A 56,787-nucleotide genomic window follows, 5' to 3' on the forward strand; every position below is an offset into this window, starting at 1 on the left:
TGATCCGAACCCTGGTGGCGCGCGGCCTGATCACCGAGGCGGGCACCGATCCCGACTCGGGTGCGGTGACGTTCGCGACGACTGAGTTGTTCCTGGAGCGATTGGGCCTGTCGTCGCTGACCGACCTGCCCGACATCGCCCCCCTGCTGCCCGACGTCGACGTGATCGACGACTTGAGTGAAAGCCTGGATAGTGAACCGCGTTTCATGAAACTCGGCGGTGCGCCGGCGAGCGATCAGCCGCTGGCCTTCGATGTGGACCACCTCTGATGGCGTGGCCGGACGAAGAACAGGACGGCGTGCGCCTGCAGAAGGTGCTGTCGCAGGCCGGGGTCGCCTCGCGGCGCGTTGCCGAGCGGATGATTCGCGACGGCCGGGTCGAAGTGGACGGTCAGGTGGTGACCGAACTGGGCACCCGCGTGGACCCGTCCTCCGCGCTGATCCGGGTCGACGGGGCCCGGGTGACCGTCGACGACACCCGCGTCTACCTGGCGCTGAACAAGCCGCGCGGCGTGCATTCGACCATGTCGGACGACCGCGGACGGCCGTGCATCGGCGACTACGTCGAGCACCGAGTTCGCGGTGACGCCAAGCTGTTTCACGTCGGGCGCCTCGATGCCGACACCGAGGGCCTGATGCTGCTGACCAACGACGGCGAATTGGCGCACCGGCTGATGCACCCGTCGTATCAGGTGCCCAAGACCTACATCGCCACCGTGGTGGGCGCCATCCCACGCGGGCTGGGCAAGAAGCTGCGCGAGGGTGTCGAACTCGACGACGGCCCGGCGAAAGTCGACGACTTCGCAGTGGTCGACACCGTGCCCGGCAAGTCGCTGGTTCGGGTCACCCTGCACGAAGGCCGCAAGCGGATCGTGCGGCGGATGCTGGCGGCAGTCGGATTTCCGGTCCAGGAGTTGGTGCGCACCGACATTGGCGCCGTTGAACTGGGGGAGCAGCGCCCCGGCAGCATCCGGGCGTTGACCCGCAAGGAAGTCGGCGAACTGTATAAGGCAGTCGGTCTGTGAGCGCGGGTCGCGCGGCCGTGGTCGCCATCGACGGGCCGGCCGGAACCGGAAAGTCCACGGTCGCCCGGGGTTTGGCGGCGGCGCTGGGATCACGCTATCTGGACACCGGCGCGATGTACCGGGTCGTCACGCTGGCGGTGCTGCGTTCCGGCGTTGCGCTTGATGACATCGACGGCATCGGCGCGGTCGCACAGGGCGTCGAGGTCTCGGTGGACTCTCAGCCCGAGGGAGACCGCGCTTTCCTTGGCGACGAAGACGTTTCGGATGAGATCCGCGGCGACGAGGTGACCCGCGCGGTGTCGGCGGTGGCCGCGGTTCCCGCGGTGCGCACCCGGTTGGTCGCGCTGCAGCAGCAGTTGGCGGGCCAAGGCGGCGGCGTGGTGGTGGAAGGCCGCGACGTGGGCACCGTGGTGTTGCCCGACGCCGACGTGAAGATCTTCCTGACTGCCTCGGCCGAGACCCGGGCCCAGCGGCGCAATGACCAGAACATCGCAGCAGGGCTGCGCGACGACTACGCCGGCGTGCTGGCCGACGTGTTGCGCCGCGACGAGTTGGATTCCACGAGGGCGGTGTCGCCGCTGCGGCCCGCCGACGACGCGGTGATCGTGGACACCGGAGACATGACCCAGGAGCAGGTGGTCGACCATCTGCGTGACCTGGTCGAGCAGCATTGCGGGGCGATCCGATGAGTGACGGAACCTGGGTCGACGAAAGCGACTGGGAGATCGGCGAAGACGGCGGTTTCGACGATCTGGTCGAGGACTCCGGCCCACCGCCGGTGGTGGCCGTGGTGGGCCGTCCCAACGTCGGCAAGTCGACGTTGGTCAACCGGATCCTGGGCCGGCGCGAAGCGGTGGTGCAGGACCTGCCCGGGGTGACTCGTGACCGGGTGTCTTATGACGCGTTGTGGACCGGCCGGCGCTTCGTGGTGCAAGACACCGGCGGCTGGGAACCCGACGCCAAGGGTCTGCAACAGTTGGTGGCCGAGCAGGCCGCGGTGGCGATGCGTACCGCCGACGCGGTGATCTTGGTGGTGGACGCGGTGGTGGGCGCCACCGCCGGCGACGAGGCCGCCGCGCGGATTCTGCGCCGATCCGGCAAGCCGGTGTTCTTGGCGGCCAACAAGGTTGACAGTGAGCGGGCCGAATCCGACGCGGCAGCACTGTGGTCGCTGGGAATCGGCGAGCCGTTCAGCATCAGTGCGCTGCACGGGCGCGGCGTGGCCGACCTGCTCGATGAGGTGATCGCCAAGCTGCCCGAAGTGGCCGAAACCGCCGGCGGTGGGGGCGGTCCGCGCCGGGTGGCCTTGGTGGGCAAGCCCAATGTGGGCAAGAGTTCGCTGCTGAACCGGCTGGCCGGCGATGAGCGTTCGGTGGTGCACGACGTGGCCGGCACGACCGTCGACCCGGTCGACTCGCTGATCGAGATGGACGGCAAGATCTGGCGTTTCGTCGACACCGCCGGGCTGCGCCGCAAGGTGGGGCAGGCCAGCGGCCACGAGTTCTACGCCTCGGTGCGCACTCACGGGGCTATCGACGCCGCCGAAGTGGTGATCGTGCTGGTCGATTCGTCGTTGCCGCTGACCGAGCAGGATCAGCGGGTGATCTCGATGGTGGTCGAGGCGGGCCGGGCGGTGGTGCTGGCCTACAACAAGTGGGATCTGGTCGATGAGGACCGGCGTTACGTGCTGGACAAAGAGATCGATCGGGACATGGCCCGGCTGGCGTGGGCCCCGCGGGTCAACATCTCGGCCAAAACTGGTCGCGCCGTGCAGAAGTTGGTGCCCGCGCTGGAGACCTCGCTGGCGTCCTGGGACAAGCGGATCTCCACCGGCCAGCTCAACAACTGGCTCAAAGAGGTGGTCGCCGCGACGCCGCCGCCGGCGCGGGGCGGCCGCGCGCCGCGCATCCTGTTCGCCACCCAGGCGACCTCGCGTCCGCCGACGTTTGTGTTGTTCTCGTCGGGATTTTTAGAGGCCGGTTACCGCCGGTTCCTGGAGCGGAAACTGCGTGAGACGTTCGGATTCGAGGGCAGCCCGATCCGCATCAATGTGCGGGTGCGAGAGAAGCGCGGCCCCAAGCGTTCTCGCTGACTTCTTGAGTTAGCCGGATTTAGTCAGCTGGAAATCCCACTGCCCGACCACGCCGCCGGCCGGTCCTCGACCACACGGTTCCAGGGTGGCGGTGGTCCACTGCCCGGCCAGCGTCACCGCATCGAAGCTGACCGTCTTGGACACCGGCAGCGGGGTGTGATCCACCGGGCAGTCCATGCTGCCCCGCCCGGTGTACTCCCAGCGGCCGCCGTTGAGATGAAACTCCGCGTTCTGCAGCCAGCGTTCGGCGTCGACGGTGGTGCACGTCGGGCCGCACGGGGTGAACGTCCACGTCGCAGTCCGCTGCGACGGGCCGTGCTGGGCGGTGAAGGCGTACGGGCCTGACGGCACCTCCGGGGCGGCCTGGGCCGCCGGCGGCGCCCCGAGGGCGAACAGCAGCCCGCAGACAGCACCAACAGCCCGCTTTCCCGTCATGCCGATCATTGCCTCACCTCTCCGCTGGGCTGCCTTAGCCCTGCGCACGACCAGCGTAGGGTGCTGCAAATGTCGGTATCGCAGATGGTGTTGATCCTGCTGGCAGGGGTGGGCGCCGGGGCGATCAACGCACTGGTCGGCTCCGGCACACTGATCACCTTCCCGACCCTGGTGACGCTGGGCTTTGCCCCGCTGACCGCGACGATCTCCAACGCGATCGGCCTGGTGGCCGGCGGCATCTCCAGCACCTGGGCCTACCGCCGCGAACTGCGCGGCCAGTGGGATCGGCTGCGCTGGCAGATACCGGGATCGCTGCTGGGCGCGGTACTCGGCGCGTATCTGCTGCTGCACCTGCCCGAAAGCGTGTTCAACCGAATCGTGCCGGCACTGTTGGTCGGCGCCCTGGCGCTGGTGGTGATCGGGCCGAAGATCCAGGCCGTGGCGCAGCGTCGCGCGGCCGCCGAGGGCCGTTCGACCGACCAGCTCAGCAGCGGCCGACTGACGGCATTGGTGATCGGCACCTTCGTCGTCGGTGTGTACGGCGGCTATTTCGCTGCGGCCCAGGGAATTCTGCTGGTCGGTGTGATGGGGGTGCTGCTGCCCGAGTCGATGCAGCGGATGAACGCCGCGAAGAACCTGCTGGTGCTGATCGTCAACGTGGTCGCCGCGGTGGCCTACATGGTGACGGCGTTCGGCCGGATCAGTTGGCCGGCAGCCGGATTGATCGCGGTCGGTTCACTGATCGGGGGATACCTGGGCGGTCACTACGGGCGCCGGCTGTCCCCGAACGCGCTGCGCGCAGTGATCCTGGTGGTCGGCCTGATCGGGCTTTACCGGCTGCTGACGGTCTAGCCGGCTCAGGCCGGGTTCTGCCTGCGCCACCGCTCCCAGCGGCTGCGCGGTGCCCGGGCCGAGGCCATCACCTCATTCATCGACGCGGCGTGCGGGTGCTCCGGTTGGGCGGGCGCCTTCGGCGTCACCACCGCGGGCTCGCTGCCTTCCCACCAGACCGGTTGCAGCAGTGCCGAAACCACCGGAATGGCATGCCCGACACTCTTGCGTCCCCACTGGCAGGCCCGGTCGATGGTGGCCGCCGACGGCGCCAGGTTGACCGGCGACAACGTGGGGGAGAACCGAACCAGATGGTCGGCATAGGGCGCGTTGCGCACCATCTGCAACTGGATCGCCTGGGTGATTGGCACCAGCCACAGGTGCTTGGGATCCCACTGCGGATGGAAGCAGTCGAAGGCCAGATAGCAGGCGTTGCGGGTGCCCAACCGGCCGGCCCGGACGCGTTTCCAGGCCAGCTCCAGGGGCACATTGCTGGCCGCGCCCCCGTCGACCAGGGCGCCGACGTCGTGCTCGGCCAGTAGCGCATCGAACAGCGGCTCCATCGCCGGGTCCTTGGGCTCGTGGTGCAGCACCCCGGGGATCGCCGACGAGAACGATGCTGCGTCAACGACATTGACGTCGCGATCGGGGTTGTCCCCGCCGATCACGATCGGGGTCACCACCCGCGGGTCGATGAACGCGGCCGTCTGCCACATCCGCGTCGCCACCTGCGGGCCCAGGCCGATCGACAGGTAGGGGAAGGACCGCAGCTGCAGGCCGGCCAGGCGCTGGTTGCGGTAGCGCCCCGGCAGCGCCGCAAACGGTTGGCGGCGCACCCCGGCCACCACGGCATCGAACGGGATGGCCAGATCCGACATCTTCATGGGCGCGCCGTCGTCGCGGCGGAACATCGCGTCGGCGAAAAGATCGAAGTTCAAGGAGAACACACCGGTGAGGCCGTGGCGGCGGCGCAGCCGCTCGGGGCCCAGGATGGCGCGGAACGACACCGTCTTGGCCCACTCGATGTATTCGTGGATCGGCACCGGCAGGGTGCGGCTGACGACCGAGCCCAGGATGGAACCGAACGAGGACCCGATCAGATAGTCGGGCACCGCCCCGGATTCCAGCAGGGCCTCCATGCCGCCGATGTAGACGAAGCCGGCGCCGCCCCCACCACCGAGGACGGTGACCAGCTTCTTGTGGCCCACCTCGGCATCGAGCTCGGCCAGGGAGAAGTCGTTGCCGTGCCGTTCGGCCAGCAGGCGGCGCTGCTCGTCCTGCTCGGCGGTCAGCGCGCCCAGGGTGTCGCGGGCGGCGACCAATGCCATCACCGGGTCGCGTTCCTCGCGCAGCGGGCCGCGCAGCGCGTCGGCCACCTTGGCCCGCCACCCGGCCAGCTCTGCGCCGACCGAGACATCACCGCGGCCGCGGGCGCCGCCCGGGCCGGCGGCACCGGGCTCGAAATCGTCGAGCCGGGCGAAGTTGAGCAGATACCGCAGCCGGCGCAGCTGCTCGGCGTTGAGCACGTCGGGCCGGCGCAGCGTGTGCCGGATGAGGCGATTCTCCATCTTCTGCAGCAGCAAGATGGTGTCGCCGGTGTCGACGACGTCGACAACTTCGTCGGTGACGGCCGAGTCGGCGCTGGTCTTGGGGGTGTCTATGGGGTCCGTGGGGTCGGGCATGGCCGACCACTGCTGCGAGGGGGGAAGCTGCATAAGTGGTGGTTCCTGAGGGGTAGTCGCGCTGCCGAGGGGAGGCAGTCCCGCGTGGCGAGCCTACGCGGTCGAGGTGTCGTCACGCGGATTCGGGACACGCGCGGGCGTGCGGTAGCATTTCGACCTGCTGCCGGAGATGTTCGGCGGTGGCGGGCTGTGGCGCAGTTTGGTAGCGCACTTGACTGGGGGTCAAGTGGTCGCAGGTTCAAATCCTGTCAGCCCGACCAGTTGACCAGCGGAAACGCAGGTCCGCGCAACAAGCGCACAACATGCGGCGTGGCTCTTAACAAGGGAGTCCTCCCCGGCGACGCCTTGTGCCCTTCCCGTCCCCGTCCAGCATCTACGCCGACGAGGCCCGCCAGCTGGTCGCAGACCTCGTGGCCGCCGCCGTCGAGATGAATGCGCTGCCGGGCGACGACGGCGGAGGTGTTGGTCAGCGAGGGGCAGGTTCGGCGCCGCATCCGCCGCGCCGGTGATGCACTCCGCGGGACAAGCTGGCCGGTTGACGAGCTGCGTCCGTTCGCCGATCTATCGGAGGCGATCCTCAGCGCTCGCCAGCGAGTCGATCCGGTCGAGAATGTGGTTTGGCTTGCGGATCGATGGAATGGCTGAACGGGGGATGATCCACATCGGCGCCGTCATCTCAGGTTGAGCTGGCGGGGCCGATGTCCTCGAAAAACCGCCGCGAGTGTCGGGTCTACGGCGTAGTTTCCCGAATGAGGGAGTAAGAAATGGATGCTCACACATGCCTGCGCTGCGGCCTTGAGTCGTCCTGCTCGCGCGGAACATGGATCGACCGCCACCCGGTGGCCGTCGCTGTCATCGCCATTGCGGCCCCCGCTCGTCGTCGCCGCAACTCCGTGGCTGCTGGTCGTCGGCGCGCTCGGGGCCGTCGCCTACGTCGTGGATCGCGGGTACCGGCGTCGGCGGGCGCTGGCGTTGCGAGCGGACTGGGAGCACAAGACGCTCATCGCACGTCGAGCCGGGGAGCGGCCGGCGCTCCCCGCAGGCCTGGGGCTGATGACGCCACCGACGGTGTCACTTGGGATGGGAAGGAACTGACATGCAACGAGTGGTCTTAACGCTCTCGGGACTCGTCGTCGCGGGCGGTGCGCTGTTTGTCATGCCGTCTGCGTCGGCCGATCCCGCACCGATATGCGACGGACCGGGATTGCCGGCGTGCGCCGGCCCCGGCCCGCTCACGCCTGAGCAACAGTGCGCGCTCCAGGCTTGGCAGCACTGGACACCGTGTAACTGGCTGCCGGGCGGCCCCAAGGTTCCCGAAGGGACGCCAGGCAGCCTGTAGGGGGACGACGTCTTAACCACCCGCTGATGTGGGCTAGAGGTTGGGTCTGCTGAGCGGAGCCAGGACGATATGCGCCTCGCCCCGCAGATGGGCATCAACAATCTCCTGTGTCAGCGGGAGGTAGGGCGCGTCGGCCCGGTTCATATCCTTGCGCCAGTAGCTCTTGATCGCTGGCATCCAGCCAGAGTGGCCATCTCCGTGGTGCAGCAAATTCTCGGCGAAAGGGACTACTCCCGCCACTGCGCTCCGAGCGCTTTCGCCGCCGTAGACACCTTCATCACCAGACGACGCTCACGTGCGGACGGGAATGAAGCGGTAGTGCTCGTAGAAGGACTGTGCTTCGTCGTCTATGGCATCAACGACGATGAGTCGGCCACCACCGATCTCCGATGCGGCGACGGCTTTGCCCAGTGCGTCCAGGAGCAACTGCTCGCCATACCTCTGACCGCGCAGAGATGTGTCGATGGCCAGGCGAGCGATCAGGTATCCGGGGATGCGGGAGTAGCCGGCGGCCATGGAGCCCGAGACGCCGTCGTCGCTGCGCACCACGTCGGTGGGGCAGATGGCGAAATAGGCCATGACTCTGCGTTCGCCGGACGGCGTCCACACGTAGGACAGCCTGGACATTGAGACCTGCGAGGACGCCGCGACTATCGGCCTGGAACTGGTTGACACCGCACCGTCTTTCGACGCCGTCCTGATTGCTCTCGGCGGCGGGGCGCTGGCCACCGGTGTGGGCCACATCGTGAAGGATTTCGCACCCGAGGTCGAGGTGATCTGCATTCAGCCGGCTGGCGCACCGGCGATGACTTGTTCGTGGCAGCAACGCCGCGTCGTGACCACCGACTCGACCGATACGATGGCCGACGCCGTTGCCGGTCGCTTTCCGATCCCAGATGTTCTGGCGGATCTGCTCCTGGTCGCCAATGACGCGATCCTGGTCCAGGAGGCTTCGATCATCGCCGGGATGCGGATGCACCATCGTGTGTGGCAACAACGTCGATCTGGACGCCTACGGACAGTGGGTTCGCGCGGCCTCCTTGGGATGAGTGGCAGCAGCCCAGAAGTGCTGTTAACTTTCTGGCATGGGTTCGGTGCCGATCAACTCCGCGACGGTCACAGGTTCAAAACCTGTAAGCGCGACAGAGGTCAAAGGGTAGGGCGACGGTAACCGCGCCAGCCGGCGACCGTCGTTCGATGGGGGCTACTCGGACGTCCATGGCCAATGAAGAACAACTCCGGCAGATAGCCAGGGACGTATTCCCGGACTGGTCGCGGCCGCCCAGGATCGTGGTTGAGCAGATCGGCGAGCTGGTTAGGCGATGGCCGGTTGAAGGCTTCGCCCGCGAGAAGCTGCCAGATCAGCGGTGCCGTCTTGTGTGGATCGACAGGCAGGCGATCGGACAGTTGGTCTACATCGCCGACGCTGCGGAGGAGCAGGACCTGGCTGCGGTGATCCGGCCGCTGAGCCAGGTCGCTGGGGTCGACGTCAAAGCCTTTGGTTCGGCGGACGGTTTCGGGGAGCGGACGTACCGGCGTGCAATGCGGGTGCACTTCGCAGCGGGGGACCCGATCGAGGTCGACACGACCCAACACACGAACGACAGTCTTCGTGCTCATGCCGACCGGTTCATCGATCGGGTATTGGACGCGATGGCTGGCGCATCCGCCGGGGAACAGGTGCCGGCTCGGTAGAGGACCGCGCGCATTGCAGAACTACTGGAACCGATAATGGTGGCGCGCCGGCACGTTGCTTGCGGGTCGTCCTATCCGGTTTGGCTGGCATGCTCCTAGACCGTGAAGTAAAACGGTTCCCAGTAGCCCATTTCGGCGATGGACATGACGCCCAGGACCCGAGTTCGGGTCACTCCTGAGCACCGTTCGTTCAGATTCATGTCGAATCTGTAGGCCGAGTTCTCAGTGCTTAGTCCCGGGATTGGCCTGCGCCCCTGCTCGCCGCGATCGGCCACTGCCAGCAATTCATAGTGGCAGCCTGAAGCTGGCATGGCGGACTCGACAGTTTTTCTCTGCGCGTCTGATAGCTGGCCGTTGGCGCGCAGGACTGGAACCTGGTTCACATCACGGGTGTTCAACCCAGTTACCAATCGCTCGGCCCAGTCCTGTTGTTTTTGCGGGCCGTAGTCGCCCATAGATCCGCTATCGAATTTCGACGTCGACAGGTAGGACCAGATCGCAGCGGCGGTGGCGATGGCAGCGGTCGCCGCTACCAAAATTATCAATGCCCGACGATAAGCACCGAACCGAATCGACACTGCTTCAGTCTCCTGGGTACTTGAGATGAACGAACTCGACTTGTGCGGGGGCGTGCGTGTACTCGGCGGAGTCGGGCATCGAGCTACACGGCTTGCACGTAGACGGCCGCGTGGTCAATCTGCTCGTCAGCACCCGCAGGACCGCGCCCGTCATGAGGTAACCGTATTCGCGTACGACGATTTACGGACTTCACTGTTCTTGCTGGTGGTCCGGCGTTTCTCGTCCCGGTTGCGTTCTCGCGGGCTGCGTTCGAATGGCGGTTCACTCCCTTCCGTGATAGGCAGTTGCCGTGAAGATCTCAGGTTGGCTTAAGGAAAACGGGTCCGTGTCGGCGCGACGGGTGGCCGCTGCAGGCGCGTCTGTTGGAGCTTTGGCCGCGTTCGGCTTGGCTCCGGCGGCGCACGCCGACTTCGAGGACTTCATGGCCGACCTGCTGGACCCGGCCGCGTGGGGTGCGGTATTCGAGCCCGGCTATTGGGACAGCTCGGACTCGGCTTGGACGCTCGACCTTGCGACGTTGTTCAATGGCGATGATGTAGCGGGTGCGGCTGTCGGTACTGACTTTGCCGACTGGTTCCAGAACGACGTCTATCTGCCACTGCACGCTGCGATGCAGGACTGGATTGAGAGTCCTTTCGGCTCAATGGTTAACGACTTCGTCAACCCGCTGTTCGCTTTCGGTGGCGCCTGCGGCCTGGTCTGCAACGGCGTTGATGGCACCGAGACCAATGTCGATGGCGGAAACGGGGGTTGGATCTTCGGTGACGGCGGAATCGGTTGGAGCAGTACCGAAGACGGCGTGGCCGGTGGCGCTGGCGGTGCCGGTGGCTGGCTGGGCAACGGCGGCGCGGGTGGCGATAGTGGTGCCGGGGCTGATGGCGGTGTCGGTGGTGCCGCCAACTGGATGGGCAACGGTGGCGCAGGCGGTAACGGTGGCGCGGGCCTCGATGGCCTCCATGCGGGTGACGGTGGCAACGGCGGCGCCGGTGGTCGTGGCGGAATGTTGTTCAGTACCAACGGCGACGGCGGTGACGGTGGCAATGGCGGCAACTCGGTCGGCGATGGTGGCACCGGTGGCGCCGGGGGTAACGGCGGCGCCAGCGGTCGCGCGCCGGGCGTGTATGCCGTCGGGGGCGCCGGCGGCAACGGCGGAAACGGTGGTAACGGCGGCAGCGCTGACGGAGTCGGCAGTACCGGCGGCCTTGGCGGTGACGGCGGCAACAGCAGTCAGGCCAGCTATTGGCTGAGTAGAGACGCCGGCGCTGGCGGCAATGGCGGAGACGGTGGTGCTACCAACGGCCCCGACAGTGTCGCTGGTAACGGCGGCGATGGCGGTAAGGGCGGCATCTTTGTCTTCGGCCAAGGAACCTTCGATGGCGGCCCCGGTGGCAACGGTGGCAATGGCGGTGCGGCTTCCGGTGATGGCAGCACCGCCGGTGATGGTGGTGACGGTGGTCGAGGTGGCGCCGGCAGCGCCCAGGGTGGTGGCCGCGATGGTGGTGTCGGGGGCAACGGTGGCAATGGCGGAGCGGCTATCGGTGTCGGCAGCACAGCCGGTAATGGTGGTGACGGTGGACTCGGCGGCCCCGGCAGCGCCTTGGGCAGCGGCCGTGATGGCGCGGTTGGTGGCAACGGTGGCAACGGTGGCTCTGCTGACGGTGTCGGCAGCACCGCGGGCAACGGTGGTCATGGTGGTAGCGGCGGTATCGGCGCCGCTATAGGCAGTGGTCGTGACGGCGGCGCGGGTGGCAATGGCGGCGATGGTGGTAAGGCCAGCGGCGCCGGCAGCATCGCCGGGGCCGGTGGCAACGGTGGCGCTGGCGGCGTAAGCAGCCTTCTGGGCAGCGGCCGCAGCGGTGGCGACGGCGGCAACGGTGGTGCTGGTGGTGATGGCGTCGACGGTGGGACTGCCAGCCACGGTGGTGCGGGCGGCGATGGCGCTAGCACCGGTCTGGGCTCTACCGGCGACGGCGGCAACGGTGGTGCAGGCGGCAACGGCGGCGCCAGTGACGGAGGCGTCGGCGGCGCGGGCGGCAAGGGTGGAGAAGGCAACAGCACCGCCGGCTGGGCACGTTCCGGTGGCGGCGGTGGTGGCGGCGGCGGTGCCGGCACCGGAGGCCAAGGTGGCAACGGCGGCGATGGCGGCAACGGCGGCGGTGGTATGGGAATTGAGACCGGCGAACGACCCTATGGCCAAGGCGGGACCGGCGGGACCGGCGGAAGCGCCGACGGCGGTATCGGCGGCGTCGGTGGCAACGGAGGCAACGGTGGCAACGGCCCGCTGGGTTCGCCCGGCGGCACTGGTGGCCACGGTGGAAACGGCGGCCAGGTCGGCCCCAACGGCAACGGTGCCGGCGGCAACGGTGGCAACGGTGGCAACGGCAGCCTGGACCCCGGCGGTGACGGTGGCAACGGCGGCTCCGACGGAACACCCGGAACACCCGGAACACCGGGCACCGACGGCGCATCCGGCCCGAACCCAAACGACTGACCGTAAGCAGGGCTGACTACCGGTCTGGGCGGAGCCCTGCGTACCGACAGCGTTGCTAGCCAACGGATGTTCGGGCGCGACCTCAGCTGAATCGAATGGAGGGGCACCTTGCAATTCGCTGGTCGGCGGCTTGTCGCTGCCCTCGCACTGCTTTTCGGCACGTGCTTACCCGCTGCCCCGCCCGCGGCTGCGATGGTGATCCTGGGCGGTGGGGCTGTCATCGTCGTCGACGGAAACAGCTACTGCACCTTGACCACGATCGGGCGTGATCGGGCCGGTGATGTGGTGGGCTTCACCGGATCGCAGTGCGGTGGACCAGGGGCTGAGGTCGCGATCGCGGGAACAGATACGACCGTGGGCACCGTGGTGGCCGTCAACGGCAACCTTCGCTACGCGGTGATCAAGTTCGATGCGCCCGACCTGATTCCGGTGTCTGACTATGCCGGCACCGTGATCAACGGCATTGGTGCAGACCCGGTGGCCGGTTCGCTGGTGTGCAAGTGGGGACCTGCAACCCCTGGTATCTGCAATTCCGTTTGGCGTGACGGTTGGCCCGACGTGCCGATGGTTGGCCAATTTGAGGTGGGCGATGTAGGTGCCCCGGTAACGATGGACGGTCGTCTGGTCGGCCTGGTCTACGGCGGCAACCTCATCTATCGCGGCAGATACAGCCCACCAATGGAGGTCACATACGTGACAAAATTCAGGGCGATCCTGGAGGACGTCAACGCCGGTGACGGACCGGGCAGCGGATTCGTGCCAATCGGAAGTTGATAGGGCCGTTCGTTCGATGAACTTGAAGGGAAACGCCTTGCAGTTCGCTCGTTGGCGCCTCGCCCTCACCTTCGCACTTCTTTTCGGCACCGGATTACCGGTCGCCCCGCCCGCGGCTGCGATGGTGATCCTGGGCGGTGGGGCCGCCATCGTCGTTGACGGAAACAGCTACTGCACCTTGACCACGATCGGGCGTGATCGGGCTGGTGACGTGGTGGGCTTCACCGGAGCGCAGTGCGGGGGACCAGGGGCTGCCGTCGCGGTCGTGGGAAGAGACTCCACGGTGGGCACCGTCGTGGCCGTCGACGGCGACCTTCGCTACGCGCTGATCAAGTTCGATGCGCCCGACCTGATCCCGGTATCGGACTACGCCGGTATTGCGATCAATGGGTTAGGCCCAGAACCGCAGTTCGATTCGGCGGTGTGCAAGTGGGGACCTGCCACCCCTGGCCTCTGTGGCCGCATCACGACTCCCTTCGGGCCGCGGGTGAATCTGTTGGCGCAGTTTGACCCCGGTGATGTGGGCGCCCCGGTCACCATGGATGGCCTGCTGGTCGGCATGGTCTACGCGGGCGGCATGACGCTAGGCGGCAAGTATTCGCTTCCGAGGCCGCTGACGTATTTGACGAAATTCAACGCAATCCTCGACGACGTCAACGCCAGCGAAGGACCCGGCAGCGGCTTCGTCCCGATCGGGAGCTGAGCGGGAACGTTAGCGCTGAAGCGCATCGTCCTCGACCGCAATTGCGGTGGCAGTAACGGAAACCCAGGTGTTGTTGAGGGCAGCGGTCCCGGTGAACGTGTCCACCCGCGCCGGATCGTGTAGGTCGTTCACGTTGGCACCGGGCAGGGAGTCCGCGTGGCGCCAGCCCGTGTTGCGGTGCCCCCAGCCATGGGGGACCGAGACGGTGCCGGGCCGCATGTCGTCGCTGATGTGCAGCGGAACTTCGATCTTGCCGATGTCGGAGGTGACCTGCACCGTGTCGCCCTCGGCAAGTCCGCGGTTCTTGGCGTCGTCGGGGTGCATGTGCAGCGTGCACTGGTTGGAGCCGCTGGTCATCGACGACACGTTGTGCAGCCATGAGTTGTTGCTGCGCAACTGGCGTCGTCCGATGAGCTGAAGGTCGTAGGCGCTTTCCGGGCCGGCTGGGCTGTCGAGCAAAGCGGCTGCGGCCGCGATGAACTCGTCCGGCGCGAGCTGGACCTTGCGATCGCGGGTGGCGATCACCTCCCGTAGCCGGGGGCGCAGCGGACCGAGGTCCAGTCCGCCGGCACTGTCGCGCAGTTGTCGCATCGATATGCCCTTACGGCCTTTACGGATCCAGCCGTAAGGGCCGGTCGCCAGGGAGATTGCGGCCATGCGCAGCGGATTAATCGCTGCGACCAGGCGCTCACGCCCCGGTGCGACCATCGTGCGTATCGGCGTCGGAAGCAGCTCCAGCATCAGCAGGCTCAGGATCTCCCAGTCGTCTTTGGCGCCCGCCGGTGGCTCGAAGGTTCGATGCTGGTACCGAATGTTGTTGCGCACGCTGAAGACCGGGAGTAGCAGTCCGACGTCTTCGCGTTCCAGCGGTGAAGCCGGCGGCAAGATGTAGTCCGCGTGGCGGCTGGTCTCGGTGACGTACATGTCTATCGCCACGTACAGATCCAGCGAGGCCATGGCCTGGTCCAGGCGCCCCTTTTGCGGGATCGAGGACACCGGGTTCCCGGCGCAGGTGATCATCGCCTTGATCTGGCCCTCGCCCGCGGCGAGGATCTCGTCGGCCATGACGACCGCGGGAAGTTCACCCCGGAACGACTTGTAGTGCCCAGACCGGTCTGTCCACGCGCCGTAGCCCGCCGGAATGTACTTCGCCACACGTGGTACGTCGGCCGCCGGGGTGGAGAACATGGTGCCGCCGGCTCGGTCCAGGTTGCCGGTGACGGCATTGATGACCATGACCAGCCAGCTCACCAGCGTCCCGGTTTCTTGATGGCAGATGCCGATCCGGCAGTAGAGCGCCGCCGAATCCGCCGCCGCATGGTCACGGGCCAGGGCGTAGATCGTCTGGGCGTCGACGCCGGCGCGTGCGGCGACGGCCTCGGGGCTGGCGTCGGCGACCAAGCGGCGCAGTTGGGGCAGGCCCACCGACTGGCGGGCAATCGCCGCTGTGTCGCAGAGGTTTTCGTTGATCAAGACATGCAGCATGCCCAGCAGGAGATAGAGGTCACCACCGGGTCGCACCGCGACATGTGCGTCAGCCAGCTTTGCCGTCTCGGTGCGACGTGGGTCGATCACGACGACGGTCCCGCCGCGATCGCGCACTGCTTTGATGCGTCGTTTGGCCCCGGGCATGACCGACAGCGATCCATTGGACACGGCTGGATTGGCGCCGAGAATCACCAGGCGCTGTGTTCGGTCGATGTCGGTGATCGGGATCAGCACGTTGGAGCCGAACACTTTCCAGGCTGCGAACTCGTGCGGCATCTGATCGATGCTCGATGCGGAGAAGAAGTTGGGAGTCATCAGGGCCGCGCGCAGCAGCAGGCCGTAGATCGCTGCGGAACTGTGCGCAGCGGGGTTGCCGAGGTACATCCCCACGGCCTGTTTGCCGTGTACTTTGCGGATCCGGCGCAGCCGGGTGCCGATGTCGGTAAGGGCTTCTGGCCAGCTCACCGGTTCGAAGGCGTCGCCGACTCGCCGCATCGGCGTACGCAGGCGGTCGGGATCGTCGTGCAATCCGCCCATCGCGGTTGCCTTCGGACAGATGTATCCGTGTGAGAAGACGTCGTCGGGGTTGCCCTGAATACGACTGACTTTGGCGTCGGTCACTGTGATCCGAATGCCGCAGTGGGCCTCACACAGCGTGCACTGACTGGTATGTGTGGTGCTCGCGCCCCGAGAATCCGACAGGGGCAGATCGACGGTCGTCATTGGTGTCTCCATCCGCGGCAGTCATCGCGCCTTGGCGTAAATCACGATCCCCCTGCTCGTGCTGTTGCCGTGGGCGCACCGATGAGGATTCTGGCATCCCAGCTGCCCACATCGTCGGGGATTCCGGCCGCCGGTGAACAACTCCGTCATTGACCCGAGCCCAGAGGCCCCCTAGACTTCCGATACTGATAACGCATGTTGTCAGAAGTGGTCAACGATGACTGGGAGTGCGCGCGCGTGAGTCAAGACATGTCGGAAACCTGCCCCGCGGCCAGTGAAACGCCGATCGCCGCCGGTTGCCCGGTGAGCAGCAATGGCTACGACGCGATCCCGCTGGGCCCTGACTCGCTGACCTGGAAGTACTTCGGCCAATGGACCGGTTTGTTCCAGGGGACCTGGGCCGGGTCCATGCAGAACATGCACCCGCAGCTTGGTGCCGCCGTCAAAGAGCACTCGATCTTCTTCATCGAGCGCATCCCGCGGCTGATGCGGTCGATCTACCCGATCGGTGGCGTGGTGTTCGACGGCTACCGTGCGCCGCAGACCGGCGCCGAGGTCCGCGATTACCACATCGGCATCAAGGGGGTGGACGAGCAGGGGCGCCGCTACAGCGCGCTGAACCCCGACGTCTTCTACTGGGCGCACGCAACTTTCTTCAAGTCGACCCTGCTGGCCGCCGAGAAGTTCGCCGGCGGACTGACCGAGGCCGACAAGCGTCAGCTGTTCGACGAGCACGTGCAGTGGTACCGGATGTACGGCATGAGCATGCGCCCCGTGCCCAAGTCTTGGGAGGAGTTCCAAGAGTACTGGGATCACATGTGCAACAACGTCTTGGAGAACAACTGGGCCGCCCGTGAGGTCATGGACCTGTCGACCATGCCCAAACACCCGTCACTGGAATGGATTCCGGACTGGCTGTGGGCGCTGAACCTCAAGGTCGGCCAGCGCTTCCTGACGTTCATGACCGTGGCGCTGTATGACCCGCCGGTGCGCGAACTCATGGGCTACACCTGGTCTGCGCGCCAGGAGCGTCTGCACGGGTATGTCTGCAAGGCGATCACCTTCGTCTCCAAGTACGGCCCCAAGCGTGCCCTGATGCATCCGCGCAAGCGGTCGGCGCTGGACCGGGCCTCGGGCCGGCTTCCGGTGGACGCACCCCTGGTGCAGACCCCGGCACGCAACCTGCCGCCGGTGGACTACCGCAACGACCCGCACTTCTACTGCCCGAAGGTCGACTGACCCGCGCTGAAGTGCCCAGGGCTCAGGCGAATCTTCCCGGGTTCGCCGTGACAGCCCGGTGCAGCGTCGGCCGGTTGGCCCGGTAGGCCTGCACCACGGGGGCGAGCTCGTGGGGGCTGGCCCCGTGCATGATCACCGAGTGCACACCCAGGTCGAACTGCCGGGCGATGGTGCTCGCGCAGTCGCGGGCCGAACCGGCTGCCACCGCTGCCAACCATTCGGCGGGAATCAGCTCGGCGATCCGCTGCAGCGTCTCGTATGAGGCGCTGGCGTCGATCGGCCCGGCGGTAGCCGCGTCGGTGAACAGGTCGGACTGCCGGATCCGCTCCCACACCTGCGGATCCCAGCCGTTGGCGGAGACCAGCACGTCAGGGTAGGCCTGCAGATAGGTCGCCAGGCGGCCGACTCCGCGGCGCAGCTGGTCGTCCTGCGACAGCGAGTCGCACACCGTGGCCAGGCAGGCCCAGATGCGGATGCTGTCGGGGTCACGGCCCGCACGTTCGGCGCCGCGGCGCACCGCCGCCACCGACGCCGCGGTCGCGTCGTCGGAGAAGAAGGTGTGTAGCACAACGAAATCGGCGATCTCGCCGGCGAGTTCCATGGTCTTGGGGCCGACGGCGACCAAACCGATCGGTGGCCCCTCGCCCAAGCCGTTCGCGTGGCGCAGCATCGGCCACTTTCCGGCTGGTCCGTCGTGATTGAAGATCGTCTCGCCGGCCCACAGCCGGCGCAAGATGGAAAAGAAGTCGCGTAGCCGAGCCGCGGTCACCACCGGCAGGCCGATCGCCGGCCAGTACCCGGCCATGCCGCGGCCGAACGCCATCGCGAAACGGCCCTCGGTCAGCGCGTGCATGGTCGATCCCACGGTTGCGGTCACGGTGGGGTGGCGCGTGTGGTGGTTGGTCGACGGGGCGATGCCCAAGCTGGAGCTGCAGCCCGCCACGGCGCCGCTGAGCACCGCGGGGTCTTTCACGGTGAAGCGTTCCCCGATATGGCACGAACCCAGGCCGAGCGCATCGGCCTCTCGGGCTTCGGGCAGCACCACCCGAGCATCCGCCGGATGCCGGGTGACGGCGTAGTAGCCGAGTTCGTTCAGTTGGATGTCGGTGCCAGCTGCGCTCGACGGGCCGGTGACCAGCGGTGCGGTGCGATTCATCCCGCAATTACACTACGGTGAGTAGCGTTATACAAGCGGTCCGTCGAAGGTTCCCACCCTTCAGCTGTTCAGTGACCACACCGAGTAGTTCAGCGCGGTGGCGAACAGGATCCATCCGAAATACGGCAGCAGCAGCAATGCCGCCGAGCGCTGCGCCTTCCAGAACGCCGCGATGGTGACTGCCACGGCGACGTCGAGCATCAGGATGTCGACCAACGCCAGGCCCCGCCAACCCAGTCCGAAGAACAACGGCGACCACAACAGGTTCAAGACCAGCTGCACGCCGTAGGCGATGATCGCGGGATTGGTCCACCGCGGGTCCGCTCGCCAGACGAGCCAGGCCGCGACCGCCATCAGCAGATAAAGCGCACTCCACACCGGACCGAACAGGTAGCTCGGCGGTGCCCAGCTCGGTTGCGCGAGCTTCCCGTAGTCGGCCGCGGCATCGGCCGAGGCGAGCCCGCCGAGGGTGGCGACGATGATGACGAGCCCAATCGAGACCAGGAATGCGGCGAGGTGTTGGGAATTCGGCTGCTGCGTTTTCGGCGAGATCGCGCCCATCTAGTCACCCTAAAACTGAAACGCAGACCTGGCCAGTTCGCTGGCGCCGCCCGGGCACCAGGGGAATCCTGGGGAGATGACCAAGCGCATCCTCAACGTCGTCTCCAACGTCGCCCACTACGACGACCCGGCCGAGCCGACTGGGTTGTGGCTCTCGGAGCTGACGCACGCCTATCAGGTCTTCGCCGACGCGGGCTACCGACAGACGATCGTCAGCCCAAAGGGCGGGCAATCGCCGCTGGAACCACGTTCGCTGAAATTCCCCAACTTCGATAAGACCGCCAAGGCGTGGAAGGCCGACAACACGAAGATGGCGCTGCTGGCCGGTACCGCCGCACCCGGGGAGATCAACGCTGTGGACTATGACGCGATCTACTTCACCGGTGGGCACGCCGTCATGTATGACTTCCCCTACAGCGAAGGCCTGCAACGCATCACCCGCGAGATCTTCGAGAACGGGGGAGTGGTGTCCTCGGTCTGCCACGGCTATTGCGGCCTGCTCAACACCACCCTCTCCGACGGCTCGCTTTTGGTCGCCGGGCGCAAGCTCACCGGATTCGCCTGGTCGGAAGAGGTACTGGCCCGCGTCAACAAGCTGGTGCCCTACAACGCCGAAGCGGAGATGAAGAAACGCGGCGCCCACTACGGCAAAGGCCTGATCCCGTTCGCCTCGCACGTCGTCGTCGACGGCCGGCTGGTCACCGGCCAGAATCCGGGATCGGCCAAGGCGACCGCCAAAAAGATCGTCGCCGTGCTGGGCAGATGACGCCCTCGCCGGTCCGCGGCCCCCCACACCAGTAAAGTGCCATCAGTGGTGGCAGCCGGCAGAACCCTCGTGCTGACCGAGGAGTTCCGCGCTGCATTGGGGCTGCTGGCAGCGGGCCGGAACCTCTTCCTGACCGGCAAGGCCGGCACGGGCAAGTCGACGCTCATCCGCCACTTCATGGCCTCCACTGACCGCAACGTCGTGGTGGTCGCGCCGACCGGGATCGCCGCCCTCAACGTCGACGGCCACACCATCCACCGCCTGTTCGGATTTCGGCCCACCACAACGCTGCCTGATGTCGTCGGCGGCGACTACCGGCCCGGGCGCTTCACCAAGACTCTGGCCAAGCTGCAGACCCTGATCATCGACGAAGCGTCCATGGTGCGTGCCGACGTGTTCGACATGATCGCGGGAGCGCTGCAGCGGTTCGGGCCGGCGCCGGGAACCGCGTTCGGCGGGGTTCAGGTGGTGTTGGTGGGCGACCTCTACCAGCTGCCCCCGGTGGTCACCGAGGGCGAGCAACACTATTTCTCGACGACCTATGACACCCCGTATTTCTTTTCGGCGAACACCTTCGACCGTGCGGAGTTTCCGAGCATTTCGCTGACGACGGTGTTTCGCCAGCTCGGCGATGACCGGATGACCGCGATACTCAACGAGATTCGTGAAGGCGTGCTGCTCGGTCATGCGAGGGTGCACCTGGACGCCCGGGTGGATCCCGACTTCGTGCCGCCGGACGACGAACTGTGGCTGACGTTGGCCCCCACCAACAGGCTGGTCACCGCGCGCAATCGGCAGCAGCTGGAGCGGTTGCCGGGCGAGGAGATGGTGCACCGCGCCACCGAATCCGGCGACCTGTCGCTGTTCGACAAGCCGCTGGACGACGAGTTGCGCTTCAAGGTCGGCGCCCAGGTGATGATGCTCAACAACGATCAGGCCGAGCGCTGGGTCAACGGCTCGATCGGCCGGGTGGTGGGGGTGGGCTACGACCGCCACGGCGCCGTGGTCGAAATCGAGTTCCCGGGCGGCGACGTCGCCGAAGTCGCCCCCTTCACCTGGGAGGCCACCCGCCCGGTGGTCGAGGGCGGAAACTTGCGCCGCGACGTGGTCGGCACCTTCACCCAGTTGCCGTTCAAGCTGGCCTGGGCGATCACCATCCACAAGAGCCAAGGCCAGACACTCGAGCGGCTAGTGGTGGATCTGTCCGGCGGCATGTTCTCCACCGGCCAGCTGTATGTGGCGTTGAGCCGGTGCACCTCGTTGGCCGGGCTCGTGCTCAAACGCCCCGTGCTGCCAAAGGATCTGAAGGTGGATCGCCGGATCGCCCGGTTCCTGCGTGCTTCGGCCAACGGCGACCGTGCGCGCCGCTACTGCGCGATCGGTTTGCTCACCGTGGGCGATGAGGGGCGGATGTCGCGACCGCGCCCGGTGGAGTTGGCGGTGGCATTCGATGACGGCACGGCCGTGTCGACGCTGATCAATCCGCAGCGGGACCTGGCCGACGCCCGCCAGGCCTATCGAATCGGGGTCGCCGACGTGCTGCTGGCGCCCACGCTGCGGGAGGCCTGGGCGGTGATCGCGCCGATGCTGGCCGGCTGTACGCCGGTGGGCGCCAAAGTCGACGAGACCCTGGGGCTGATCGACTTCGAACTCAAGCGACTGGGACAGGTGACTCCGATGCCGCTGGGGATCGACCTGCGGGGCAACAACAACACCGGCGAGACGGCGCTGCACCGTGCCCGAACCGCGCTCGAGCGACTCGATACCGTCGACGTGGATTGCGGCTCATCGCCCTTCGGCGAACCCGACGAGACCGACGCCCTGTCGGGAATCCTGCTCAGCCGCGATCCGGACGTCACAACCCCGGCGGCAGAACACCTTCCGGCGCTGTCGGCGTTGCTGCGGATCAGTCGAACCCTCGGAGCGATCCTGCTGGGCACCCGTCGCGCCGATCAGGTGTCGGTGGCGGGGGAGACCAACTGGGAGCAGGCGGCGCGCCAGACCGCCGCCGACCAATTGGTCCTGGCGGCCACCCGCACTCGGCTCCCGGATGAGGTGTCGGCGCGGCTGCGCGACGCGTTGCGCGCGCTGGGCGCCGACGACTTGGCGGCCGGGCTGGCGCAGACGCCGTCGATCCGCGACAACATCGACGCGGTTCTGGTTCCCGGCGCCCGGGTCTGCTTCACCGGGACCGCGGTCGACGGCCACGGCCGCGTGCTGGACCGCGACGAAATAGAACGGCGGGCTGCCGCGGCGGGGCTGGCGCCGGTGCGCTCGGTGACCAAGACGCGCTGTGAGGTGTTGATCATCGCTGAAGCGGGCACGCAATCCGGAAAGGCCCGCAAAGCCCAGGACTACGGCAAGCCGGTGTTCACCGTCGACGAGTTCCTGGATTGGCTTACGCGCCGGTGAGCGGCAGGGCTCAGTCCAAGTCCGCCAAGGCTTTCCGCGCGGCCTCAAGCTCGGCTTCGAGTGCGGCCACCCGGGCGGCATGCTGCGAGCGCGCCTCGTCCATCAGCGCCTCGATCGGCGCGAACAGCTCCTCATGCAGTTCCTTGGCGGCCCGCGACACCGCAGCCGCCGCGACCGCGAGGTTGCGCACCAGAAAGCTGCTGCCCTGCTTGATCTCGGCATGCCACTCGCCATCGGCGGTACCGGTCACGGTCAGGGTCAACTCGAGCGTCTTGGCCTTCTTCCCGGCCGACTTCTTGACCGGCTCCTTGACCGGCTCCTTGACCTCAGGAGTCTCGGGAGCCTCGGGGACGGCGGTGACAGTGTCGGCGAGCGGACCCATCCCAAGGCTGTCGGGGGTGATGACCGGGGCTTCGGGGGCGAACGTGGGTGCAGTCATAATCGTGGCAACCTCCTTGTTCAATCGTCGCCCGCGGCGGCGGGCAAGCTCACCGCTTATTAGAACACATGTTCGACAAGGTTGGTTCGTCCGGTCACCGGCGGCGCCCGATGCCACACCCTATGCTGGGGCGACGTCCCCGACGCCGAGGAATCCGACGTGCCGCTGAACTCTCGAGCCCACACCCCGCCGGTCGCGGTGTCCGCGCGGACCGAATACCTGTCCGACCGGCACTGCGGGGCTGCCACGCTCGCGGCGTTGCTGTTGGGGGCGGGGCTGATCGCGTTGGTCGTACTGAATCTCGCCGGGGCAACCGCTTTCGTGATCGCGACGACGACGGCGGCGTTGATCACCGCCTCGCTGGGTGTCGGTGCTTACGGACGGTTGGGTGAGCGGGCGGCGATTGTGATCACCCTCGACTCGGAGGCCGTGTATTTCGGCGACGAGGACCGCGAGATCGTGAGTTACCCGCTGACTTCGCTGACCGCGGCACGGCGGGGCGGACCGGCTGCGGTCACCTCGACCGACGGCCGGCACCTGACGGTGCAGGGCCAGAAATACCTGAAGCTGACGTTCGCCACCGACGCCGGGAGCGACGAATGGTGGGTGGCGATCATCGAATCCGATCCCGCGGCAGCGGAGATACTGCGGCGTTTGCAGGCGGTGCTGCCGGCACCGGCAGCCGCATCCACCCGGGCACGCGCTGCCGCGCCACCGCCCCCGCGGCCGCCGTCGGCTCCATCGGCCCCGCCGCCGGTGGGGCCACGGATCGCCGACGCCGGCACCGAGGAAGCGGCTAAACGGTTGTGGGAGGACGCGCTCCGGCACCACAACGACATCCTCGGTGCCTACGGCGCCTACGAACTCGACCCGGCGATGCTGCTGCGCTACCCGGCCATCACCGATGTGACCGTCGAGCAGACCCAGACCTTCCAGGAGGCCCTCGACGAGGCGCAGGCCCTGCGCACCGAGGCCTACCCGGGCAATCGCGGCCTGGCCGACGCCTACCAGCAGGCGGTCGTCGTGCTGCGCCGCGCCTGGATCGGCTGCGAGGCCCACGGGAAGAAAGTCGGCACCAGCTACCTCGATCCGGCCGACCAAGACGAACTCGACACCGCACTCAAGCTCTACAACCACGCGGCGGCCAGCACCATGCCCGCCGAACAGGCCACCTACTACGGGCGCGTCCGCGAGATCGTCGGCAAGCTCGCCGAGCGCGGTGCGATCCGCCCGCCGAAAGTTCAGCTCGCACAACTGGAAGGCGTGACTCGCCGGGCTATCGAGTCGGCGCGGTAACCGTCAGCGGGTTCCCGGTTGGAGGAACTCGCCGGTAGGCGAGTAGGTGCCCGCCGCGGCGTCCACGTTGGCGAGCTGAATGCGTATCGCCAGTCCGCGTCCATCGCTGGTCTCATCGGACATCTCGATATCGACGGCGCGGCTTTCATAGGGTTCAAGGGATCCGCGGTGCATCGCCTGCCTGCGAACCGATTCGAACGCCGTCAGTGACACGTCGTCGAAGCTGAATCCCGGCGTGTTCGATCCCCAGGAGCGATCGACGACCTCGGGAAGCTCCCCGGGAACCACGACGGCCTCGCCCTTGCGGTGGTCGGAGCGGAACTCGATGAGCACCCCTCCGCTGTTCTGAATGGTGCTGGCGTGCAGGTGCGGGGTGTTGCGCACGATTCCGCGAATCTGAAAGCTGGTCAGCACGGGGTCGGATGCCGCGATGCCGGCCAGCTCTAACGCCTGGTGCGCGCGTTTGAACGCCTCGCCGAAATCGGCCGGGTCGAACAACTCGGCAACCGTCCCGTCGGGCCGCGCCTGGATGGTGGTGGGGAACGGGAATGTGTTGGGAACGTTGAATTTACCGGTGAGAATGATCGGCTTTGCGGGCCCCGACCGTTTGATCTGGAAGTCCTCCAGGTTGCCGTCATTGCCCACTGCGCGGAACTGCTGCGCCATCCGCTCGGCGATGGTGGTCAGTTCGATCGAGGCCACGTCACGGGCGGTGAAGGTGCTGGTTTTGCGTAGCGTGTTCGGCGTTGCGCTGGTGTATGTGTCGCGGCCGTTGTTGATGTACACGGTCGTCGACTCGCCGTTGGTCGGATTGAGCACCGAGCCGTAATCGGATCCGCCGTCGGAGAAGCGAAGATCCAGCAGATTGTCGGCAGCACCAGATCCCAGTTTCTCGGTGATCGCGCGAAGCATGTTGTCCCGGCGTGCATCCAGATTGGCGGTTTTGGCGGTGATCTGCGACGCGGTGACCGGAAGCGCGGGCAGCCTGACCGAGACACGCCACACATCACCGGCCGCGAACAGTACCGCCAGCGCGGTCATTACCGTGATCGTCGGATAGATCACGGCCCGCATTCCGGGGTGATCGTCGAAATCGGGGGAGCGCCTCGACTCGCGCGGCGGTAACCCGTCCGGGGGCAGGGACGTGAGGGGATTATCGGCCAGCGCCTGAAAGTCCTTGCGCGACATCGCTGTCATCCAGCGTGCCCGATATGAGGTGTCGTTGGCGGGGCTGATGGTGGCGGTCACCAACGTGGGCTGCTGATCCTCGTTGGCCAGGGTGCTGCGGGTGAGCGCCTCAACACGTGCCGGCACGAAGCGATCAGATACCCCGGCGCGGTAGGTGGTGAGCCCCGAGATACGTGAGGGGCGCGGCGCGATCAGCAATCCGGCAAGGATCAGCGGAATCCCGATGAACGCGGCCATCCACCAGGGATTGAAGGCACCGAGCCCGATCCCCGCGGCGATGACGGCACCGGCCAGGCCGGCGCGAATCGCTGGCCCCATGCCCCTGGGCATCTAATGGCCCTTCCGCGAAGCTGCGCCCTGGGACTGCGGCAGGGTCATCGTCGACGCCATCGCTCAATCCGTGTGCGCCGGCGTCATCGAGGAGATGTAGTAGGTCTCCTGCCCGGTGGGGTAGCCGCCGCCGTCGGTGGCGATGTGGACGTGGTCGTAGTGGTTGGCGGTCTCGTTGCCGTAATCCGAGGTCCAGTTGCCGCCGCCGACTCCGGGGTAGATCTTCTGTCGCCAGATCACGTGGTTGACACCCCACCGTTGGGCGTTGGCCAGCGCGTAGCCGGCGATCTGGTCGCCGAGCAGGATGCCGGCCTCACTGTGGTAGTCCGGGATCATCACGTCGATAGCCAACCCGTCGGGATGCCACTTCAACGGGTCCTGGCGATAGCCGTAGATGGTTTTGATCTCCTGAAACAACACACCGATGGTGCGGGCCGCCCAGATGGTCTTGACCTGGAGCCCGTTCTCCGGCGCCGCACCGGGGGGCAGCGGGAAGGTGAATTGCTGGCCTTCGGTGGGCATCGGCACGCTCGCCGCCAGCGCCGCGGCCTCGGCGGGGTTGGCGATGCGCATCCCTCCGGCGGGTTGCTGGGCTGGGTTCGACGGGGCCGACGGGGCCGCCACGGCGGTCTCGGTGGGCTTGGGCGCCGCATCGTGGCTGCTCTGGGCATAGATGAGGGCGGCCGAGACCGCCAGCGACGTCAGAATGGCCAGGCTGCGACCGCAGAACCTGGCAATCTTTCGTCCGTCCACCCAGAGCACTTTAGTTACTTGAGCTCGGATAGCGCTGGATCGGTGGTTTCGGGTGGCCATCGAGTCGGATAGTCCGGCGTCCAGCGAGAGCGCCGGACCGCTTCGGCAATCGCCTCATCGGAGGCGGCCGGAGCGACGCCGTCGTGCACCGCCTGGATGGCCACCGCGGTGGCGATACGGGTGGTGATCGCGGGCAGATCCTCGAACGCGGGCAGCAGCGGTTGGTCGGCGTCGACCAGGGCGGGGGAGGCATCGCCCAGCGTCGCGGCGGCGGCTCGCATCATCGCGTCGGTGACCCGCGACGCGCGTGCGGCGGTGACCGCAAGCCCGATCGCCGGGAAGATGTAGACGTTGTTGCACTGCGCGACGGGGCGGGTGCGCTCGCCGTGTCGGATCGGGGCGAAGGGCGAGCCGGTGGCGATCAGCGCGCGCCCATCGGTCCATTCGTCGAGTTCGGCCGGGTGCGCCTCGGCCCGGCTGGTGGGGTTGGACAGCGGAAAGATGATCGGACGGTCCGTCTTGGCCGCCAGTTGTCGGACGATCTGCTCGGTGAACGCACCGGCTACCGTCGACAGGCCCAGCAGGATGCCCACATCGACGTGGTGCACCACATCGGCCAGGCCCCGACCGTCCCAACCGGCCACCCGAGCTGCCGATTGCGCGAAGCGGCGCTGGCTGTCCGAGAGGTCCTCGCGGTCATCGGTCAGCAGCCCGTTGATATCAATCGCCCAAATCCGTTCGGCGGCTTCGGTTTCGGAGAGCCCTTCGGCGACCATCTGCTGGCGGATCATCTCCAGCACCCCGATGCCGGCCGAACCGGCGCCGAGCATCACCACCTGCTGCTGCGCCAGCGGACGCCCGGCAGCGCGGACGGCGCCATGCAGCGCACCAAGAGCTACCGCCGCCGTGCCCTGAATGTCGTCGTTGAACGTCAGCATCCGATCCCGGTACCGCATCAACAGCGGCAGTGCATGTGTGGTGGCGAAGTCCTCCCACTGCAGCAGCACGTCGGGCAGTTCCTCATGCACGGCGTTCACGAAGTCGTCGACAAAGGAGTAGTAGTCCTCGTCGCTGATCCGGCGATGGCGCCAGCCGAGGTACTGCGGATCGTGCAGCAGGTCGACATTGTCGGTGCCCACGTCGAGGATGATCGGTAGCGTGCGGGCCGGATCGATCCCCCCGATCAGCGTGTACAGCGAGAGCTTTCCGATCGGGATGCCCATGCCGCCGATACCCTGGTCGCCCAGGCCCAGGATGCGCTGTCCGTCGGTGACGACGATGACGTCGACCTGTTCTTCCCGTCGGTTGCGCAGAGCCTCCCGCAGTCGATCGCGATCCGGATAGGAGACGAACAACCCGCGCGGGCGACGGTAGATCTCGCTGAATCGCCGGCACGCATCACCGACCGTCGGCGTATAGACGATCGGCAGCATCTCCTCGATATGTTCGCTCAGCAGCCGGTAGAACAACGTCTCGTTGCGGTCCTGCAGCGCCCGCAAATAAATGTGCTTGTCCAGGTCGTCATGGCGTGTGGAGAACTCGGCATAGGTGTGGGCGACTTGGTCGGCGATGGTTTTCACCGCGACCGGCAGCAGACCCAGCAGTCCGAACTCGCGGCGCTCGTCTTGGCTGAAGGCGGTGCCCTTGGTGGTCAGTGGATCGAACAGTAGAGCCTGGCCGCGTCGTTGCCGCTCCTGAGCTGTCACCTCTCACCCCCAGCTCCGCCGATGAAACCAGCTGCTGCCCTTCCGTCGCACAATAGAACGCTTCGGCGCCCCGCACCGGCCGTCAGCCGGGTCCGGCGCTAACGCCCCGCTCGGTCGATTCGTCTGATCATCCGAGCGGTGGCGGCTTCCGCGGCGAGTCGGCGCGCTGCCTCCTTGCGACGGCCCCGGGCCCGGTCCAGCGCCGAGCGGATGGTGATGCCCTGTTCGTAGGCCTCGACGACGCGCGGGTCGACGTAGGAGCTGCGGGCTACCGCCGGGGTGTTGCCCAGTTCCTCGGCGACGTACCGCATTACGGCAGCGACCTCGCGACGGCGGACGGTTTTGGAGGTCGGCTCGCGCGCGGCGGCGAAGCTCTCGGCTGCCAGCACGGTGCCATGCCAGGTTCGCAGGTCTTTGACGCTGAACTGCTCATCGGTGAGCTCCCGGAACCGCTGGTTGAGGTCGTCGGCGCGCACTTCGCACCAGCCGTCGGAGGTGCGGTACACCAGCAGCCGCGGCAGGTCGGTCGGCGCACGCAACAGGGCTCGCACCGCACGGACCACCAGCGGATCGTCGACCGAGACCGTCCGGCGTACGCCGCTTTTGGCCGGATAGTCGAAGTCCACGCAGCCGCTGCGCATCGTGACGTGGTCACGCAGCAAGGTGGCCAGCCCGAAGCTGCCGTTTTCCTGGGCGTACTCCTCGCCGCCGGCCCGGAAATAGCCCCGATCGATGAGCTGCTGGGCGACGGCGAGCACCCGATCGCGTTTCAGGCCGCGACCGCGCAGATCGGCGAGCAACTCGACGCGCCAGTCCGGCAGCAACTTGGCCAGGGTCAGGACCCGGTCGTACTTCTCCTCGGAACGTTCGGCCTCCCACTGCGGGTGATACAGGTATTGACGACGCCCGGCAGCGTCTTCTCCGACGGCCTGGATGTGCCCGTTGGGATAGGGGCAGATCCACACCTTTCGCCACGCCGGTGGGATGGCCAGCGTCTTGATCCGGGCGAGGACCTGCGGGTCGTCGACCGGATGGCTCCCGTCGCGGTAGGAAAAGCCGCGGCCCCGACCGATTCGGCGAAGCCCCGGGCCCGCGGTGTTGCTTCTGCGCAGTCTCACGGCACCGAATTACCCGCATCGGGACCGCCCGACACGCAGTGCCGACCGTGGTTAGGCGCCCGGGCACAACTCCTGGCGTGCCGCCTCGGCGATCAAGCCGAACTGCGGCCACGCCGGGTAATGCGGCAGTTGCATTTCGACGGTTCGCCCTACCCGCAGGTTCTCGCAGATCATGTGCCCGAGGGCTCGCACGCTGGACTCCGAGATCGGCTCGTCGTTCCCGTAGCGCGCGGTGTAGCCGTGGGTGTTGAGGTATTTCATGAAGCTGGCTTCGTCGGCGTGCGCCGGCGCTGCCGCGACCAACGCTCCCATCGCCACACCGGTGATCGCCAACGGCGCGGTGAACCGGGCTGCCCAACTCATAGCTGCAATGCTACGGGCGGTGGTGCCGGCATGGTTTGGCCGGTGCCGGCCAGACCCGGCAAGTCGGCCCGAGCGGCTTCGGATTGCTGCTAGCGTCAGCGGCGAGGAGAAAGGCGCTGGACGTGAAATCAACCGCACTCGCGGCGGCCCTGGCCGCAGGTCTGCTGGCCGGGCTGATCGGTGCTACGTCATCCGCTCAGGCCGATCCGCTCAATCCGCGTGATCCGGACTATTGCGGCAACAGCCCCGACATCCTGCTGTGCACCCAGCAGCAGTCGACGTACCCGAGTCCGGCTGAGATGGCCTACCTCAACGCCATCCGCGGGAAATTCCCGCCCGGTACCGAAGCCCGCCGGCTGGCTGCCGGACGGACCGCGTGCCTGGAGTTCCCGAAGCATCCGACCAGCCTCATCGTCGAGCAGGTCTCGGTCTACCTGCAGATCGCCAAGCCCACCGCCGGTGAGGTGGTCGAGTCGGCCCGGACCAATATCTGCCCGACGGCGAAGACGCAGGCCTGAACCCGGCTCAGCGGCGGTACGCGCGCACTCCGTCGCGGATCGCGGCCTGCGCCGCCACATCACATTCGTTGTAGCTCAGACACCAGTTGCGCGCGGCGTCGGCCTGCGGACCGTTGCCCCGGGCGGCTTCGACCGCGCCCAGGGAGGCCAGGCCCCCCGGATCGTCGACCTCCCAGTGGAAGCCGAAGAAGCCGGCGACCTGTTTGATCGACGACGCGGTGCGGACGAAAAACGTCGCGTCGAACCACTTCCGCAGGTCATAGGTGAGGCCGTCGAGTGCCTGCTGAACCTCGGCGAACCTGCGGGTGCTACTGATCTCGGGATGGTGCCAATGGAAGACCTGAAGCGACTTGCCCGCCTGGGCGGCATGGCTGCGTAACTGCTGCATCCGAGAGGCGAACTCGGCGGCCAGTTCGGCTTCGCCGGCCTCGTCGAGTGGATCGAATGAGACCACGGGCTGGTAGCGGGCGGTGGAGTCGTCCTGGCCGTCGCGAACGCGCAGGCCCCACTGATAGATCCGGCCCTGATCGTCCCACTCGATGTCGAAGTCGACCTCGATGTCGGCGGTGGGAACAGTGGCTGAGCCTGGGTCGTGTGCCTCGAAATCAATTCCGGTGCAACTCATCCGGGCTCGTCGCACCACGTTGGACAGCCGGTCCTGCGGCATCTTGGTGCCGACGGACTGGACGCGGAATGCTTCGAGGTGCGCGCCGACATCGACAGCCGCCAACTGCGCAACGCTCAACGCCGCGCCATCGCCGCAGTGTTGATACAGGTACTGCCACTCCCGGATCGTGAGGTGGCCGGTCTCGATCGCGAACGACGCGTCGTCCTCGCCGGCCACCGTGGCGCAGTGGTCGAACCACGCGCACGTACCGCAATCGGCGATGCGGTAGGGCCGCACCAGTTCTCGTCCGGCCGCCGCGGCCCGCGCGACGTCGACGCGGAACGCGAACTCGTGGTCGTAGCGCTGCAGAGCCGATCGCGGTCGGCGATGCGATGGATCGCTGGCCGAATACGTGACGATGTTCTCGGTATCCAGGTCATACCAGGTGATGCCGAGACTCTCGCCGAGTAGGGCCGTGAGGTCGGTGCTGCCGATGATGCCGCCGCGGTTCACCCCGCAGTGAAAACCCAACTCCTGCAACATCCGGGTGTAGTGCGCCAGCTGCATGACGTCGTCACGCCAGCGCGCACCGTGGTCACTGTGGCCCGGATGAGTCAGTCGCCGATCGGGTTGTGACAGCGTCGAGATCTCTACCTCCGCGCGTTTCGCCGATGTCAGCGTGCGGTGGTTCTTGATGTCGACGGGCAGGTAGCCGTCCTGGTGTCTGACCAACACGTCGGGAAGGCCCCTGCGGCCGTTGATATCCGGCAGGCTTCCGCCGGCAATCACCTCGACACCGGCAGTCATCGCGGCCACGGTGCGACGCTGGCGTTCGGTCCAACCGATCCCGGCATCGAGCAGCAGCAGGCGCTCGGAGTCTGCGTAGCGTGACCTGAGTTCGGCGAGGACGTGTTCCTCGAATTCGATTCCGGCGCTGCGCAGCAACTCCAAGTCCGGACGCGGCGGCGCCGGCTCCGGAGTGCCGGGAGCGAACTCGTTATGGGTGACGCGAGCGCACCGTTTTGCCGGGTAGCCGCCGAGCGTGACCGGTGCCATCGCGTCCCTCCCCGAGTGGCCCTAGTCCGCCGCTCGCGTGACGCCGGCGGCGATTTCACCGATCAGCGCCGCGACCACTCCGAATGCGAAGTACAGGGGCACCAGCCACGGCGCCACCCCGAACAACCCGTCCGAGCCGGGGGCGTAGCGGAAGTGGCCGACCGCGGCGATCCCGATCTCGACCACCGGGCCGACGGCCGCGATCAGCACGCCGCACACGATCGCCGGACGATCTCCCAAGGCGCAGAAAGTGACCGCGGCGAACGCGCAGATCAATGTCGTGAGGGGAACCACCGGCGAGGCATGCAACATCGCGGTGACGACGTAGCTGCCCAGCACTGCGGCCAGACCAGCCACCCCTTGACGCATCGTGACCGCGGTCCGCGGCGAGGGGAGATGCAGTCGCAACTCCGCCAGGAGAACCGTGGCGGACCCGACCAGGATCGGGAAGTAGAGCGGACTGCTCCAGATGAACGGCACGGCTTGCGACGCGGACAGGTATTCGGTGGTCCCGGTGATCACGTGCGAGTGGTCACCGATCAGACCAGCCGCTCCACCCAAGACGAACAGCAACAACGCGATCGGGGGGCGTAATTTCACCCCCGCAGTATCGTCCATTCCGATGAGCGCCGAGGACCGCACCCGCTGGGATGCGAAATACACAGGCCGCTGCGCGCCGGCACCGGACACGATCGGGCCCGCCGCGGTGTTTGCGCGCTTCGTGGACGCGTTTCCGGTCGCCGGCCACGCGCTCGACATCGCCTGCGGCCAGGGCGCCGCGGCGGTCTGGCTGGCCCAGCGGGGCCTGCAGGTGGCCGGATGCGACATCTCGCCGGTCGCCGTCGAGCAGGCGCGGGCGTTCGCCCTGCGCAGCGGTGTGGGTAACCGGTGCCGATTCGACGTCGTCGATCTCGACGACGGCCTGCCGGACGGGCCGCCGGCCGATGTCATTTACTGCGCCCGGTTCCGCGACAGTCGGCTCGACGCGCCGATGCTGCACCGGCTGGCTCCGGGCGGACTGTTGGCGATCACCGCGTTGAGTCAGGTGGGCAGCACCTCAGGGCGGTTTCGGGCCGCGCCCGGGGAGCTGCGCACGGCGTTCGCCGGCCTGGAGTTGATCGCCGAGGGGGAGGCGGACGGTGTGGCGTGGCTGTTGGCCCGACGCCCGACGGCGCCGTCAGCGCACCCGGACGGACGAGACTAGGCCGGCGCCGGCGCCTCGCGGTCGCTGGGCTCCGGGCCGGGCTCAGCCGGGGCCTCGTCGAGCGGCAGGGCATCCATCGGGGGCGCCTCGCCGGGCGGCATATCGATCGGCGGCTCCATGGGGGCCTCGATCGGAGGTACCTCAAACGGCGGAGCCTCCATGGGCGGTGCAGGCAGTTCGAAGCCCATCGGCTCGGCCATCGGCTCTGGGGCGGGCTCGGTGCCCGGCTCCACCATGGCGGCAAACTCCACCGGGGCTTCCGGGGCCGGTGCCTCGTCCATCGGCAGGTACATGTGGTGGGTGAACTGCGGCTGGTAGGCGCCGCCGCCGCCGATCTTCACGCCGCCGGGCTCACCGCTGGCCACCGGCGTGCCGTCGGGCAGGGTCACCGCGGTGTGGTGGCTGTTCCAGCCCACCACCAGGGCGTTGGGCGCGGTGCCGTACTTGAAGCCGCGTGCCAGCAGCGCCGACTCCTCATTGGCGGTGTGGAACCGGCCGCTGAAGGCCGGCCGGCCGCTGGCGACGTTGGACACCCACGAGGCCAAACCCGAGCAATCCGTACCTGCGGGAGTGTTCCCACCGACGATGTACGGGGTGCCCGAAACCTGCTGGATGAGCGCCATCAGAGCTTCTAGACCAAACATGACCGAGCACATTAACCATGGATAACTGCACTTACCAAAATCTGTGGCGCCCATCACGTTTAGTATTCATGTTGTCAAACGTAACGCCGCCACGGAAAACGCCAGGTAGATCCGGGAAAATGTACCGAACGCGACCGTTAATTTCCGTAAGTGCTGGTAGATGCCTCGTATGTGTTTGTTGGGCGTGGTCCCAAAGGTCACAAATTCGCATTATTAGGATGAAATTGCCTGATCAATGGGTGCGGCGCAGATATCCATTACCGCCGGTATCGGCGAAAATATCGACACGGGCAGCATGTCGTTTTCCGGGCGGAAAGTGATGCTGCTTACAGTGAACGCTTCGCGTTCTTGATCAGATTCGACCCGATGATCAGCCGCTGGATCTCGCTGGTGCCTTCGTAGAGTCGGAGCAGTCGAACGTCGCGGTAGATGCGCTCCACCGGCACGCCACGGATGTATCCGCTGCCGCCGTGGATCTGCACCGCCAGGTCGGCGACCTTGCCGGCCATCTCGGTGCAGAAAACCTTCGCCACTGACGGGGCGATCCGCCGATCTTCATTGCTGACCCACTTGCGGGCGGCATCGCGGACCAGCGCCTGGCCGGCCAGCACTCCGGTCTGCTGGTCGGCGAGCATCGCCTGAACCAACTGGAAGTCGCCGATGATGCTGCCGCCCTGGGTGGCGGTGGCGGCATAGTTCACCGATTCATCCAGTGCGCGCTGCGCAGCTCCCACCGCCAGCGCCGCAATATGAATGCGGCCGCGGGCCAGCGACGTCATCGCCGCCCGGTAACCGATGTCCTCGTCCCCCCCGACCAGGGCGGTGGCGGGAAGTCGCACGCCGGAGAAACTGACATCGGCCGTCCAGGCGCCTTCCTGGCCCATCTTGGCGTCCTTGGCGCCGACTTCGACCCCGGCGGTGTCGGCCGGCACCAGGAACACCGCGATGCCGGCGCCGCGTTCGTCGGCCGGCCGAGTGCGGGCGAACACCACGAACAGATCGGCCAGCGGTGCGTTGGTGATGAACCGTTTCTGGCCGTCGAGCACCCAGGTCTCGTCCGCTCCCGAGCCGTCGCGGACGGCCTTGGTGCGCAGGCCCGCCGGATTGGAGCCCGCTCCGGGCTCGGTGAGGGCGAAGGACGCGACCGCTCCGGAGGCGATGGGCTCCAGCCAGCGCTCCTTCTGTTCATCGGTACCGAACCCCACCAGCACCTGGCCGGCGATGCCGTTGTTGGTGCCGAACATCGACCGGACCGACGGGCAGGTGTAGCCCAGTTCCATGGCCAGTTCGACGTCCTGGGCCAGATTCAGGCCCAGTCCGCCCCATTCTTGGGGGATCGCGTAGCCGAACAGGCCCAGGTCCTTGGCGGCCTGCCGCAGGTCGTCTGGGACCTGATCGGTATCGAGGATCTCCTGTTCGCGCGGGAGCACCATCGTCCGGACGAACCGGCGGGTCTGGGACAGGATTTCGGCGAAGACGTCGTCGTCAACGGATGCGGTCGTCATGGCACGGCCCCTTTCGGCACTGGCCGACAAATCATATATGAAATATGATGTTGCGGACCACGGGTGGGCACGGCAGCACGACGACATGTAGAGGACGGTTTCGGCGTGGCATTACTGGACGGGCAGACGGCGGTGATCACCGGTGGAGCGCAGGGGCTGGGCTTCGCGATCGCGCAACGCTTCGTCGCTGAGGGCGCCCGGGTGGTGCTCGGCGATCTGAACCTGCAGGCCACCGAGGCCGCGGCGCAGCGCCTCGGCGCCGATGTCGCGGTGGCGGTGCGCACTGACGTCACGGACGCCGCCGACGTCGAGGCACTGGTGAGCGTCGCCGTCGAGCGGTTCGGCGGCCTGGACATCATGGTCAACAACGCCGGCATCACCCGCGACGCCACCATGCGCAAGATGACCGAAGACGATTTCGACCAGGTGATCGCAGTCCACCTGAAGGGCACCTGGAACGGGCTGCGCGCGGCCGCCGCGATCATGCGAGAGCGCAAGCGCGGCGCGATCGTGAACATGTCCTCTATATCGGGCAAGGTCGGCATGGTCGGGCAGACCAACTATTCGGCCGCCAAGGCCGGCATCGTCGGCATGACCAAGGCCGCCAGCAAGGAGCTGGCCTACCTCGGTGTCCGCGTCAACGCGATCCAGCCGGGGCTGATCCGGTCGGCGATGACCGAGGCCATGCCGCAGCGGATCTGGGATTCCAAGGTCGCCGAGGTGCCGATGGGCCGGGCCGGCGAACCCGACGAGGTCGCGACGGTCGCACTGTTCCTGGCGTCCGACTTGTCCTCTTATATGACGGGCACTGTGCTCGAGGTGACCGGCGGTCGTCACCTATGACTCAGCGCGAGGCGGTGATCTGCGAACCGGTTCGTACCCCGATCGGGCGCTACGGGGGGATGTTCAAGTCGCTGACCGCCGTCGAGCTCGGCGTCGCCGCGCTGACCGGACTGCTGGAGCGCACCGGCCTGCTCGCCGACGCCATCGATGACGTGGTGCTGGGGCACTGTTATCCCAGTAGTGAGGCCCCGGCGATCGGGCGGGTGGTCGCCCTGGATTCTGGCCTGCCGGTGACGGTTCCCGGCATGCAGGTCGATCGGCGGTGCGGATCAGGACTGCAGGCGGTGATCCAGGCCTGCCTGCAGGTCGGCAGTGGCGCGCATGAGGTGGTGATCGCCGGCGGTGCGGAGAGCATGAGCAACGTGGCGTTCCACTCCACCGACATGCGCTGGGGCGCTGGCCGCGACGGCGTACGGGTGCACGACGGGCTGGCACGCGGCCGGACCACCGCGGGTGGGCAGTACCACCCGGTGCCCGGCGGCATGTTGGAGACCGCGGAGAACCTGCGCCGTCAGTACCAGATCTCCCGCGCCGAGCAGGACGAACTCGCGGTCACCTCACATCAGCGCGCGGTGGCGGCCCAGCGCAGCGGCGTGCTCGCCGACGAGATCATCGGTGTCACGGTGCGCTCCCGCGCCGGCGAGCAGCGGATCGACACCGACGAGCATCCCCGCGCCGATACCTCGGTGGAATCGTTGGCCAAGCTCAAACCGGTTCTGGGTAAAAGCGATCCGGACGCCACAGTCACCGCCGGCAACTCCAGCGGTCAGAACGACGCGGCCTCGATGTGTGTGGTGACCACGCCGGCCAAGGCCGAGCAGCTGGGCCTGAGGCCGTTGGTGCGGCTGGTCTCCTGGGGACTGGCCGGGGTCAAGCCCAACGTCATGGGCATCGGGCCGGCGCCGGCCACCGATGTCGCCTTGGGCAAGGCCGGTCTCACGCTCGCCGACATCGACCTGATCGAGCTCAATGAGGCGTTCGCTGCTCAGGCTCTCGCGGTCATGGCGGAGTGGCGATTCGGTGTCGCCGACCGTGACCGGACCAACGTGCACGGTTCGGGGATCTCGCTGGGGCATCCGGTGGGCGCGACCGGCGGCCGGATGCTGGCGACGCTGGCGCGTGAGCTGCACCGCCGCCAGCAGCGCTACGGATTGGAAACCATGTGCATCGGAGGTGGCCAGGGCTTGGCCGCCGTGTTCGAGAGGGTGGCGTAAATGACCAAGCTGTGCCAGACGTTGGGGCTGACCGAGGGCCAGACCGAGATCGTCGCGGCGGTACGGGCGTTCGTCGATAAAGAGGTCATTCCGCACGCCGCCGAATTCGAACGTGCCGACGCCTATCCGCAACAGATCGTGGACGGCATGCGGCAGTTGGGCCTGTTCGGCCTGATGATTCCGGAGGCCTACGGGGGATTGGGCGAGTCCCTGCTGACCTATGCACTGTGCGTCGAGGAGCTCGCGCGCGGCTGGATGAGCATCTCCGGGGTGATCAACACCCATTTCATCGTCGCCTACATGCTGCGCCAGCACGGCACCGACGAGCAGAAACAGCGCTACCTGCCGGCGATGGCGACCGGCGATGTGCGCGGGGCGTTTTCGATGTCCGAACCCGAGCTCGGCTCCGACGTCGCCGCCATCCGCACCCGGGCCACACCCACCGGAGACGGTGACTACCTCATCAACGGCCAGAAGATGTGGCTGACCAACGGCGCCACGTCGAGCTTGGTGGCGGTGCTGGTCCACACCGACGAGGGGGCCGACACCCCACACCGCAATATGACCGCGTTCCTAGTCGAAAAGCCCACCGGATTCGGTGAAGTCGTGCCGGGCCTGACCATCCCCGGCAAGCTCGACAAGCTCGGATACAAGGGCATTGACACCACCGAGATGATCTTCGACGACTATCGGGCCAGTTCCGCCGACATTCTGGGCGGTACCACCGGCCGCGGTTTCTACCAGATGATGGACGGCATCGAGGTCGGCCGGGTCAATGTCGCGGCACGCGCCTGCGGGGTAGGCATCCGCGCATTCGAGCTCGCGGCCCGTTACGCGCAGCAGCGCACCACCTTCGGCAAGCCGATCGCCGAGCATCAGGCCGTCGCGTTCGGGCTGGCCGAGATGGCGACCAAGGTCGAGGCCGCGCACCTGATGGTCGTCAACGCGGCCCGACTCAAGGATTCCGGCGAACGCAATGACGTCGCCGCGGGCATGGCGAAATACCTGGCCAGCGAGTACTGCAACGAGGTCACCCAGCAGAGCTTCCGGATCCACGGCGGCTACGGCTACTCGAAGGAATACGAGATCGAGCGCCTGATGCGCGACGCGCCGTTCCTGTTGATCGGCGAGGGCACCAGCGAGATCCAGAAGCAGATCATCAGCAAGCGCCTGCTGGCCGACTACCGCATCTGACACCATGTCTGCTCCCGACTTCAGCACCCGGCCGCAGTTGTCGGAAGCTGTCGCACGCTTCGTGCGCCAGCGGATCTTCGACGGCGGTTACGCCGCGGGGGAGTACGTCCGATTGGACCAGCTGGCAACGGAATTGGGCATCAGCGTCACCCCGGTGCGGGAGGCGCTGTTCGAGCTGCGCGCTGAAGGACTGCTCGACCAGCAGCCGCATCGCGGGTTCGTCGTGTTGCCGGTGACCAAGCGTGATCTGGCCGACGTCGCCGAGGTCCAGGCGTTTGTGGGTGGTGAGCTGGCGGCGCGGGCCGCGGCCGGTATCACCGAGGAGCAGTTGAACGAGCTCAATGAGATTCAGTCTCGGCTGGAGCAGGCCTACGCCGGAGACGACGAAGAGCGGACCGTGCGGCTCAACCACGATTTCCACCGGGCCATCAACGTGGCCGCCGCCTCACCCAAGCTGGCCCAGATGATGTCGCAGATAACCCGGTACGCGCCCGAGGCGGTTTTCCCCGGTATCGCCGGTTGGCCGGAACGCTCCATGGCCGATCACCGGCGAGTGCTCGCGGCGCTGGCGGCACACGATCAGACGCTGGCGCGCACCGCGATGGCCGAGCATTTGTCGGCCGGCGTGATGCCGCTCATCGAGCATCTGACCGATCGCGGCGTGGTGGGGTGCGAAGACGACTGCGTGGCGCGGACAGATCAGCGCCCGTCGGCGACGGGGACGTGAGACCGTATCAACCTATGCAGAACCACAATTACCTGACTTACGAAGAGTTCGGGCGCAAGTTCTTCGAGGTCGCGGTCACCGAAGAACGAGTGGCAGCTGCCTTCGCCGTCATCGCCGGCGACGAGTTCGAGATGCCCGCCATGCGGCAGGGACCGGGCGGAATCGCCAAGGTCAGTGCGAAGGTGCGGGTCCAAGAGCCGCGGGTGGCACGCGGTCTGGGGGATCTGCTGACGTTCGCGATCCACATTCCGCTGGAGATCGACCTGCTCATCGATCTGCGTCTGGACAAGCAACGGTTCACCGTGGCCGGCGACATCGCCCTGCACGCCACCGCGCGAGCCGCCGAGCCGCTGCTGCTGATCATCGATGTGCCCAAACCACGGTCCTCTGACATCACCGTCGAGGTGTCGTCGACGTCCATCCGCGGCGAGCTGCTGCGGATCTTCGCCGGCGTCGACGGCGAGATCCGACGGTTCATCGCCAGCTATGTGGCAGCCGAGATCGACAGTCCGCAGTCCCAGCGGGCGCAGATCATCGACGTGGCCGAGCAACTGGACTCCGCCTGGACCGGAATCTGACCGCCGGTCGGTGCCAGCCCTAGGGGTAGGGGATTGCGGGGATAGCCGGAATCGCCGGGATGGCAGGAATCGCCGGGATCGCCGGAATCGCGGGGATTGCCGGGATGGCAGGCGCAGACGGGGCCCGCGGCACTGCCGTAGCCGCCGGAGCCTGCTTCGCGGTGGGCTCGACAACCGGAGCAGCGCTGGTGAGCGGGGCATCGGGCAACGCGGTCGGGCCGGTTTCGGACTCGCCGGCCTCGCTGTCGGCAGGGGCGGTCGGCGCGATCGGCGCTGCGGGCGCCTGGGTGACTTCGCCGTAGGTGTCTTCCTCGGCATCACTGTCGCAGCCGCCGCAGGCGGTCGTCACCGCACCCACCGCGAGCCCCATCGCCACCACCGACAGGACTGACTTTCCGATACCGCGATTGCGCATGGATTCTCCCCGTTGTTCAGTTGCCTCATGTCACCCTACGACGCTGGGGTGGATTCGGCGGACCAGCCGCGACAACATTGCGGGCCCTCGGAACTTCCGCAGATGCGGCGCGGCCTGACAGGTGTTCCTGTCAGGCCGCGGTAGCCGGCATTCCCTGGGATCGGCTCAGATCGTCTGATGGCGGCCGAAGAACTTGTGGTCTTCGCTGTAGCCGCCGTGGCCGCTGCCGATCTCCTTATAACTCTCGACGAACTCGATGCCCTTGATCCATTTCACCAGCTTGTATCCGTGCTGCAGCTCGTTGCGCAGCCGCAGCGGCCGGCCGTGCATGTAGGGCAGTGGCTGGTCGTTCATGTTGTAGGCCAGCATCGACATGTGGTGCCACATCTGGTCGACCGGGTGTGCGTTGTAGAAGATGCCGCCGGTGGCGCCCAGGCCCATCGAGTAGAAGATCGCCCACTTGGCCTGGGGAAGCGGTTTGACGATCTCCATGATCGTCGACATCGACACGCCGCCCCATTTGGCCACGCCGGACCAGGCCTGCACGCACATGTGCTGGGTGATCTGGTCGTGATACGGCAGGGCCTTGAGGTCCTCTAGTGAGAACTCCATCGGGTTTTCGACCAGGCCGTAGACCTTGAGCCGCCAATCCTTGAAGTCGTTTGCCTCGTATTCCTTGTACTCGACGGTCTCCGGCAGCCGGCCGTTGCGCCAGTGGAACGGTGAGATGTCGTCTTCGGTGAAGGTCCCGGGTTCGGGATTGAGATGTTCCAGCGCGCGCTGGAAAGGCCCGATCAGGGCATAGCCGATCTTCTGGACAACCCGCGGGTAGCGCAGGGTGAGTGGCGTGGCTGCGATCCAGCCCACGATGCACACCACCGCTGCGGCGCAGAAGACATAGAAGCCGGTGGGGCTATGGCATTCCGGGCCTGCACCTTCGGCGCATCCGCGAGCGGCGAACATGTGGTTGAGATTGTCGAAGGCGTCGGTCGCGAACACCATGGTGACGTGCACGAGGATGAATAACAGGAAGTAGACCAGCACCACGAAGTGCAGAGACCGCGCGATCTGCAGATTCAGGCGCATGTGCTTGCTGATCAACCCGAGTCGCTGTGACAGCGCCGGGGACATGCCGAGTGCGGTGATCAGCGCGGCGGGTGCGGCCACGAACACCGTGACGAAGTAGGAGATCAGCTGCAGCGCGTTGTAGTTGGTCCAGGTGTGGTCGTCCGGCCAGTCCAGCGATGCGTACTGGATCATCACCGAGGCGGCGTGCGGAATGACGTCCCAGCTGGTCGGCACGATGCGGCGCCACTGACCGGTGGTGAACAACAGTACATAGAAGATCGCACCGTTGAGCAGCCACAACACGCCCAGCCCCAGGTGCCACCAGCGCGCCAGCCCGATCGAGTGCCGGAAGCCCGGCAGCCCGAACTGCGCCGGCAGGGCGACGGTATCGGCGTTGGCCGTCCAGTACGGGTCATCGGGCACCGGCGGCCCTACTCGCAGCCATTCGTCCTTGCCGGGGGTGGAGTTGCGGCTGAAGTACAGCCGCGGGTGGTCGCAGAGAATTTGGATGCCTGCTCGGATGATGAAGATCATCATGAACAGGTTGAAGAAGTGCGTCCACCCAGCCCAGGCCGGTAGCCCACCGGCGACTTCGGTGGACGGGCTGCTGCCTGGATACCTGGCGATGAAATCCTCGATACCCGGCATGTGCCGAATGCCTTTGCCGATCGCGATCATCGCCACCAGCCCGACAAAGCCGATCGGGATCAGCCACAGCAGGTTGAACCACTTATCCTTGCCGACACGCAGATGCGGGGCGACCGCGCGCCGGCTGAGGTCGAAACCGCCACCGTAGGTCTCGACGTCGACGGTCTCGTTGTGGTTTTTGTGAATCTCTGTCCGGTAGCCCTGTTCCAGCTCCAACTCGACGTCGACGACGTCCGCGGAGTAGTCGACTGGCCGAGTTGTCTCTTTCGTTGCTGGTGAGCTCGCGGGACCCCGTGGGTCGAGCTGCCCGCCAGCACCCTGTCCATCAATCGTGGTCACTTCTCGACGGTAGCGCGAAAAAGCTCGTGACCCGATACTCTGACATCAGATACGCAGGCTTCTGACAGGAAACTCAGCTATCGCAAGTGCGGATTTTGCTGGCGGCCGACGGCCGCGGTGCCGGAGCCTGCACCATCCTGGCTCGCCGACCGGCGCGATCTTGTGATCGCGGCGATTATTTCGGTGGGCAATCCACCGTTTTCTGCTGAGCAAGACGCAAGTGAACTCACTTGGATCTCGCGCTTTACAGACCGTTCATCTAACGCGGTCATAATTCGAGGAAGGCCAGGCGAAGTGCGTTTCGCCGTCGCCATCAGATTGCAATCTGCACCGCGGGCAGTCGTAGCGCGACACAGCTAGCATGCGCAGTGTAGAAACTTGTGACCAGGCAGGGGTAGATGACGACCTATACGGGACCGGGACCGCGCCGTAATCCGGCAGTGCTGCCAACGCTGCGGGCGGGGGTTGGGGCGCACCGTGGCTGACGAACAGCGGGGACCCGGTTACGGCCTTGGGCTGTCGACGCGTACCCAGATGACGGGGTATCAGTTCCTGGCACGACGGACTGCGATGGCGTTGACCCGCTGGCAGGTTCGGATGGAAGTAGAGCCCGGTCGGCGCCAGTCGTTGGCCGTGGTGGCGTCCGTGTCGGCCGCGGCGGTTGTCTGCCTCGGTGCACTGCTGTGGTCGTTCTTGAGTCCGTCGGGCCAGATGAACGAATCGCCGATCATTGCCGACCGTGATTCCGGCGCCCTATATGTGCGCGTCGGCGACACCATCTATCCGGCTCTGAATTTGGCCTCGGCACGACTGATCGCCGGCCGAGCCGACAACCCGCACAAGGTGCGCTCTACTCAAATAGCCGAGCAGCCGCACGGCCCGCTCGTCGGAATTCCCGGCGCACCGTCGGACATCCTGCCCACGACGCCCTCGACGTCGTCGTGGCTGATCTGCGACACCGTGGCCAACGTCCAGGGCGTCGGCGCGCCGTCGCCGGTGACCGTGACGGTGATCGACGGCGCCCCGGAACTCAACTCCCGTCGCCGGGTGCTGGACGGGCCCGACGCGGTGGTGCTGCGTTACGGCAATGACTCCTGGGTGGTTCGCCAAGGCCGCCGGTCGCGCATCGACGCCGCCGACCGGGCGGTGCTGCTGCCGCTGGGCCTGACCCCCGAGCAGGTCGACCACGCCCGCCCGATGAGCCAGGCGCTGTTCGACGCGTTGCCGGTGGGCCCGGAACTGGCGGTGCCCTTTGTGCCGGACGCCGGTCATCCGCCGGCCTTCCCGAACGCCCCCGGCCCGGTGGGGATGGTGTTCACCACACCGCAGTTGGCTGGGCCGCAACAGTATTCGGTGGTGCTGATGAACGGCGTGCAGACGGTGTCGCCGGTGGTGGCCCGCATCCTGCAGAACGCCGGCGCCACCGGGGGCGGTGCGCCAGCAGTGGTGACGCCGCAGGACCTGGCGAAGATGCCGGTGGTCACCGGACTGGACCTGTCGGCCTACCCCGAAGGACCGCTTCAGGTCGTCGACATCAAGGAGAACCCTTCCACGTGTTGGTGGTGGGAGCGTTCCACCGGTGACAGCCGGGCCCGGGTACAGGTGGTGTCCGGCCCGACAATTCCGGTGTCGCAGAAGCAGATGAACCGAGTGGTGTCCCTGGTGAAGACCAACGACACCAATGTGCCGGAGGCCGACCGGGTCTACTTCGGTTCCGGCTACGGCAATTTCGTCGCGGTGACCGGTAACGACCCGGACGCCTCCACGCGGGAATCGTTGTGGTGGATATCGGCCTCGGGCGTGCGATTCGGGATCCCCGGCGATGACGAGCGCAAGGCGCTGGGCCTGGTCGGAGAACCGGCCCTGGCGCCGTCGGTGGCATTGCGCCTGCTGGCGCACGGCCCGACCCTGTCCCGACAGGATGCACTGGTACGTCACGACACCCTGCCAACCGATATGAGCCCAGCAGAATTGGCGGTGCCCAAGTGAAACGTGGATACGCCCGGCCGACGCCGGAACGCGCGCCGGTGGTCAAGCCGGAGAACATCGTATTGCCGACGCCGCTGAGCGTCCCGCCGCCAGAAGGCAAGCCGTGGTGGCTGGTGGTGGTCGGCGTACTGGTGGTCGGCCTGCTCGTCGGCATGGTCGCCATGACCGTGGCCAGCGGTTCCCGGATGTTCTTGGGCGCCGGCTCGATCTTCCCGATCTTCATGATCGGCGGCGTCGCGATGATGATGTTCGGCGGCCGTTTCGGCGGTGGCGCCCAGCAGCTGAGCCGGCCCAAGCTCGACGCGATGCGCGCCCAGTTCATGCTCATGTTGGACCGGCTGCGTGAGTCGGCGGCGGAGTCCGCGGACAGCATGGACGCCAACTACCGGTGGTACCACCCGGCGCCGTCCACCCTCGCCGCCGCGGTGGGGTCGTCGCGCATGTGGGAGCGCCAGCCCAACGGCAAGGACCTCAACTTCGGCCTGGCCAGAGTCGGGGTGGGGATGACCCGCCCCGAGGTGACTTGGGGCGAGCCGCAGAACATGCCGACCGACATCGAGCTGGAACCGGTGACCGGTAAGGCGCTGCAGGAGTTCGGGCGCTACCAGAGCGTGGTCTACAACCTGCCCAAGATGATCTCGCTGCTGGTCGAGCCGTGGTACTCGCTGGTCGGCGACCGCGAGCAGGTGCTCGGCTTGATGCGCGCGATCATCTGCCAGCTGGCCTTCTCGCACGGGCCCGACCATCTGCGCATGGTCGTGGTGACGTCGGATGTGGCGCAGTGGGATTGGGTGAAGTGGATGCCGCACTTCGGCGACCCGCGCCGCCAGGACGCCGCGGGCAACGCCCGCATGGTGTACGGCTCGGTGCAGGACTTCGCCACCGAACACGCCGAACTGTTCTCCGGGCGTGGATCGTTCATGCCGCGCCACGCAAGCTCGTCGGCGGAGACGCCGACCCCGCACCACCTGATCATCGTCGACGGTTTGGACCCGCAGTGGGAGTACGTCAACACCACCGAGGGCATCGACGGGGTGACCTTCTTCGACCTGACCGGTGCCCCGGAATGGCGGGGCGTCTCACAACGGGTGCTGCGTCTCGACGACAAGGGCATCATCAACGCCCTGCCACGTGACCGCGACACCTGGATGGTGATCGACGACAACGAGTGGTTCTTCGCCCTCGCCGATCAGGTCAGCCCCACCGACGCCGAACAGTTCGCGCAGCGGTTGGCGCACTGGCGGCTCGCGGCGGCCTACGAGGAGATCGGCCAGAAGGTGACGCACCACATCGGTGCGCGCGACATCATGGCCTACTACGGCATCGAAGACGCCGGGCGGATCAACTTCGAAGAGCTGTGGGCCAGCCGCCGCGATGGGGGCAGCCGGGGCCGGCTGCGGATTCCGTTCGGAAACCGCTCGGACAACGGCGAACTGCTGTTCTTGGACATGAAGTCCCTCGACGAGGGCGGTGACGGGCCGCACGGCGTCATGTCCGGTACCACCGGTTCCGGTAAGTCGACCCTGGTGCGCACGGTGATCGAGTCGCTGCTGCTGGCGCACTCGCCGGAGGAACTCCAGTTCGTGCTGGCCGACCTCAAGGGTGGATCAGCGGTCAAGCCGTTCGCGGGTGTGCCGCACGTATCCCGGATCATCACCGACCTGGAAGACGACCAGGCCCTCATGGAGCGCTTCCTGGAGGCCATGTGGGGCGAGATCGCTCGGCGAAAGACCATGTGCGACAACGCCGGTGTCGACGGCGCCAAGGAGTACAACGAGATCCGCTCCCGGATGCGGGCGCGCGGAGACGACAGCCTGCCGCCGCTGCCGATGCTGGTCGTCGTGATCGACGAGTTCTACGAGTGGTTCCGCATCATGCCCACCGCGGTGGAGGTGCTGGACTCGATCGGCCGCCAGGGCCGTGCCTACTGGGTGCACCTGATGATGGCCTCGCAGACCATCGAGAGCCGCGCCGAGAAGCTCATGGAGAACATGGGTTACCGGCTCGTGCTCAAGGCGCAGACCGCCGGTGCCGCGCAGGCGGCCGGCGTGCCCAACGCGGTGAACCTGCCGGCCAAGGCCGGCCTCGGCTACTTCCGCAAGAGCGGCGAAGAGGTCATCCGTTTCCAGGCCGAGTTCCTGTGGCGCGACTACCACCGGGGCGGAATGCTCGACGACGAGCAGATGCCGTTGACACACGCCGTCGACTACATCCGGCCGCAGCTGTTCACCACCGAATTCACGCCGCTCGAGGTCAGCGTCAGCACGCCCGAGATCGAAGCGGCCGAAGAGATTGCAGCGATCGACTCCAAGCCGGCAGCTGCGCCCGGCGAGCTGGCCGAGGAAGAGGACTTCATCCGGACTCCCAAGGTCGGCACGGTCATCATCGATCAGCTGCGCCAGATCGACTTCGAGCCCTACCGGTTGTGGCAGCCGCCGCTGGATGTCCCGGTGACCGTCGAGAACCTGGTGAACCGCTTCCTGGGCCACCCGTGGCAGCAGGACTACGGCACCCGGCGCGACCTGGTGTTCCCGATCGGTGTCATCGACCGGCCCTTCAAGCATGACCAGCCGCCGTGGACGGTGGACACCTCCGGCCCGGGCGCCAACGTGCTGATCCTGGGTGCCGGCGGGTCAGGCAAGACCACCGCACTGCAGACCTTGATCTGTGCGGCGGCGCTGACGCACACTCCCGAACAGGTTCAGTTCTACTGCCTGGCCTACAGCGGCACCTCGCTGACCACGGTCGCCGGACTGCCGCACGTGGGCAGTGTCTGTGGCCCGACCGATCCCGACGGGGTGCGCCGCACGGTGGCCGAACTGCTGGCGTTGGTGCGGACCCGCAAGCGCAGCTTCCTGGAGAACGACGTTGCGTCGATGGACGTCTTCCGTCGGCGGAAGTTCGAAGGTGCTCCGGGGGCAATCCCCAACGACGGTTTCGGCGACGTCTATCTGGTGGTCGACAACTACCGGGCACTCTCGGAGGACAACGAGGTACTCGTCGAGCAGGTCAACCAGATCATCAACCAGGGGCCGTCGTTCGGTGTGCACGTGATCGTGACCGCCGACCGCGAATCGGAGCTGCGCCCGCCGGTGCGAAGCGGCTTCGGGTCCCGCGTCGAGCTGCGTCTGGCCGCGGTCGAGGACGCCAAGCTGGTGCGTTCCCGGTTCGCCAAGGACGTCCCGGTCAAGCCCGGACGCGGCATGGTCGCGGTCAACTACGTACGCCTCGACAGCGACCCCCAATCTGGTCTGCACACCCTGATCGCCCGGCCCGCCATGGATGACACCAGCGACAAGGTGTTCGAGTCCGACAGTGTGGCGGCCGCGGTCAGCCAGGTGGCGGTCGGCAGGGTGCGCCCGGTGCGGCGTCTGCCGGCGCGGTTCGGCCTGGAAGAGGTGCGCGCGGTCGCGGCCAACGACCGCCGCGAAGGAGTGGGAGCGGGCGGCATCGCCTGGGCGATCTCCGAACTCGACCTGCAGCCGGTCTACTTGAACTTCGCCGAGAATGGTCACTTGATGGTGACCGGTCGCCGCGAGTGCGGCCGTACCACCACGCTGGCCACCATCATGAGCGAGATCGAGCGGCTCTACGCGCCGGGTTCCAGCAGTGCGCCGGCGCCCAGCCCGGACGGTCGGCCGTCGGCCCAGGTGTGGCTGATCGACCCGCGTCGGCAGTTGCTGACCACGTTGGGGTCGGACTATGTGGAGAAGTTCGCCTACAACCTGGACGGCGCCGTTGCGCTGGTCAACGAGTTGGCCGCCACGCTGGCCAACCGTGAACCTCCGCCGGGGCTGTCGGCCGAAGAGCTGCTGTCGCGGACCTGGTGGAGCGGGCCGGAGATCTTCTTGATCATCGACGACATCCAGCAGTTCCCGCCCGGCTTCGACTCGCCGTTCCAGAAGGCTGCGCCCTGGGTCACCCGTTCGGCAGACGTTGGCCTGCACGTGATCGCCACCCGCACGTTCGGCGGTTGGTCGTCCGCCGGTGCCGACCCGCTGCTGCGGGCTCTGCACCAGGCCAACGCACCGCTGTTGGTGATGGACGCCGACCCGGACGAGGGCTTCATCCGCGGCAAGATGAAGGGCGGCCCGCTGCCCCGCGGTCGTGGCCTGCTGATGGCCGAGGACACCGGCGTGTTCGTTCAGGTCGCCGCCACCGAGCTGCGGCGGGCGCCGGCGCAAGAACGCGCGGCCACCCCGGCCGGCTGACCCGGTCTGTCCAGCAACCACCGTGACGCGAGTAACAGCTCCACGGTGGTTGCTGGAGCTGTCACAGCCCCGGGACGGGCGGTGAATTAATTGCGGCAAGATTTAAACCACGGCCTCGTTCCCGCAGGTATCGGAGGGCAGGGCGGCTGCCGACCGCACCGGAAATAGCAGCCCTGTGTTTTTCCTGTATGGAGCCATTTCGGGGGCCGGACGGCCTGGTCGTTGCTACCGGATTGTTACCCCAGATGAACACTTGTTATCGGCAGGTGAACAGTCGGCGTTATGGCTACTCCCGGGCACTTTGAGCCCTTACGATCGACAGCGGAGAGATTGCTGACCGCGATCGATGAGGAGGGACTCGAATGTCGTTTGTGAATGCGCAGCCCGAAGCGCTGTCAGCTGCCGCTGCGAACTTGAGCGGTATCGGTTCGGCGTTGAACGCGCAGAACGCTGCCGCGGCCGCCCCGACCACCGGCGTGGTCCCGGCCGCTGCCGACGAGGTCTCGGCACTGACCGCGGCGCAGTTCGCTGCGCACGCGACGATGTACCAGCAGGTCAGCGCGCAGGCCGCGGCGATCCACGAGATGTTCGTCGCCACGCTCAACAGCAGTGCGACCTCCTATGCCGCCACCGAGGCGGCCAACGCTGCTGCGGCGGGCTGATCAGGAGCCAACCGCATACCGGCTACGGGCTGATGGAAGGGGAACCATTCATTCGTTCAAAGCCGGTCGTCGGTTACCGACGTAACCGGCGGCAATAACCCGTCAACTACGAATATCAATCAGAAACAACGAACTTCAGAGAAGGAGACAGAGCAGTGGCAACACGTTTTATGACTGATCCGGACGCGATGCGTTCGATGGCGGGCCGTTTTGATGTGCACGCGCAGACGGTGGAGGACGAGGCTCGTCGGATGTGGGCGTCGTCGACCAACATCTCTGGTGCTGGTTGGGGTGGTCTGGCGGAGCGGACTTCGATGGACACCATGGGTCAGATGCAGACGGCGTTTCGCAACATCGTGAACATGCTGCACGGTGTGCGTGATGGTCTGATTCGCGACGCTAACCACTACGAGCAGCAGGAAGCTGCTTCTCAGCAGATCCTGTCGAGCTAGAAGGAGAACCACGAACATGTCGATTAACTACCAGTTCGGTGATGTGGATGCGCACGGTGCGTTGATTCGTGCTCAGGCGGCGTCGTTGGAGGCTGAGCACCAGGCGATCGTGCACGATGTGCTGGCTGCCGGTGATTTCTGGGGTGGTGCGGGTTCGGTGGCGTGCCAGGAGTTTGTGGCGCAGTTGGGTCGCAACTTCGCGGTGATTTACGAGCAGGCCAACAGCCACGGTCAGAAGGTGCAGTCGGCCGGTAACAACATGGCCAACACCGACGCGTCCGTCGGCTCCAGCTGGGCCTGATCGCCCGCAATTTCGCAGCGCGGCAGCACACCCGATCCATGGGTGTGCTGCCGCGTGCTGCAATTGGCGGGTGGTGCCGAGCGGTCACGCCCTCTCGCGTGGTCCAATAGCCAGGTACTCCACTAGCCAAATCCAGCGAACAACCCGGTAGAGGAGGGTAGTGATGGACCCGAGCACTCGCACCGACATCACCGTCAACGTCGAGGGTTTCTGGATGCTGCAGGCACTGCTGGACATCCGCCATGTTGCTCCCGAGTTGCGGTGTCGTCCTTACGTTTCCACCGACTCAAGCGACTGGTTGTCGGAACACCCCGGCATGGCGGTGATGCGCGAACAGGGCATCGTCGTCGACGACGAGGTCAACGAGACCGTCGCGGCACGGATGCGGGTGCTTGCCGCGCCCGACCTCGAGGTGGTCGCGCTGCTGTCGCTGGGCAAACTGCGCTACGGCGTCATCGACGCCGAGGACCAGGAGCCCGGCACCCGCGACATCCCCGACAACGAGTTCCGGGTGCTGTTGGCGCGGCGCGGTGAGCACTGGGTTTCGGCGGTACGCGTCGGCACCGACATCACCGTCGACGACGTCTCAGTGACCGACGCCGCCTCGATCGCCGCGCTGGTGATCGACGGAATGGAATCCATCCACCACGCCGACCCGGCCCAGATCACTGCGGTCAACGTGCCGATGGAGGAGATGCTGGAGGCCACCCAGAGCTGGCAGGACTCGGGTTTCAATATTTTCACCGGGGGAGACCTGCGCCGGATGGGCATCAGTGCCGCCACCGTCGCGGCGCTGGGGCAGGCGCTTTCAGAGCCGGCAGCCGAAGCCGCGGTCTATGCGCGGCAATACCGCGACGACGCGAAGGGGCCCAGCGCCTCGGTGCTGTCGCTCAAAGACGGGTCAGGCGGCCGGATCGCGCTGTACCAGCAGGCGCGCACCGCAGGCTCGGGCGAAGCATGGCTGGCGATCTGCCCGGCCACTCCGCAGCTGGTTCAGGTGGGCGTCAAGACCGTCTTGGACACCCTGCCCTACGGCGCTTGGAAAACACATCGGAGGGTGTAGCGGTCTGCTCGGTAGATTTGGGCGCCGAATGCCAAGTGTCGCAACGGAAAACTGCGGGTAAACGCAATCGTGCGAATTGCATGAAGTGCCTTTAGAATTGGACTGACTTTAAAAATGACAAATTGCGAGGCGGCACCTATGGGTTCTATGCGGTCAGTATTCGTCGGTCGGGTGATGCAATCATGACCGCGGCGATCGAGTCGGGCCAGGCGGGCGGCGAACTCGCGCCGTCTGCCCCGCGGGCCGTGGTGGTCGGGGTCATGGCGGGCGACGGCGTCCAGATCGGCACGCTGCTCGACGCCGACGCGCCGGTGTCGGTGATGCTGGACCCGCTGCTGAAGGTGATCAACGGCCGGCTCGCCGAACTCGAAGAACCCACTCTGCAAGCCGAGGGCCGCGGTCGCTGGGTGCTGTGCCTGGTCGACGGCACGGCGCTGCGGCCGAACCAGTCGCTGACCGAGCAGGACGTCTACGACGGCGACCGGCTGTGGCTGCGCTTCATCGAAGACCGGGAGCGGCGTTCGCCGGTCATTGAGCACATCTCCACCGCGGTCTCGGTCAACCTGGCGAAGCGATTCGCTCCGGTCGACGCGGCGACGGCGGTGCGGGTCGGGGTGTCGACCCTGTCGCTGGGTGTGCTGCTGGCCACCGGATTGCTCGCGGCCTGGCGGGTCCAGCACGACAGCTGGCTGACGGCCGGCTTCGGCGCGGGGCTGGCCTTCTTGGTGTTGATCGCCGCCGCCCTGATCCTGATGCAGGCCCGCAACGCGTCCGACCGGCAGGTCGGTGACATTCTGCTGGCCACCGGCCTGGTTCCGCTGGTGGTGGCGGCCGCAGCGGCGGTGCCCGGTGAGGTGGGCGCCGCGCATGCCGCGCTGGGCTTCGGCGTCGCCGGCATCGCTGCACTGGCCGTCATCCGGCTCACCGGACGGCAGTTGGCCGCCTACTCGGCCGTCGCCGCGATCAGCGTGGCGGTGATGTTCGCCGGGGTGCTGCGGATGCTGTTCCTGACCGGCGCGGTGACCCTCATGACGTGCGTGTACCTGGTCTGTGTGCTGGCCTACCAATGGACACCGTCGCTGTCGCGCTGGCTGGCCGGCCTGCGGCTGCCGGTGTTCCCGTCGGCCACCAGCCGCTGGGTCTTCGAGGCCCGCCCCGACCTGCCCACCACGGTGGTGAGCACGCCCGGCGCCCCGCCGTCGTTGGAGGGGCCGGAGTCGGTCCGCGAAGTGGTGCTGCGCGCCGAGCGGGCGCGGTCGTTCATGACCGGGCTGCTGTCCGGGTTGGGCGTGCTGATCGCGGTGTGCATGACCGGGCTGTGCGACCCCCACTCGGACCGACCGTGGCTGCCGGTGCTGCTGGCCGCCCTGACCGCCGGGTTCCTGGTGCTGCGGGGCCGTTCCTTCCGCGACCGCTTGCAGGCGGTCACGGTGACGCTGACCGGACTGGTGATCATCGCCGCTGTGGTGGTGCGCTTCGCGGTGGTGCTGTGGACGCCGACCACCCTGGTGGTCGGCGTAGCGGTGCTGGTGCTGGTGCCGATGTTCGGGCTGCTGTCGGCGGTGATCGTGCCCAACACCATCTACAGCCCGTTGTTCCGCAAGTTCGTCGAGTGGATCGAATACCTCTGCCTGATGCCGTTGTTCCCGCTGGCACTGTGGTTGATGAATACCTATGAAGCGATCCGGTACCGGTAGGGGCGTGCGTCGGCTGCAGCGCACCGCGGCCGCCGGCGCCGCGATGATCATGATCGCCAGCGGCTCGCTGGCCGGAATGCCGGCCGTCGGCGCCATCGAGCCGCCCGGGATCGACCCGGCGGCGCTGCCGCCGGACGGCACGCCCGGACCACCGCAGACCATGCGGCAGACCGCGTACTGCACTGAGGTAGGTGTGCTGCCGAACTCCGATTTCCGCGTGCAGCCCGCCTACATGGACATGCTCAACCTGCAGGAGGCCTGGAAGTTCGGTCGCGGGGGAGGCGTCACCGTCGCCGTCATCGACACCGGCGTGACCCCGCACCCGCGGCTGCCGAACCTGATCCCCGGCGGTGACTACGTGATGGCCGGCGGCGACGGCCTGTCGGACTGTGACGCGCACGGGACCTTGGTGGCCTCGCTGATCGCCGCGATGCCGGACAACGGGGTGGCCCCGTTGCCACCGCCCCGTCAGACGCGTAGGCCGCCGTCGGTTCCCACCAACGAGCCGCCGCCACCGACCCCGTCGCCGGCGACGACGATCCTGGTGATGCCGCCGCCACCAGCGCCGCCGCCACCGCCCGTCGAGGGGGAGGAACCGGCTCCGGGTCTGGGCCCAGCACCCGCCCCCGCGCCGGCACCTGCTCCTGCTCCGGCACCCGCTCCTGCTCCGGGACCCGCGCCCGGGCCGGCCCCGGGACCCGGCGCGGCAGCGTCGTCGGCGCACACTCCCGGTGGCGCCAGCGCAGGAACGGTGCGATCGGCCAGCTTCTCTGGACAGGCCAAGACCGCGCCGGTCGACTTCCGCGCCCCGAGCTCACCGCCGCCGGGTGGAGCGCCCGACGCATTCAGTGGCGTCGCGCCCGACGTGCAGCTGATCGCAATCCGGCAGTACAGCGCGGCCTTCGGGCCCAAGGAGCCGTTCGCGGACGGACGCGACCCGCAGCTGCGGGAGAAGACCGACGGCATCCGCACCATGGCACGCGCGATCGTGCACGCTGCCAACATGGGTGCGCAGGTCATCAACATCTCCTCCGCCATCTGCATGAACGTGCGCACGCTCATCGACCAGGCCGATCTGGGTGCGGCGGTGCGCTACGCCGCGGTGGAGAAGAACGCGGTGATCGTGGCCGCTGCCGGTGACGCCAGTTGGCGGGACTGCAAGCAGAACCCCGTCTACAACGCGATGCGCCCCGATGACCCGCGCGACTGGAACGGCGTCAACACCGTGGTGACCCCGGCCTGGTACGACGAGTATGTGCTGACCGTCGGCGCGGTCGACTCGGCGGGCGCGCCGATGGCCAAGTCGAGTGTGGCCGGCCCGTGGGTGTCGATCGCCGCGCCCGGTACCGACATTGAGGGGCTCTCGCCGCGCGATGACGGGTTGATGAACGCCGTCGACGGCCCGGAGAACTCGCTGCTGGTCCCGTCCGGCACCAGCTTCTCCACGGCGATCGTCTCCGGCGTGGTGGCACTGGTGCGGGCCAAATACCCGGAACTGTCGGCGCATCAGGTGATCAACCGGCTGATCCGCACCGCTCGGCCACCGGCGCGTGGGGTCGACAATGTGGTCGGTTACGGGATAGTCGACCCGGTCGCGGCACTGACCTGGGATGTTCCCGACGCTCCGGCCCAGCCGCCGGAGCGGCTCTCGGCACCGCTGCAGGTGCCGCCGATGCCGCCCGAACGAGACATGACGCCGGCCTGGGTCGCCGGAGCCGGGTTGTTGGCGGCCCTCGCGGCGGCCGGTGTGGCACTGGGAGTGGCAGCACTGCGACGATCGTCAAGGAACCGATGAAGGCACAGCACGCACTAGGTCTGAACCTGTCTTGGATGCGGGTCACCGTCGTCTTTCTGATCGATGTGGGGATCCTGGTCCTCGCCGGTCGCTGGCCCGGTGACCCGAAGGCCGCGGACTACGCGTGGTGGTCGGGTGTCGCCGTCGCCGTGTTGGTCGCGCTCCTCGCGCTGCTCACTTACCGTCGGGTGCCGATCAGCACGATGTGGGCGGCCTGGGTGGCCGATCAGTTCACCGACCCCGAAGCGGCACTACACCGCGGCCGTGGCACCACAATCGATCACCACCGGCGCTTTGGGCGGGAGTCAATCGGGGTCCGCGAACACGAAGGCCGGCTGGTGACGGTCATCGCTGTGGGCGGGCGGGCCACGTCGGCGACCGGCCGGCACGGCCGCGCCGCGGAGGCGACGCTGCCGGTGGAGCGCCTGGCCGCCGGGCTGCGCCAGTTCGACGTACGGCTGGACAGCATCGATGTCGTCTCGGTAGGAACCCGCAAGGATCCCCGCCCCGCCGACGACCCCGACGTCGAAGAGAACCCGTCGATGCCCGACCGCCGCCACACCTGGGTGGTGCTGCGGATGGACCCGCAACGCAACGTCAACGCGGTCGCCACCCGCGACTCGCTAGCCGCTACCTTGGCCGCTGCCACCGAGCGGCTGGCCGAGGAGATCGACGGGCGCCAGCTCAGCGCCCAGGTGCTGCACGCCGACGAGTTCGACGCCGTCGACGAGGCGGTACTCGCGGGCCTGGAGGCCACCCAGCTGCGGCACCGGCTGTTCCGTGAACGACCAGCCGGCCAGATCACCAGCTACTGGGTGTCGCCGAACGACATCAACCCGGAGAACCTCGAACACCTTTGGTACCCGGAGAGCGAAGCAACGGTGGTGACGGTGCGGCTGACCCGCGGTGGCGGCCGAACCACCGAGGTGTCGGTGCTGGCGAGGTACCACACTGCCGACAAACCCAGCCGAAACGTCCGGTCCGCGCTGAACCGGTTCGTGGGCCGACGCCAGCTGGAAGCGGTCTGCGCCAGCCTGCCGGCGCCGACCGCCCACCGGCGGATGTCGGTGCCGGGGCGCGACCTGCACGACGGCGAGCAGCTGCCGGTGTCGGTCGACGTGATCGAGGAGTACACACCTGCGGCGGCTGGGGCGCGCGGGTGACCGGTCCGTCGACAACCGACGCCCGCAACGCCATGGTTGCGGGAATGCTGGCCTCCGGGATCTCGGTCAACGGGCTGCAGCCCAGCCATAATCCGCAGGTCGCGCTGCAGATGTTCACCACCGCCAGCTCGATCGACCCGAGCATGTGCGATGCCTGGCTGGCCCGGGTGCTGGCCGGAGACTCCGACATCGAGGTGCTGGCGAACGCCTGGTCGACGGTGCGCACGTTCGGCTGGGAGACCCGCCGGCTCGGCCTGTCCGACCTGGAATTCCGTCCCGAGGTCTCCGACGGGATGTTCCTGCGGCTGCTGATCACCAGTGTGGAATCGCTGGCCGCCGCCTACGCCGCTGCGCTGGCCGAAGCCAAACGCTACGAAGAGGCGGCGAAGCTGCTCGACGGCATCGAGCCGCGGAACCCCTTCGAGACCGAGTTGGTCAGCTACGTCCGCGGTCTGTTGTATTTCCGGACCGGCCGCTGGCCGGACGTGCTCAAGCAGTTCCCGGCGTCGGCTCCCTGGCGTCAACCCGAACTCAAGGCGGCGGCCGCGGCGATGGCCACCACCGCGCTGGCTTCGCTGGGGGTCTTCGAAGAAGCGACGCGGCGCGCGCAGGAGGCCATCGAGGGCGACCGGGTGCCCGGCGCCGCCAACGTCGCGCTCTACACCCAAGGCATGTGTCTGCGGCATCTCGGCCGCGAGGACGAGGCCGCCGAGCTGCTGCGCCGGGTCTATTCGCGGGACTCGAAATTCACACCCGCCCGCGAGGCCCTGGACAATCCCGACTATCGGCTGGTGCTGACCGACCCCGAGACCATCGAGGCCCGCACCGATCCATGGGACCCGGACAGCGCACCCACGCGGGAGCAGGCCGAAGCCCATCGGCACGCCGAGGAAGCCGCGCGCTACCTGGCCGAGGGCGACGCGGAGCTGGCCGCCATGCTCGGCATGGAGCAGGCCAAGCGCGAGATCAAGCTGATCAAGGCGACCACCAAGGTGAACCTTGCGCGCGCCAAGATGGGCCTGCCGGTTCCGGTGACGTCGCGGCACACCCTGTTGCTCGGTCCGCCCGGCACCGGCAAGACGTCGGTGGCGCGGGCATTCACCAAGCAGCTGTGTGGCTTGACCGTGCTGCGCAAACCGCTGGTGGTGGAGACCAACCGCTCCAAGCTGCTGGGCCGCTACATGGCCGATGCCGAGAAGAACACCGAAGAGTTGCTCGAAGGCGCACTCGGTGGTGCGGTGTTCTTCGACGAGATGCACACCCTGCATGAACGCGGCTACAGCCAGGGCGACGCGTACGGCAACGCGATCATCAACACGCTGCTGCTCTACATGGAGAACCACCGTGACGAGCTGGTGGTGTTCGGCGCCGGCTATGCCAACGCCATGGAGAAGATGCTCGAGGTGAACCAGGGCCTGCGGCGCCGGTTCTCGACGGTGATCGAGTTCTACAGCTACACCCCGCCGGAATTGCTGGAACTGACCAAGATGATGGGGGCGGAGAACGAGGACGTGGTCAGCGACGAGGCGGTCGAGGGGCTGCTGCCGTCGTATGAGAAGTTCTACGCCGACGAGAACTACTCCGAAGACGGTGACCTGATCCGCGGTATCGATGTGCTGGGTAACGCCGGATTCGTCCGCAACGTCGTGGAGAAGGCGCGCGACCACCGCAGTTTCCGTCTCGATGATTCTGAATTGGACGCGGTGCTCTC

53 protein-coding genes and 1 tRNA gene (2 of these 54 cut by a window edge) are annotated in these 56,787 nt (G+C 67.0%); 34 read left to right on the top strand and 20 right to left on the bottom strand.

Features of this window, described 5'->3' with window-relative positions; all coding sequences use genetic code 11:
• The 4 genes in view from scpB to der are tightly spaced (each overlapping or abutting the next) and all read left to right on the top strand, a layout consistent with a single transcriptional unit that may run on beyond the window.
• A protein-coding gene (scpB, locus tag MJO54_RS10700) for an SMC-Scp complex subunit ScpB (protein WP_082957329.1) crosses the window boundary here: on the top strand, positions 1-269 show its final stretch. The gene continues 535 nt to the left of window position 1, outside the view; 269 of the gene's 804 nt are visible here — the last part of the coding sequence; the start codon falls outside the window, past its left edge; its stop codon occupies positions 267-269.
• Positions 269-1,024 (top strand): pseudouridine synthase, encoded by a 756-nt coding sequence (locus tag MJO54_RS10705; protein ID WP_064889015.1) that lies wholly within the window; start codon positions 269-271, stop codon positions 1,022-1,024. The genes scpB and MJO54_RS10705 overlap by 1 nt, the downstream gene beginning before the upstream one ends.
• Positions 1,021-1,713 (top strand): (d)CMP kinase, encoded by a 693-nt coding sequence (gene cmk, locus MJO54_RS10710; protein WP_046285713.1) that lies wholly within the window; start codon positions 1,021-1,023, stop codon positions 1,711-1,713. Before MJO54_RS10705 ends, cmk begins: the two co-directional genes overlap by 4 nt.
• Positions 1,710-3,116, top strand: a complete 1,407-nt coding sequence (der, locus tag MJO54_RS10715) for a ribosome biogenesis GTPase Der (protein WP_240175901.1) — start codon at positions 1,710-1,712, stop codon at positions 3,114-3,116. The genes cmk and der overlap by 4 nt, the downstream gene beginning before the upstream one ends.
• A 9-nt stretch (positions 3,117-3,125) precedes the next feature.
• Here der and MJO54_RS10720 read toward each other — a convergent pair whose 3' ends face one another.
• Positions 3,126-3,560: a hypothetical protein gene (locus tag MJO54_RS10720; RefSeq protein ID WP_240175902.1), complete on the bottom strand. Its 435-nt coding sequence runs from the start codon at positions 3,558-3,560 to the stop codon at positions 3,126-3,128.
• A 60-nt stretch (positions 3,561-3,620) separates the two neighbouring features.
• Here MJO54_RS10720 and MJO54_RS10725 point away from each other — a divergent pair, with 60 nt between their 5' ends.
• Positions 3,621-4,403 carry a sulfite exporter TauE/SafE family protein gene (locus tag MJO54_RS10725; RefSeq protein ID WP_105295375.1) on the top strand — a complete coding sequence of 261 codons (783 nt, stop codon included), beginning with the start codon at positions 3,621-3,623 and terminating at the stop codon, positions 4,401-4,403.
• Positions 4,404-4,408: 5 nt separating this feature from the next.
• Here the strand turns inward: MJO54_RS10725 and MJO54_RS10730 are convergent, their stop codons facing one another.
• Positions 4,409-6,064 (bottom strand): patatin-like phospholipase family protein, encoded by a 1,656-nt coding sequence (locus MJO54_RS10730; protein ID WP_240175967.1) that lies wholly within the window; start codon positions 6,062-6,064, stop codon positions 4,409-4,411.
• A gap of 183 nt (positions 6,065-6,247) precedes the next feature.
• On the opposite strand from MJO54_RS10730, the gene MJO54_RS10735 reads away from it, so the two are divergent.
• The 3 genes from MJO54_RS10735 (at position 6,248) to MJO54_RS10745 (ending at position 7,159) form a co-directional block, all read left to right on the top strand.
• Positions 6,248-6,324, top strand: a tRNA-Pro gene (locus MJO54_RS10735).
• Positions 6,325-6,411: 87 nt separating this feature from the next.
• The gene (locus MJO54_RS10740) at positions 6,412-6,573 is read left to right on the top strand and encodes a hypothetical protein (RefSeq protein ID WP_165607713.1); all 162 of its coding nucleotides are present in this window, start codon (positions 6,412-6,414) and stop codon (positions 6,571-6,573) included.
• A 286-nt stretch (positions 6,574-6,859) separates the two neighbouring features.
• A complete protein-coding gene (locus MJO54_RS10745; RefSeq protein WP_133164944.1) occupies positions 6,860-7,159 on the top strand; it encodes a hypothetical protein in 300 nt (99 codons plus the stop codon).
• 277 nt (positions 7,160-7,436) lie between these two features.
• Here the strand turns inward: MJO54_RS10745 and MJO54_RS10750 are convergent, their stop codons facing one another.
• Together MJO54_RS10750 and MJO54_RS10755 are read right to left on the bottom strand one after the other, a co-directional pair.
• On the bottom strand, positions 7,437-7,580 hold the full coding sequence (locus tag MJO54_RS10750; RefSeq protein WP_165797851.1) for a hypothetical protein: 144 nt from the start codon (positions 7,578-7,580) through the stop codon (positions 7,437-7,439).
• Between the two features lie 114 nt (positions 7,581-7,694).
• Entirely contained in the window at positions 7,695-8,030 is a 336-nt protein-coding gene (locus MJO54_RS10755) for a GNAT family N-acetyltransferase (protein WP_234783338.1), read from the bottom strand.
• Positions 8,031-8,055: 25 nt separating this feature from the next.
• On the opposite strand from MJO54_RS10755, the gene MJO54_RS10760 reads away from it, so the two are divergent.
• Positions 8,056-8,574: a pyridoxal-phosphate dependent enzyme gene (locus MJO54_RS10760; RefSeq protein WP_434006606.1), complete on the top strand. Its 519-nt coding sequence runs from the start codon at positions 8,056-8,058 to the stop codon at positions 8,572-8,574.
• A gap of 206 nt (positions 8,575-8,780) precedes the next feature.
• The gene (locus MJO54_RS10765; protein ID WP_234821467.1) at positions 8,781-9,098 is read left to right on the top strand and encodes a hypothetical protein; all 318 of its coding nucleotides are present in this window, start codon (positions 8,781-8,783) and stop codon (positions 9,096-9,098) included.
• Between the two features lie 95 nt (positions 9,099-9,193).
• On the opposite strand, the gene MJO54_RS10770 is transcribed toward MJO54_RS10765, so the two are convergent.
• Positions 9,194-9,676, bottom strand: coding sequence for a hypothetical protein (locus tag MJO54_RS10770; protein ID WP_133164945.1), 483 nt, complete (start codon positions 9,674-9,676; stop codon positions 9,194-9,196).
• 326 nt (positions 9,677-10,002) lie between these two features.
• On the opposite strand from MJO54_RS10770, the gene MJO54_RS10775 reads away from it, so the two are divergent.
• The 3 genes from MJO54_RS10775 to MJO54_RS10785 all read left to right on the top strand — a co-directional run bounded on the left by MJO54_RS10775 (position 10,003) and on the right by MJO54_RS10785 (position 13,645).
• Positions 10,003-12,168: a PGRS repeat-containing protein gene (locus MJO54_RS10775; RefSeq protein WP_165797856.1), complete on the top strand. Its 2,166-nt coding sequence runs from the start codon at positions 10,003-10,005 to the stop codon at positions 12,166-12,168.
• Between the two features lie 354 nt (positions 12,169-12,522).
• Positions 12,523-12,942: a hypothetical protein gene (locus MJO54_RS10780; RefSeq protein WP_133164946.1), complete on the top strand. Its 420-nt coding sequence runs from the start codon at positions 12,523-12,525 to the stop codon at positions 12,940-12,942.
• A 16-nt stretch (positions 12,943-12,958) separates the two neighbouring features.
• Positions 12,959-13,645, top strand: coding sequence for a chymotrypsin family serine protease (locus MJO54_RS10785; protein ID WP_046283677.1), 687 nt, complete (start codon positions 12,959-12,961; stop codon positions 13,643-13,645).
• A 9-nt stretch (positions 13,646-13,654) separates the two neighbouring features.
• Here MJO54_RS10785 and MJO54_RS10790 read toward each other — a convergent pair whose 3' ends face one another.
• Positions 13,655-15,856 carry a molybdopterin-dependent oxidoreductase gene (locus MJO54_RS10790; protein WP_240175903.1) on the bottom strand — a complete coding sequence of 734 codons (2,202 nt, stop codon included), beginning with the start codon at positions 15,854-15,856 and terminating at the stop codon, positions 13,655-13,657.
• A 207-nt stretch (positions 15,857-16,063) separates the two neighbouring features.
• On the opposite strand from MJO54_RS10790, the gene MJO54_RS10795 reads away from it, so the two are divergent.
• Complete coding sequence (locus tag MJO54_RS10795; RefSeq protein ID WP_396876796.1) at positions 16,064-17,095, top strand: oxygenase MpaB family protein; 1,032 nt, start codon at positions 16,064-16,066, stop codon at positions 17,093-17,095.
• A gap of 22 nt (positions 17,096-17,117) precedes the next feature.
• Here the strand turns inward: MJO54_RS10795 and MJO54_RS10800 are convergent, their stop codons facing one another.
• Positions 17,118-18,251, bottom strand: a complete 1,134-nt coding sequence (locus tag MJO54_RS10800) for a TIGR03857 family LLM class F420-dependent oxidoreductase (RefSeq protein WP_046283679.1) — start codon at positions 18,249-18,251, stop codon at positions 17,118-17,120.
• 60 nt (positions 18,252-18,311) lie between these two features.
• Positions 18,312-18,812, bottom strand: a complete 501-nt coding sequence (locus MJO54_RS10805; protein ID WP_046283680.1) for a TspO/MBR family protein — start codon at positions 18,810-18,812, stop codon at positions 18,312-18,314.
• A gap of 76 nt (positions 18,813-18,888) precedes the next feature.
• On the opposite strand from MJO54_RS10805, the gene MJO54_RS10810 reads away from it, so the two are divergent.
• Together MJO54_RS10810 and MJO54_RS10815 are read left to right on the top strand one after the other, a co-directional pair.
• Positions 18,889-19,578, top strand: coding sequence for a type 1 glutamine amidotransferase domain-containing protein (locus tag MJO54_RS10810; RefSeq protein WP_064889026.1), 690 nt, complete (start codon positions 18,889-18,891; stop codon positions 19,576-19,578).
• Positions 19,579-19,623: 45 nt separating this feature from the next.
• Positions 19,624-21,990 carry a DEAD/DEAH box helicase gene (locus MJO54_RS10815; RefSeq protein ID WP_240175904.1) on the top strand — a complete coding sequence of 789 codons (2,367 nt, stop codon included), beginning with the start codon at positions 19,624-19,626 and terminating at the stop codon, positions 21,988-21,990.
• Between the two features lie 10 nt (positions 21,991-22,000).
• On the opposite strand, the gene MJO54_RS10820 is transcribed toward MJO54_RS10815, so the two are convergent.
• On the bottom strand, positions 22,001-22,429 hold the full coding sequence (locus MJO54_RS10820) for a DUF6319 family protein (RefSeq protein ID WP_240175905.1): 429 nt from the start codon (positions 22,427-22,429) through the stop codon (positions 22,001-22,003).
• 165 nt (positions 22,430-22,594) lie between these two features.
• Between MJO54_RS10820 and MJO54_RS10825 the strand changes: the two genes are divergently transcribed.
• Positions 22,595-23,725 carry a hypothetical protein gene (locus MJO54_RS10825; protein ID WP_434085444.1) on the top strand — a complete coding sequence of 377 codons (1,131 nt, stop codon included), beginning with the start codon at positions 22,595-22,597 and terminating at the stop codon, positions 23,723-23,725.
• Between the two features lie 3 nt (positions 23,726-23,728).
• Here the strand turns inward: MJO54_RS10825 and MJO54_RS10830 are convergent, their stop codons facing one another.
• The 5 genes from MJO54_RS10830 to MJO54_RS10850 all read right to left on the bottom strand — a co-directional run bounded on the left by MJO54_RS10830 (position 23,729) and on the right by MJO54_RS10850 (position 29,183).
• Positions 23,729-25,243: a hypothetical protein gene (locus tag MJO54_RS10830; protein ID WP_240175907.1), complete on the bottom strand. Its 1,515-nt coding sequence runs from the start codon at positions 25,241-25,243 to the stop codon at positions 23,729-23,731.
• Between the two features lie 63 nt (positions 25,244-25,306).
• Positions 25,307-26,056: a VldE C-terminal domain-containing protein gene (locus MJO54_RS10835; protein WP_240175908.1), complete on the bottom strand. Its 750-nt coding sequence runs from the start codon at positions 26,054-26,056 to the stop codon at positions 25,307-25,309.
• Entirely contained in the window at positions 26,011-27,702 is a 1,692-nt protein-coding gene (locus tag MJO54_RS10840; protein ID WP_240175909.1) for an NAD-dependent malic enzyme, read from the bottom strand. Before MJO54_RS10840 ends, MJO54_RS10835 begins: the two co-directional genes overlap by 46 nt.
• A 98-nt stretch (positions 27,703-27,800) precedes the next feature.
• Positions 27,801-28,820, bottom strand: a complete 1,020-nt coding sequence (locus MJO54_RS10845; RefSeq protein ID WP_046283684.1) for a DNA topoisomerase IB — start codon at positions 28,818-28,820, stop codon at positions 27,801-27,803.
• Positions 28,821-28,871: 51 nt separating this feature from the next.
• Positions 28,872-29,183 (bottom strand): DUF732 domain-containing protein, encoded by a 312-nt coding sequence (locus MJO54_RS10850; RefSeq protein ID WP_046283685.1) that lies wholly within the window; start codon positions 29,181-29,183, stop codon positions 28,872-28,874.
• A gap of 122 nt (positions 29,184-29,305) precedes the next feature.
• Between MJO54_RS10850 and MJO54_RS10855 the strand changes: the two genes are divergently transcribed.
• Positions 29,306-29,701: a hypothetical protein gene (locus tag MJO54_RS10855; protein ID WP_046283686.1), complete on the top strand. Its 396-nt coding sequence runs from the start codon at positions 29,306-29,308 to the stop codon at positions 29,699-29,701.
• A 7-nt stretch (positions 29,702-29,708) separates the two neighbouring features.
• On the opposite strand, the gene MJO54_RS10860 is transcribed toward MJO54_RS10855, so the two are convergent.
• Positions 29,709-31,364, bottom strand: a complete 1,656-nt coding sequence (locus MJO54_RS10860) for a ribonuclease H-like domain-containing protein (RefSeq protein WP_046283687.1) — start codon at positions 31,362-31,364, stop codon at positions 29,709-29,711.
• A gap of 21 nt (positions 31,365-31,385) precedes the next feature.
• Positions 31,386-31,964: a diacylglycerol-binding protein gene (locus tag MJO54_RS10865; protein WP_234821469.1), complete on the bottom strand. Its 579-nt coding sequence runs from the start codon at positions 31,962-31,964 to the stop codon at positions 31,386-31,388.
• 22 nt (positions 31,965-31,986) lie between these two features.
• On the opposite strand from MJO54_RS10865, the gene MJO54_RS10870 reads away from it, so the two are divergent.
• Positions 31,987-32,568: an SAM-dependent methyltransferase gene (locus MJO54_RS10870; protein ID WP_064889030.1), complete on the top strand. Its 582-nt coding sequence runs from the start codon at positions 31,987-31,989 to the stop codon at positions 32,566-32,568.
• Here MJO54_RS10870 and MJO54_RS10875 read toward each other — a convergent pair.
• A complete protein-coding gene (locus MJO54_RS10875; protein ID WP_105294594.1) occupies positions 32,565-33,212 on the bottom strand; it encodes a glycoside hydrolase in 648 nt (215 codons plus the stop codon). The two genes, MJO54_RS10870 and MJO54_RS10875, sit on opposite strands and share 4 nt — an antisense overlap.
• Before the next feature lie 326 nt (positions 33,213-33,538).
• Complete coding sequence (locus tag MJO54_RS10880; RefSeq protein ID WP_064889031.1) at positions 33,539-34,717, bottom strand: acyl-CoA dehydrogenase family protein; 1,179 nt, start codon at positions 34,715-34,717, stop codon at positions 33,539-33,541.
• A gap of 105 nt (positions 34,718-34,822) precedes the next feature.
• On the opposite strand from MJO54_RS10880, the gene fabG reads away from it, so the two are divergent.
• Genes fabG through MJO54_RS10905 form a run of 5 tightly spaced genes read left to right on the top strand, consistent with a single transcriptional unit; the run spans position 34,823 to position 39,273 of the window.
• Complete coding sequence (fabG, locus tag MJO54_RS10885) at positions 34,823-35,560, top strand: 3-oxoacyl-ACP reductase FabG (RefSeq protein ID WP_240175910.1); 738 nt, start codon at positions 34,823-34,825, stop codon at positions 35,558-35,560.
• The gene (locus tag MJO54_RS10890) at positions 35,557-36,774 is read left to right on the top strand and encodes an acetyl-CoA C-acetyltransferase (protein WP_240175911.1); all 1,218 of its coding nucleotides are present in this window, start codon (positions 35,557-35,559) and stop codon (positions 36,772-36,774) included. Before fabG ends, MJO54_RS10890 begins: the two co-directional genes overlap by 4 nt.
• Positions 36,775-37,968 (top strand): acyl-CoA dehydrogenase family protein, encoded by a 1,194-nt coding sequence (locus tag MJO54_RS10895; RefSeq protein ID WP_046283692.1) that lies wholly within the window; start codon positions 36,775-36,777, stop codon positions 37,966-37,968.
• Positions 37,969-37,972: 4 nt separating this feature from the next.
• Entirely contained in the window at positions 37,973-38,695 is a 723-nt protein-coding gene (locus MJO54_RS10900; RefSeq protein WP_046283693.1) for a GntR family transcriptional regulator, read from the top strand.
• Positions 38,696-38,709: 14 nt separating this feature from the next.
• Positions 38,710-39,273 (top strand): hypothetical protein, encoded by a 564-nt coding sequence (locus tag MJO54_RS10905; RefSeq protein ID WP_046283694.1) that lies wholly within the window; start codon positions 38,710-38,712, stop codon positions 39,271-39,273.
• Between the two features lie 19 nt (positions 39,274-39,292).
• On the opposite strand, the gene MJO54_RS10910 is transcribed toward MJO54_RS10905, so the two are convergent.
• Both MJO54_RS10910 and MJO54_RS10915 read right to left on the bottom strand, forming a co-directional pair.
• Positions 39,293-39,688, bottom strand: coding sequence for a hypothetical protein (locus tag MJO54_RS10910; RefSeq protein ID WP_046283695.1), 396 nt, complete (start codon positions 39,686-39,688; stop codon positions 39,293-39,295).
• A gap of 165 nt (positions 39,689-39,853) precedes the next feature.
• Positions 39,854-41,620 (bottom strand): molybdopterin-dependent oxidoreductase, encoded by a 1,767-nt coding sequence (locus MJO54_RS10915; RefSeq protein WP_064889033.1) that lies wholly within the window; start codon positions 41,618-41,620, stop codon positions 39,854-39,856.
• Positions 41,621-42,220: 600 nt separating this feature from the next.
• Between MJO54_RS10915 and eccB the strand changes: the two genes are divergently transcribed.
• The 10 genes from eccB to eccA all read left to right on the top strand — a co-directional run.
• Positions 42,221-43,732: a type VII secretion protein EccB gene (gene eccB, locus MJO54_RS10920; RefSeq protein ID WP_046283709.1), complete on the top strand. Its 1,512-nt coding sequence runs from the start codon at positions 42,221-42,223 to the stop codon at positions 43,730-43,732.
• Positions 43,729-47,943 (top strand): type VII secretion protein EccCa, encoded by a 4,215-nt coding sequence (gene eccCa, locus MJO54_RS10925; protein WP_240175912.1) that lies wholly within the window; start codon positions 43,729-43,731, stop codon positions 47,941-47,943. Before eccB ends, eccCa begins: the two co-directional genes overlap by 4 nt.
• Before the next feature lie 362 nt (positions 47,944-48,305).
• Entirely contained in the window at positions 48,306-48,605 is a 300-nt protein-coding gene (locus MJO54_RS10930) for a PE family protein (protein ID WP_046283697.1), read from the top strand.
• Positions 48,606-48,760: 155 nt separating this feature from the next.
• On the top strand, positions 48,761-49,057 hold the full coding sequence (locus tag MJO54_RS10935) for a WXG100 family type VII secretion target (protein ID WP_047317297.1): 297 nt from the start codon (positions 48,761-48,763) through the stop codon (positions 49,055-49,057).
• Between the two features lie 16 nt (positions 49,058-49,073).
• Positions 49,074-49,358: a WXG100 family type VII secretion target gene (locus tag MJO54_RS10940; protein ID WP_047317298.1), complete on the top strand. Its 285-nt coding sequence runs from the start codon at positions 49,074-49,076 to the stop codon at positions 49,356-49,358.
• 163 nt (positions 49,359-49,521) lie between these two features.
• Positions 49,522-50,421, top strand: a complete 900-nt coding sequence (locus tag MJO54_RS10945) for an ESX secretion-associated protein EspG (RefSeq protein WP_046286646.1) — start codon at positions 49,522-49,524, stop codon at positions 50,419-50,421.
• A gap of 182 nt (positions 50,422-50,603) precedes the next feature.
• Positions 50,604-52,118: a type VII secretion integral membrane protein EccD gene (gene eccD, locus MJO54_RS10950; RefSeq protein WP_240175913.1), complete on the top strand. Its 1,515-nt coding sequence runs from the start codon at positions 50,604-50,606 to the stop codon at positions 52,116-52,118.
• Positions 52,096-53,913 carry a S8 family serine peptidase gene (locus tag MJO54_RS10955; RefSeq protein WP_064890162.1) on the top strand — a complete coding sequence of 606 codons (1,818 nt, stop codon included), beginning with the start codon at positions 52,096-52,098 and terminating at the stop codon, positions 53,911-53,913. Before eccD ends, MJO54_RS10955 begins: the two co-directional genes overlap by 23 nt.
• Positions 53,910-55,076 carry a type VII secretion protein EccE gene (gene eccE / locus MJO54_RS10960; RefSeq protein ID WP_046286643.1) on the top strand — a complete coding sequence of 389 codons (1,167 nt, stop codon included), beginning with the start codon at positions 53,910-53,912 and terminating at the stop codon, positions 55,074-55,076. Before MJO54_RS10955 ends, eccE begins: the two co-directional genes overlap by 4 nt.
• A gap of 32 nt (positions 55,077-55,108) precedes the next feature.
• Positions 55,109-56,787, top strand: partial view of a type VII secretion AAA-ATPase EccA gene (eccA, locus tag MJO54_RS10965; RefSeq protein ID WP_105294895.1) — the 5' portion only. It continues 112 nt past the right edge of the window; only the first 1,679 of its 1,791 coding nucleotides appear in the window; its start codon is at positions 55,109-55,111; its stop codon lies beyond the right edge, outside the window.

This window comes from Mycolicibacter virginiensis, from assembly GCF_022374935.2.
Lineage (GTDB): Bacteria > Actinomycetota > Actinomycetes > Mycobacteriales > Mycobacteriaceae > Mycobacterium > Mycobacterium virginiense.

What these genes read in the sequence shown, in the direction of transcription:
- MJO54_RS10805 (WP_046283680.1), bottom strand. Translation starts at nt 18,812, where the DNA reads ATGGGCGCGATCTCGCCGAAAACGCAGCAGCCGAATTCCCAACACCTC.
- MJO54_RS10940 (WP_047317298.1), top strand. Translation starts at nt 49,074, where the DNA reads ATGTCGATTAACTACCAGTTCGGTGATGTGGATGCGCACGGTGCGTTG.
- MJO54_RS10785 (WP_046283677.1), top strand. Translation starts at nt 12,959, where the DNA reads ATGAACTTGAAGGGAAACGCCTTGCAGTTCGCTCGTTGGCGCCTCGCC.
- MJO54_RS10800 (WP_046283679.1), bottom strand. Translation starts at nt 18,251, where the DNA reads ATGAATCGCACCGCACCGCTGGTCACCGGCCCGTCGAGCGCAGCTGGC.
- MJO54_RS10730 (WP_240175967.1), bottom strand. Translation starts at nt 6,064, where the DNA reads ATGCCCGACCCCACGGACCCCATAGACACCCCCAAGACCAGCGCCGAC.
- MJO54_RS10790 (WP_240175903.1), bottom strand. Translation starts at nt 15,856, where the DNA reads ATGACGACCGTCGATCTGCCCCTGTCGGATTCTCGGGGCGCGAGCACC.
- MJO54_RS10955 (WP_064890162.1), top strand. Translation starts at nt 52,096, where the DNA reads ATGAAGCGATCCGGTACCGGTAGGGGCGTGCGTCGGCTGCAGCGCACC.
- MJO54_RS10725 (WP_105295375.1), top strand. Translation starts at nt 3,621, where the DNA reads ATGTCGGTATCGCAGATGGTGTTGATCCTGCTGGCAGGGGTGGGCGCC.
- MJO54_RS10720 (WP_240175902.1), bottom strand. Translation starts at nt 3,560, where the DNA reads ATGATCGGCATGACGGGAAAGCGGGCTGTTGGTGCTGTCTGCGGGCTG.
- MJO54_RS10910 (WP_046283695.1), bottom strand. Translation starts at nt 39,688, where the DNA reads ATGCGCAATCGCGGTATCGGAAAGTCAGTCCTGTCGGTGGTGGCGATG.
- MJO54_RS10880 (WP_064889031.1), bottom strand. Translation starts at nt 34,717, where the DNA reads ATGACGACCGCATCCGTTGACGACGACGTCTTCGCCGAAATCCTGTCC.
- MJO54_RS10835 (WP_240175908.1), bottom strand. Translation starts at nt 26,056, where the DNA reads ATGGCCACCCGAAACCACCGATCCAGCGCTATCCGAGCTCAAGTAACT.
- MJO54_RS10895 (WP_046283692.1), top strand. Translation starts at nt 36,775, where the DNA reads ATGACCAAGCTGTGCCAGACGTTGGGGCTGACCGAGGGCCAGACCGAG.
- MJO54_RS10860 (WP_046283687.1), bottom strand. Translation starts at nt 31,364, where the DNA reads ATGGCACCGGTCACGCTCGGCGGCTACCCGGCAAAACGGTGCGCTCGC.
- MJO54_RS10905 (WP_046283694.1), top strand. Translation starts at nt 38,710, where the DNA reads ATGCAGAACCACAATTACCTGACTTACGAAGAGTTCGGGCGCAAGTTC.
- MJO54_RS10755 (WP_234783338.1), bottom strand. Translation starts at nt 8,030, where the DNA reads ATGTCCAGGCTGTCCTACGTGTGGACGCCGTCCGGCGAACGCAGAGTC.
- der (WP_240175901.1), top strand. Translation starts at nt 1,710, where the DNA reads ATGAGTGACGGAACCTGGGTCGACGAAAGCGACTGGGAGATCGGCGAA.
- MJO54_RS10810 (WP_064889026.1), top strand. Translation starts at nt 18,889, where the DNA reads ATGACCAAGCGCATCCTCAACGTCGTCTCCAACGTCGCCCACTACGAC.
- eccE (WP_046286643.1), top strand. Translation starts at nt 53,910, where the DNA reads ATGAAGGCACAGCACGCACTAGGTCTGAACCTGTCTTGGATGCGGGTC.
- MJO54_RS10750 (WP_165797851.1), bottom strand. Translation starts at nt 7,580, where the DNA reads ATGCCAGCGATCAAGAGCTACTGGCGCAAGGATATGAACCGGGCCGAC.
- MJO54_RS10820 (WP_240175905.1), bottom strand. Translation starts at nt 22,429, where the DNA reads ATGACTGCACCCACGTTCGCCCCCGAAGCCCCGGTCATCACCCCCGAC.
- MJO54_RS10900 (WP_046283693.1), top strand. Translation starts at nt 37,973, where the DNA reads ATGTCTGCTCCCGACTTCAGCACCCGGCCGCAGTTGTCGGAAGCTGTC.
- MJO54_RS10890 (WP_240175911.1), top strand. Translation starts at nt 35,557, where the DNA reads ATGACTCAGCGCGAGGCGGTGATCTGCGAACCGGTTCGTACCCCGATC.
- MJO54_RS10945 (WP_046286646.1), top strand. Translation starts at nt 49,522, where the DNA reads ATGGACCCGAGCACTCGCACCGACATCACCGTCAACGTCGAGGGTTTC.
- MJO54_RS10930 (WP_046283697.1), top strand. Translation starts at nt 48,306, where the DNA reads ATGTCGTTTGTGAATGCGCAGCCCGAAGCGCTGTCAGCTGCCGCTGCG.
- MJO54_RS10705 (WP_064889015.1), top strand. Translation starts at nt 269, where the DNA reads ATGGCGTGGCCGGACGAAGAACAGGACGGCGTGCGCCTGCAGAAGGTG.
- eccD (WP_240175913.1), top strand. Translation starts at nt 50,604, where the DNA reads ATGACCGCGGCGATCGAGTCGGGCCAGGCGGGCGGCGAACTCGCGCCG.
- MJO54_RS10850 (WP_046283685.1), bottom strand. Translation starts at nt 29,183, where the DNA reads ATGAGTTGGGCAGCCCGGTTCACCGCGCCGTTGGCGATCACCGGTGTG.
- MJO54_RS10870 (WP_064889030.1), top strand. Translation starts at nt 31,987, where the DNA reads ATGAGCGCCGAGGACCGCACCCGCTGGGATGCGAAATACACAGGCCGC.
- MJO54_RS10875 (WP_105294594.1), bottom strand. Translation starts at nt 33,212, where the DNA reads ATGTTTGGTCTAGAAGCTCTGATGGCGCTCATCCAGCAGGTTTCGGGC.
- MJO54_RS10830 (WP_240175907.1), bottom strand. Translation starts at nt 25,243, where the DNA reads ATGCCCAGGGGCATGGGGCCAGCGATTCGCGCCGGCCTGGCCGGTGCC.